This is a genomic window from Allobosea sp., assembly GCF_051860145.1.
In the GTDB taxonomy this organism is placed as follows: domain Bacteria; phylum Pseudomonadota; class Alphaproteobacteria; order Rhizobiales; family Beijerinckiaceae; genus Allobosea.
Genome location: NZ_JBHYEM010000015.1, coordinates 1 through 54,450, shown reverse-complemented (window position 1 = coordinate 54,450; position 54,450 = coordinate 1). Strand labels below are relative to the sequence as shown.

Genomic DNA, 54,450 nt, shown 5'->3' with positions numbered 1-54,450 from the left:
CCCTCTTCGCCAACCTGCCCTACGACCCCGTCAAGGATTTCGCTCCGATCACCCAGCTCGCCACGGTCGAGAACGTCCTCGTCGTCGGCGCGCAATCGCCGGTCAAGACGGTACAGGAACTGATCGCGCTCGGACGCTCGAAGACCACCAACCTGACCTATGCCTCGCCCGGCGCCGGCAGCCTGGCGCATCTCGCCGCCGAGCTATTGGCGCGCTCGGCCGGCTTCGAGATGACGCATGTGCCCTATCGCGGCGTCGCGCCGGCGCTGACGGACGTGCTGCGCGGCGATGTCGGACTGATCATCGCGCAGCTCTCGACCGCCAAGCCGCTGATCGACAACGGCCAGCTTCGCGCCCTCGGCGTCGCCAGCCGCGAGCGCAGCAAGGTCATGCCGGAGCTTCCGACGATTGCCGAGGCCAGCGGCATCGCCGGGTTCGAGGCCGTCTCCTGGTATGCGCTGATGGCGCCTGCGCGCACCCCGGACGCCGTCATCGCCAAGCTCAACGCCGCGGCGGCGGAAGCGCTCAAAGCTCCCGAAGTGGTCGCCGCGATGGGCGCGCAAGGCGCACAGCCGATCGGCGGCACGCCGGCCGAGCTCGCGGCCGTGATCGCCGCCGACACGGAGCGCTGGTCGAAGCTGATCAGGGAAGCCGGCATCCAGGTGAACTGACGCCGCCTGACGTCCATCAATCGATGGTTTCCGCGAGCAGGCCGTCGACGAAATCGGCCATGCCGACGGCGCGCGGGCGCTTCAGACGCTCGGCCGTCAGGATCGCCCTGACCGCTTCGTAGGCGGCGCCGAGATCGTCATTGACGATGACGTAGTCGTAGACGCTCCAGCGCGCGATCTCGTCGCGGGCATTGTCGAGGCGTTTGGCGATGACCTCGGGCGCGTCCTCGGCCCGGCGCACGAGGCGCGAGCGGAGCTCGGCCATCGAGGGCGGCAGGATGAAGATGGCGACGACATCCTCGCGCGCCTTTTCCAGGATCTGCTGCGTGCCCTGGTAGTCGATGTCGAAGAGCACGTCGCGGCCGGCCTTCAGCGCCTCCTCGACGGGCTTGCGCGGCGTGCCATAGCCATTGCCGTGCACCTCGGCGCATTCGAGCAGTTCGTCGCGCTGGCGCAGCGCATCGAATTCCGCCCGCTCGATGAAATGATAATGCACGCCTTCGATCTCGGAGGGTCGCTTCGGCCGTGTCGTGACCGAGATCGACAGGTCGAGATTGGTCTCGCGCTGCGACAGCGTCCGGGTCAGGGTCGATTTGCCCGCGCCGGAGGGCGAGGACAGGATCAGCATCAGGCCACGGCGGGCCGGGCGCGCAAGATCGGCCATCAGCCGTTACTCCACATTCTGAACCTGCTCGCGCATCTGGTCGACCACCGTCCGCAATTCCAGTCCGATGCGCGACAGGCCCGCATCGCCGGCCTTGGCGCAGAGCGTCGAGGCTTCGCGGCCGAATTCCTGGGAGAGGAAATCGAGCTTGCGGCCGATCGGGCCACCTTGATCGAGCAAGGCCCGCAGCGCCGCGACATGGGCGCGCAGGCGGTCGATCTCCTCGCGGATATCGGCCTTGACCGCCAGCAAGGCGGCCTCCTGGTGCAGGCGCTGCGGATCGAGCGCCTGGCTCGCCTCCAGCAAGGCTTGCACCTGCATCGCCAGGCGCTCGCGAACGGCTTCGACGCCACGCGCCGGGTGCCGCTCCGCCTCTTCCGTGAGCCGGGCGATGCTGGCGAGATGGGCGGTGACGAGCGCCTCCAGCGCGCGCCCCTCTCCGGCCCGCGCCTCCTTGAGGCCGAGGACCGCGGCCTCAAGGCCGGCCAGCAGCGGCGCCTCGAGCGTGGCCAGCGCATCCTCACCCTCGTCGGCGAGCTCGACGACGCCGCGAATGCCGAGCAGCGCGTCGAAGGATGGCGGACGAATGGTCGCGGAGGCTGGAAGGCGCGCGACGGCCTCCAGCAGGCCTGCCAGCGTCGCCTCGTTGATCCGCGGCCGCGGCGGGCCGGCATCGCTGGTGATCGACAGGTTCACATGCAGCGTTCCGCGCGCGAAGGCGCCGCCCAGGCGCTTGCGCGCCGCCTCGGCGAGCGTCTCGAAACCCGGCGGCACCCGGACGCGCACGTCGAGGCCGCGCGCATTGACGCTGCGGATCTCCCAGGCCCAGGCATGAATGCCCGCTACGCCGGCCGCACGGGCAAAGCCGGTCATGCTCTCGATGGCCATGGGTGAAGGGTCTCCGCCGTTCCAGATGCGGCGGGACCGTAGAGAGGCAAGGAATACGCCGCAAGTCGCGCGGGACGATGATCCGCGCGAACATGGGGATGACGCCGGGACGGCTGGCCAGCGGGCCGCTCGCGACGGCCCGGTGAGCCGGCTATGGCCTCAGCGCCGGCACTTGCTTCGGCGAATTCAGGTCATAGGTGCGGTTCAGCAAGGGATCGCGCGGTGTTCCTTCCGAGGAATCGAAGGCGCGTGCCCGCGTGCCGCCCGCCGCATCGGCCTGCGCCGTCGCGCCGGCCGCACGTCTGTTGCCCGGACCCGGATAGGTCTCGACGGCGCCCGATGCCGGGTCGGCGGCGGCGCGCGTGGCTCCCGGCGCCTCGCTGCGCGTATCGGGAGCCGGCGGCGGCTCGACCTTGTCGACCGTGTCGCTCGGCTTGTTGGTTTCCCGCCGCTGCGTTTCGAACTGCCGCCAGCGGCCGACGTTGCGGTTATGCTGCTCCAGCGTCTCGGCGAAGGCATGGCCGCCACTGCCGTCGGCGACGAAGAAGAGGTCCTTGGTCCGCGAGTGGTTGACGACGGCCTCGAGCGCCGCGCGGCCGGGATTGGCGATCGGACCCGGCGGCAACCCGTCGATGACATAGGTGTTGTAGGGCGTCGCCTGGGTGATCTCGTTGCGCTGGATCGGGCGCCCGAGCGTGCCCTTGCCGCCGACGAGGCCGTAGACGATCGTCGGGTCGGATTGCAGCTTCATCTTGCGGTTCAGGCGGTTGATGAAGACGCCGGCGACGCGCGGCCGCTCATCGGCTCGCCCGGTCTCCTTCTCGACGATCGAGGCCAGGATGACGAGCTCCTGCGGCGTCTTGATCGGCAGGTCGGCCGGTCGCCGGGCCCAGACCTCGTTCAGGATGCGGCGCTGGTCGCGCTTCATCCGGTCGACGATGGCCTGGCGCGTGAAGCCGCGAGGGAATTTGAAGGTGTCCGGCAGGATCTCGCCTTCGCGCGGGACCTCGATCACGTCGCCGCTGAGGAGTTCGTTCTCGCGGAGCCGCGCGATGATCTGCTCGCTGGTGAGGCCTTCCGGCACCGTGACGGAGTGTTCGACCGCCTTGCCGGCGGCGATGATCTCAAGGATGTCCTGCTGGCTGGCGCGCGCCTTGAACAGGTATTCCCCCGCCTTGAGCTTGGTCCAGTTGCCGGAGACCAGCGCCGAGACCCTGAAGGCCCAGGGATGCTCGATCAGCCCTTCACGCTGAAGGAGGTCGGCGATCTCGGTCAGGCCGCTTTCCTTGGGAATGATCAGGACGCGGTCGCTGGCGAGCGGGCCCGGCGCCTTGCTCTGGCTGCCGACCATCGCGATTCCGGCGCCGAAAAGCCCGGCCAGGACCAGCGCGGCGGTGAAGAGCCCGCTGAGCATGCCGATGAAGGGGCTGCGCCGGCGGCGGCGCGCCTTTGGCGGCGGAGCCGGCGGCGCGACTGGCTTCAGCGCCTCGCTGGGGCTCTTCGGGGCGACGCGGGGCGGAGTGTTCACGGTTCTGGCGCTCGCGTTCTGGTGTGGTCGTGAGGTGCGCCACGATCACGATGGACGGCGAGGCGCATTTCGAGCCTGACCCGAAATCTGGCGACAGACTAGCAAAAATTATGGCGAAAGCGCGCTGCGGCTTCGCCGGCCGGTGAAATCAGTCGACGAAACGCCGCATAACCAGCGAGGCATTGGTGCCGCCGAAGCCGAAGGAATTCGACAAAGCGAGCTCGATGGGGCGGCTTTTCGCCGTCTTCGGCACCAGATCGAGATCGGTTTCGACGGATGGATTGTCGAGATTGATCGTCGGCGGCGCGACCTGGTCGCGAATCGCGAGAACCGAGAAGATCGCCTCGATGGCGCCGGCAGCACCGAGCAAATGCCCGGTCGCCGATTTGGTCGAGGACATCGAGGGCTTCTTCGGCGCATTGGCGAGCAGGCGCTCGACGGCGCGCAGCTCGATCTCGTCGCCGAGCTGGGTCGAGGTGCCGTGGGCGTTGATATAATCGAGATCCGAGGCCGCGACGCCGGCCCGATCGAGCGCGGCCGCCATGCAGCGATAGGCGCCGTCGCCGTCCTCGGCCGGCGAGGTGATGTGATAGGCGTCGCCCGACATGCCGTAGCCGATGATCTCGGCATAGATCCGCGCCCCGCGCGCCCTGGCGTGCTCCAGTTCCTCGAGCACGACGACGCCGGCGCCCTCGCCCATGACGAAGCCGTCGCGGTCCTTGTCATAGGGACGCGACGCTTTCTCGGGCGTGTCGTTGAAGCCGGTCGACAACGCCCGGCAGGCGCAGAAACCGGCGATGCCGATGCGGTTGATCGCCGATTCGGTGCCGCCCGCGACCATGACCTCGGCATCGCCGAGCGCGATCATCCGCGAAGCGTCGCCGATCGCGTGGGCGCCCGTCGAGCAGGCCGTCACGACCGCATGATTCGGACCTTTCAGCCCGTGCGTGATCGAGACATAACCCGCCGCCAGGTTGCTGAGGCGGCCGGGGATGAAGAAGGGAGAGAGCCGGCGCGGGCCGCGCTCCTTCAGCAGGATCGACGCCTCGTAGATGCCGCCGAGCCCGCCAATGCCGGAACCGATGGCGACGCCGGTCGCGATCTGGTCCTCGTAGCGTTCGGGCTTCCAGCCGGCGTCGGTGAGCGCCTGGGACGCCGCCGCCATCGCGAAGACGATGAAATCATCGACCTTGCGCTGCTCCTTCGGCTCCATCCAGTCGTCGGGATTGAAGGTGCCGTCCGAGCCGTCGCCGCGCGGAATGCTGCAGGCGATCCGCGCGGGCAGATCGCTCACGTCGAAGGTCGTGATCGGGCCGGCGCCGCTGGCGCCGGCGATCAGGCGCGACCAGGTCGGCTCGACGCCGCAGCCAAGCGGCGTCACCATGCCGAGCCCAGTCACCACGACACGTCGCATGGTAAGGCTGCGTGAGCTCATGATGCTCTAACTAGCGGCCAACCGGCCGGTCAGGCGCTCTTCGAGAGGAACTTGACGGCGTCGCCGACCGTCACGATGGTCTCGGCCGCGTCGTCGGGAATCTCGACGCCAAACTCTTCCTCGAAAGCCATCACGAGCTCGACCGTGTCGAGGCTGTCCGCGCCGAGGTCTTCGATGAAATTGGCGCCTTCGACGACCTTCTCGGGTTCGACGCCGAGATGCTCGATCACGATCTTCTTCACGCGCTCGGCGACATCGCTCATGGATCTTTTCCTCAAAGCTTGAAACACATCGCTGGATCGCGACGCGTGTAGGGAACCGCTCCCGCCACCCTGCTTCCCTCCAATGGGTGACGCCGGGGCGGAACTCTTAAGGCTGCACAAACGCAACAACAGGGTTCGCGTCAAGTCCCCCCGAGCACGCGCGCTGCAGCGCGACGGCGCTAGTTAACACACTCGATGATGGCTGGCGAGAGCCGGGATTCGATCAAAAGGGCTTTCAAAAAACTTACACAAACCCTTTAAATCATTGCCATTCCGCCATTGACGTGAAGCGTTTGCCCGGTCACGTAGGCGGCCTCGTTGCTGGCCAGATAGGCGACGGCCGCAGCGACGTCCTCTCCGAGGCCCAGGCGGCCCATCGGCACGTCCGCCAGAATGGCCTCGCGCTGCTTCTCGGTCAGCGACTGCGTCATCGGCGACTCGATGAAGCCCGGCGCAACGACGTTGACGGTGATGTTGCGGCTCGCGACTTCGGCCGCCAGCGCCTTCGACATCCCGATCAGCCCGGCCTTCGAGGCGGCATAGTTGCCCTGCCCCGGATTGCCCGTGACGCCCACGACCGAGCCGATCGCGATGATGCGGCCATAGCGGCGGCGCATCATGCTCTTCACGGCCGCGCGCGAGAGCCGAAACGCCGCGGTCAGGTTGACGGCGATGACATTGTCCCAGTCCTCGTCCTTGAGGCGCATGAACAGGTTGTCGCGGGTGACGCCGGCATTGTTGACGAGGATATCGAGCCCCCCGAGCTTCTCCTCGGCGGCGGGAACGAGCGCCTCGACGGAATCCTTGTCGGACAGGTTGCAGGGCACAGTAACAGTGCGCTCGCCGAACTCCGCCGCAAGCGCCTCGAGCGCCTCGACCCGCGTGCCCGAGAGCGCGACGCTCGCGCCCAAGCCGTGGAGCGTGCGGGCGATGGCGCCGCCCAGGCCGCCGGTTGCGCCGGTGACCAGGGCCTTCTTCCCCGTCAGATCAAACATGATGCCTCCCATGATTCCGGCGTGCCGCCGGATCACCCGTTCTGGGCGTTGTAGTTTCTGATGTCGTCCGCGGCGCCAAGCGAGACGGCGGCCGTGCCAGCGGCGATGCGCTTGACCAGGCCGGCGAGAACCTTGCCGCTACCTGCCTCGACGAAGCGGTCAACACCGGCATTCGCCATTGCCTCGACGCATTCGCGCCAGCGCACCGTACCCGTGACCTGAGCCACCAATGAGGCGCGGATCGCGTCGGGATCACTGAGCGGAGCCGCTCCCACATTGGCCATGACCGGCACGACCGGCGGCGCCAGCGCCACCTTGGCCAAGGCGTCGCGCATGGCGTCGGCCGCGGGCTGCATCAGGGCGCAATGGAACGGCGCCGAGACCGGCAGCGGCAGCGCGCGCTTGACGCCGCGCTCGCCGGCGAGCGCGATCGCCCGGTCGATCGCGGCCTTGCTGCCCGACAGCACGACCTGCCCGCCGCCATTGTCGTTGGCCGCCTCGCAGACCTGGCCCTGCGCCGCGTCGGCAGCGATCGCGCGAGCCTGGTCGAGATCGACGCCGAGCAAGGCCGCCATGGCGCCCTCGCCTACCGGCACCGCCTTCTGCATGGCATCGCCGCGGATCCGCAGCAGGCGAGCCGCATCGGCAATCGAGAAGCTGCCGGCAGCCGCCAGCGCCGAATATTCTCCGAGCGAATGGCCGGCGACGAAGGTCGCGTCGCGAGCCAGCGAAAGGCCGGCCTCGGCCTCCAGCACCCGGATGACCGCGAGGCTGACCGCCATCAGCGCCGGCTGGGCATTGGCCGTCAGCGTCAGCTCTTCGCTCGGACCGTCCCACATGATGGCCGAAAGATTTTGCGACAGGGCATCGTCGACCTCGGCGAAAACCGCCTTGGCAGCCGGGAAGGCCTCGGCCAAGGTCTTGCCCATGCCGACAGCCTGAGAGCCCTGGCCGGGAAAGATGAACGCGGTCGTCATGCTGGCAAATTCCCGATCTTCATAAATTGGTCACTACGACGCGCCTCTCACATTGCTTGGGAGCTCAAGTCAAGCTTTGCCGCAGAATTGGGCGTGACTTAGGGCTGATTTGGCTTGCGTAAACGGCACCGAACCTGTATCAGCCGCCTCCTGTTTGTTCGGCCGGAGGCTGAACGGATGGCGGGCCGCTTCCGAGGAGGCATTCCGCAGGCTCTGATTAGAGCCGTCATCCCGTGTCTCCGCCTTCGATGAAATCCTGTCGGGCCTTATCCAGGGCTCGGAGGGCTCCGCGCCGGGCGAAACAGGGTGAAACTAAGGAAGGCCATCAATGGCATTGTACGAGCACGTACTGCTCGCGCGACAAGATGTCAGCGCGCAGCAGGTCGAGACCCTTGTCGACCAGTTCAAGGGCATCATCGAGGCGAATGGCGGCTCGGTCACCAAGACCGAGTACTGGGGCGTGAAGTCGCTCGGCTATCGCATCAAGAAGAACCGCAAGGCGCATTATTCGCTGCTGAACATCGACGCCCCCTCCGCCGCCGTGCTGGAGATGGAGCGCCAGATGCGCATCAACGAGGATGTCCTGCGCTTCCTGACCATCCGCGTCGAGGAGCTCGAGGAAGGCCAGTCGGCCATGCTGCAGAAGCGCGACCGCGACGATCGTGGCGACCGCTTCGACCGTGGCGGCGGCGATCGCTTCGACCGTGGCCCGCGCCGGGACCGTCCGCGTCGTGAAGACGAAGCTACCGAAACCCCCAGCGCGGAGGCCTGAGCCATGTCGACTGCTTCCGCTGGCGCACGCCGCCCCTTCTTCCGCCGCCGCAAGTCCTGCCCGTTCTCGGGCGAAGGCGCTCCGAAGATCGACTACAAGGATGTGCGCCTGCTCTCGCGCTACATCTCCGAGCGCGGCAAGATCGTGCCGTCGCGCATCACGGCCGTTTCGGCCAAGAAACAGCGCGAACTCGCCCAGGCGATCAAGCGCGCCCGCTTCCTCGGGCTTCTGCCCTACGTCATCCGCTGAGCGGATCGCTATCCATCGCCGCCGGCGCCTCGCGCCGGCGATGATCCACCCTAGTCGCCCTGCGGTGAAAACCCGCCGGGTATGTTGAGGCAAACGCCTCTCACCCTGCCTTTACGAGCAGCGGGACAGCAGGACGAAAGATGCTTCCGATCGTCGGCATCGGCGCGGGCCTGGTATCGGCCCTCCTTTTCGCAGTGGTGATCACCGGATCGCCGCTGGCCGTTCTGCTGTACTCGGCCGCTCCCCTGCCGATCTTCATCGCCGCCCTTGGCTGGAACCATCGCGCCGGGCTCGTCGCCACCCTGGCGGGCGCGCTTGCAGGCGCGATCGCGCTCAGCTTCGCCGCCGGCCTGAATTTCGCGCTGATCGTGGCGCTGCCGGCCTGGTGGATCGCCTATCTCGTCCTGCTGGCGCGCGACAACGGGCAAGGCGCCGCTGAATGGTATCCGCTCGGCCATCTCCTGGTCTGGATCGCCGGCACGGCGGCCCTGACCACGGTTGGCAGCGCCCTCGTGATGACGACCGATTACGAGGCCTATCGCTCGGTCATCGCGCGGGTCATCGAGAACCTACTCTCCGAGATGGTGCGCAGCCGCCTCATCACGCTGTCCCCTGATGTGAAGCTGAGCGACCTGGCCCTGCGCCTGGCGCCGGCGGTCCCGGTGGGCATCGGCGCCTCCTTCGTCACGACCCTCGTCGCCAATCTCTGGCTGGCCGCCAAGGCCGTCCAGCTCTCCGGCCGCCTGCCACGGCCCTGGCCCTTCATCCCGGCGACGACGGTGCCGCGCCGCGCGCTGTTCCTGCTCGCGCTGGCCATGGTGACGGCCTCGTTCGGAGGCTTCATCGGCGTCGCCGGCGCCGCCCTGACCGGCGCGCTGCTCGCCGTCTTCATGTTCAGCGGCCTGGCGATGATCCACGACCTGTCGCGCGGCAAGGCCTGGCGCGGGCCGATGCTGGCCTCCGTCTATGTCGCGCTGATCGTGATGCAGGCCGTGCTGACGCCACTGCTCTCGCTGGCCGGCATCGTCGATTCACTGTTCGGCCTGCGCAAGCCACCGCGCCCGCCGCTGACCCCGCCCATGCCTAACGCCTGACATCAAAACTCAATCGGAATTCAAAGGAGAAGACCAATGGAAGTGATCCTGCTCGAACGCGTCGCCAAGCTCGGCCAGATGGGCGAAGTCGTGCGCGTGCGTGACGGCTTCGGCCGCAACTACCTGCTGCCCCGCGGCAAGGCGCTGCGCGCCACCGAGGAGAACCGCAAGCGCTTCGAGACCCAGCGCGCCCAGCTCGAGACGCGCAATCTCGAGCTCAAGGCCGAAGCCGACTCGGTCGCCGGGACCCTGAACGGCCACGCCGTCGTGATCCTGCGCCAGTCCGGCGAATCCGGCGTGCTCTACGGCTCGGTCTCGACCCGCGACATCGCCGAGGCCCTGACCCAGGACGGCTTCAGCGTCGATCGCAACCAGGTCACCCTGAACACGCCGATCAAGACGCTGGGCCTGCACACCGTCCCGGTCGTGCTGCATCCGGAAGTCTCGGTCACCGTCACCGTCAACGTCGCCCGCTCCGCCGAGGAAGCCGAGCGTCAGGCGCTGGGCGAGAACGTCACGGCCCGCGAGGAGTTCGATCTCGACGATCTCGGCCTCGAGGTCGGCGCCGCGCTGGCCGAGGCCGGCGACGACGAGCGCTGAGCTTCGCCAACCCGCGAATACGGAAGGCGCCGCGAGCGATCGCGGCGCCTTTTTCGTTCGTCAGAATGTCCAGGGATCGATGATCTCGAGCCCGCTCTTCTGGAAATCGATGACATTGCGGGTCGCGAGCCGGCCACCATTGACCAGCGCTATGGCCGCGATCATGCCATCCGGCGCGCTCATCTGAATTCCGGTTCGCGATGCCGAGCCCATGACCTCGCCATAGCGGAGCGCCGCTTCCTCGGTCAGACCGAAGATGCGATCCGCAAAACGCTCCCGCCATTTCGAGAGATCTGCCGCCAGTCGTACTGAGCGTTGGTCGGGCCTGATCCGCTCGATCCCGAAGGCGATCTCGCCGATGACGACCGTGGACAAGGCGAGCTCGGTGTCATGGCGATCGAGCCAGGCCATCACTGCCGGATCGGGATTGCGGCGTGACGCCTCCGACACGACGTTCGTGTCGAGGAAGATCACAGGTCGATGCCGTGATGCGGTCGGCGGGCCTCGCGAATGACGGCTTCGAGGTCGATATCCTCTTCATCGCTGGGCGCGCGCAGGCTGGCATAAAACTCCGCAGCAGGTTGGCGGCCGGCCTCTCGCGCCGCGTAGACTTCGAGCGCTCGCTCGACGACCTGCGCCACGGTGCGCTTTTCGCGCTGGGCCAGACGGTGCGCGAGATCGCGGGCGCGGGCGCTGCGGACGGAAAGTTGGGGTTCGGCCATGGCGACCTCCTGCTGTGTCTCATATAGGCTGGCCATCAGCTGCCATCAAGATGGCAGCTGATGGCTGGATGGCAGCCCCTCTGGTCGAACCGCCCGGCTGATCGAGGCGAGTCTGTGGACAGCGGGCAGAGTTTCGCCTAATTCTTGTGTTCTCATTTTGTTCCAGTTACGCGACCAGCCGATTCTCACCTATCGAAGAGCATGGCTACAGCAACCGCCCTCGTCGCCCGCCTCGACAATCGTGAGGCCGAATACCGTGTCCAGCCCCATAATATCGAGGCTGAGCAGGCGCTGCTGGGCGCGATCCTGGTCAATAACGACGCGTTCTACCGCATCTCCGATTTCCTGGTGCCGGAGCATTTCCACGAGCCGGTGCATCAGCGCATCTTCGACTTGATGGCGAGCCTGATCCGGGCCGGCAAGATCGCGACGCCGATCACGCTGAAGACCTTCATCGGCGAGATCGATCTCGGCGGCATCACCGCCTCGCAATATCTCGCGCGGCTGGCGGCGGAGGCGACCACCGTCATCAATGCTCAGGACTATGGCCGCACGATCTACGACCTCGCGATCCGCCGCCAGCTCATCGGCGTCGGCGAGGACCTGGTCAATGTCGCCTATGACGCGCCGGTCGAGATGGCGCCGCGCGAGCAGATCGAGGAAGCGGAGCGCCGGCTCTACGAGCTGGCGGAAAAGGGCCGCTACGAGGGCGGCTTCCAGAAGTTCGACGGCGCGCTGCGCACCGCGATCGACATGGCCGCGAACGCCTATCAGCGCGCGGGCGGACTATCGGGCATCTCGTCGGGCCTGCGCGATCTCGACCAGCGCATGGGCGGCCTGCAGCATTCCGACCTGATCATCCTCGCCGGACGCCCGGCCATGGGCAAGACCTCGCTCGCCACCAACATCGCCTTCAACATCGCCAAGGCCTGGCGCGGCGAGCGCCAGGAGGACGGCTCGATCAAGTCGGTCGATGGCGGCATCGTCGGCTTCTTCTCGCTCGAAATGTCGTCCGACCAGCTCGCGACCCGCATCGTCGCCGAACAATCTGGCATCTCGTCCTACAAGATCAGGCAGGGCCGCATCACCGAGGCCGATTTCGGGCGGCTGACCGATGTCGCGGCGCAGATCGAGAAGCTGCCGCTTTATATCGACCAGACCGGCGGCATCTCGATCGCCCAGCTGATGGCGCGGGCGCGCCGGCTGAAGCGGCAGAAGGGGCTCGACATCCTCTTCATCGACTATCTCCAGCTCTTGTCCGGCTCGGCCAAGAAGGGCGAGAACCGCGTGCAGGAGCTGACCGAGATCACCACCAGCCTGAAGGCGCTGGCCAAGGAGCTTGTCGTGCCGATCGTCGCTCTCTCGCAGCTCTCGCGCCAGGTCGAGAGCCGCGACGACAAGCGCCCGCAGCTCTCGGACCTGCGTGAATCGGGCTCGATCGAGCAGGACGCCGACGTGGTCATGTTCGTCTATCGCGAGGAATATTACCTGAAGAACAAGGAGCCGCGCGCCGGCACGCCCGAGCACGCGACCTGGCTGAACGAGATGGAGCTGGCGCATGGTCTGGCCGAGCTCATCATCGGCAAGCAGCGTCACGGCCCGACCGGCACGGTCAACCTGCAATTCGACGCCGAAGTGACACGCTTCTCCGACCGCGCCGACGAATCCCGACTACCGGATCACCTATGAGCCCCTTCGACACGCCGGATGCCGACGCTTTCGGCGCAACCCTGACGATCGACCTCGGCGCGCTCACCGCGAACTGGCGCGCGCTCGGGCAGCGGACTGAGGGCGCCGAGACCGGCGCCGTCGTCAAGGCCAACGCCTATGGCATCGGCATCGAGCCGGCGGTGACGGCGCTCGCCAAGGCCGGCTGCCGGAGCTTCTTCGTCGCCCATCTCTCGGAAGGCATCCGGGCCCGCGCTGTGGCGCCCGACGCGGTGGTCTATGTGCTGAACGGGCTGCTGCCCGGCACCTGCGGCGCCTATGCGGAGCACGGCCTCTCGCCGGTGCTCGGCTCGCACGAGGAACTGGCCGAATGGGCCGCGTTCCGGGCCAATACGAACATTGCCCGCCCGGCCGCCCTGCATATCGATACGGCGATGAACCGGCTCGGGCTCTGGCCCGGCGAAGGGCTCGACCTCGCTCGCGAACGCAGGCGCGATATCGAGGCCGCCGGCATCGGGCTGGTGATGTCGCATTTCGCCTCGTCGGAGGACGTCGCCGATCCGGCCAATGCACGCCAGATCAAGGCTTTCGCCGAGATCGCCGCGGCTTTCCCCGGCGTCCCCGCCTCGCTGCTCAATTCCTCGGGCCATTTCCTCGAGGATTGCCCGGCCTATCAGCTGACGCGTCCGGGCTATGCGCTCTATGGCGGCAACCCGACGCCCGGCCGGCCGAACCCGATGCAGCCGGTGATCGGCATGGAGGCGCGCATCATCCAGCTGCGCGAGGTCGAGAGCGGGACGCAGGTCGGCTATAACGGCCGCTGGACCGCCAAGGGCCGGCGCAAGCTCGCGACCATCCACCTCGGCTATGCCGACGGCTATCCGCGCAATGCGAGCTGGACGGACGCGAGCAGTGGCGGCTCTGCGCTTGTCGGCGGCGTCATCTGCCCCTTCGTCGGCAGCGTCTCGATGGACCTGATCATCATCGACGTCAGCGATGCGCCCACCGCCGCCGCGATGCGCGGCGCCCCGGTCACGCTGATCGGCGGCCCGCTCGATCTCGAGACGGTCGGCGCCGGCGCCAAGACGGTCGGCTACGAGATCCTGACCAGCCTCGGCCGGCGCCAGGCGCGCCGCTATGTCGGGTTGTGATGTGACCGGCGCTTGCATCTCCACCGTCATCCCGGACGAAGCGAAGCGTAGCTCCGGGATCCATCGTGGGGCTCCGGCGCTTTACGATGGATCCCGGAGCTACGCGGCTACGCCGCTTGTCCGGGATGACGAGGCGGGTGTGACAGCGATGAGCGCCACGCGCTGATGGCCAAGCGCGGACCGACCTATACCTGCCAGGCCTGCGGCGCGGTCTATCATCGCTGGCAAGGCAAATGCGACGCCTGCGGCACCTGGTCGTCCCTCACCGAGGAGGCGCAGGCCGCGCCCGTTCCGGGCGGCCGCGGCTCCTCGGGCGGTCGGGCGCGCGGCCGCGTCTTCGCGCTGGAGACGCTGAAGGGCGAGACACAGGATGCGCCGCGCATCGTCGCCGGCATCGGCGAGCTCGACCGCGTCACCGGCGGCGGCTTCGTGCCCGGCTCGGTGCTGCTGATCGGCGGCGATCCTGGCATCGGCAAATCGACTTTGCTGATGCAGGCCTGCGCGGCGCTGGCGCAGGACGGCCGGCGCGTCGTCTATGTCTCGGGTGAGGAATCGACCGGGCAGGTGCGCTTGCGGGCCGAGCGCATGGGACTGGCCGAAACCCCGGTCGATCTCGCAGCCGAAACCAATGTCGAGGACATCATCGCGACGCTTCAGCAAGGCCAGCGGCCGGCGCTGGTGGTGATCGATTCGATCCAGACCATGTGGTCGGGTGAGGTCGAGAGCGCGCCCGGGACGGTGACGCAGGTTCGCGGCTCGGCCCAGGCGCTGATCCGTTACGCCAAGACCTCGGGCGCCTGCCTCATCCTCGTCGGCCACGTCACCAAGGACGGCCAGATCGCGGGGCCTCGGGTGGTCGAGCACATGGTCGACGCCGTGCTCTCCTTCGAGGGCGAAGGCGGCCACGCCTTCCGGATCATGCGGGCGCAGAAGAACCGTTTCGGGCCGACCGACGAGATCGGCGTCTTCGAGATGACTGGCAAGGGATTGTCGGAAGTCTCCAATCCGTCAGCGCTTTTCCTTGCCGGGCGCGACCAGGCGGCTCCCGGCGCGGCCGTCTTCGCCGGGATCGAAGGAACGCGGCCGGTGCTCGTCGAGATCCAGGCCCTGGTCTCGCCGACCTCGCTCGGCACGCCGCGGCGCGCGGTGGTCGGCTGGGAGAACAGCCGGCTGGCGATGGTGCTGGCGGTGCTGGAGACCCATGGCGGCCTGAGGCTCGGCCAGCACGACGTCTATCTCAATGTCGCGGGCGGCCTGCGCGTCAACGAACCGGCGGCGGATATGGCGGTCGCGGCGGCGCTCGTCTCCTCGCTCACCGGCGCGATCCTGCCGGCCGAGGCGGTCTATTTCGGCGAGATCGCCTTGTCGGGCGCGATTCGCCCGGTATCCGTCGCGGCTGCGCGGCTGCGTGAGGCGGCAAAGCTGGGTTTCGAGGCGGCATTGCTGCCTTCAGGCGGGGCGGATTTCGGCGACGGCAGCGGGCTCGGTCTGCGGCGTTTCGGCCATGTTACGGAACTCGTTGCGGATATCGCCGCCCGCGCGCCTCGCAGAGATGTGAAATGAGGCGTCCGGAAGGGTGACGGAACCCCTTTGAACGCGTATAGCAAAATCGTTGCGGCCAGCCCATTTCTTGCAGGCCTTCCCGATGTCTTAGCGAAGCGGCTTCCTACATGCCTGTCACCATCCTCGATCTCGTCGTCATCGGCGTGGTTCTGATCTCGGCGTTACTGGCAACGGTGCGCGGGCTGACGCGCGAAGTCCTGGCGATCGCCTCCTGGGTCACGGCCGCGGTCGTGGCCTGGATCTTCCACCCCCAGCTCCTGCCCTTGGCGCAGCAGCATATCCCCAACCAGACCATCGCGCTGGTCGCGGTGATCGCGGCCCTGTTCCTGCTGACCCTGATCGTGGTTTCGTTGATCACGGCGCGGGTTTCCGATTTCGTGCTCGATTCGCGCATCGGCGCGCTCGACCGCACGCTCGGTTTCGTCTTCGGCGCCGCGCGCGGGCTGCTGCTCGCCGTCATCGGCTACCTGTTCTTCACCGCGCTGATGGGCGACAAGAACATGCCGACCTGGGCCCGCGAGGCCAAGGCCAAGCCGATCCTCGAAGAAACCGGCCGCTCGCTCTTGACGATGCTGCCGCAAGACATCAACTCCGACTTCGTCAAGAACCTGCTGAAGCCGAAGACCGGCGAGGAGCCCGTCGAGGCCCCGGCCGAGGAGCCGCGTAGCCCCGCGAGCCCGACCAATGCCGACCCGCAGCGCCGCACCGAGGTGCCGAACGCCACCGACCGCCAGGCCCTGCAACGGACGATCGACGGCAGCCGCCCGGCGGCGCCTGCCCAAACTCGCCCGTAATTGGAGCGTATCGCAGCCGTGTCCCTGCGCATGGAGCCCGTGATGAAGCCTCAGACCGAGACAGCCTTCGATCCCTATGCCGATCGGTTGCGCGAGGAATGCGGCGTGTTCGGCATTTTCGGCCATGCCGACGCCACGGCGCTGACGGCTCTCGGCCTGCACGCGCTCCAGCATCGTGGCCAGGAAGCGGCGGGCATCGTCGCCTTCGACGGCAAGCGCTTCCACTCGGAGCGGCGCCTGGGCCTGGTCGGAGATGCCTTCTCCGAAGCCTCCGTCATCGAGAAGCTCAAGGGCTCGCAGGCGATCGGCCATGTGCGCTATTCGACGACGGGCGAAACGATCCTGCGCAACGTCCAGCCGCTTTTCGCCGAGTTGCATGGCGGCGGCTTCGCGGTCGCGCATAACGGCAACCTCACCAACGGCCTGACCTTGCGCCGCAACCTGGTGCGCGATGGCGCGATCTATCAGTCGACCTCCGACACCGAGGTCCTGCTGCATCTCGTCGCCCGCAGCCGCAAGAGCCGCTTCATCGAGCGCTTCGTCGATGCGATCCGCCAGATCGAGGGCGCCTATGCCTTCGTCGGGATGACCAACAAGAAGCTGATCGGCGCACGCGACCCGCTCGGCATCCGCCCGCTCGTGCTGGGCGAGCTCGACGGCTGCCCGATCCTGACCTCGGAGACCTGCGCGCTCGACATCATCGGCGCCAAGTTCATCCGCGAGGTCGAGAACGGCGAGATCGTCGTGATCTCCGAGGACGGCATCGAGAGCCACAAGCCCTTCCCGCCGGTGGCCGAACGCCCCTGCATCTTCGAATACATCTACTTCGCTCGGCCGGATTCGATCGTGAAGGGCCGCAGCATCTATGAGCGGCGCAAGCAGATGGGCGCGGTGCTCGCCGCGGAATCGCCTGCGAAGGCCGACGTGATCGTGCCGGTGCCGGATTCGGGCGTGCCGGCGGCGCTTGGCTATGCCCAGGCGAGCGGCATTCCCTTCGAGCTCGGCATCATCCGCAACCATTATGTCGGACGGACCTTCATCGAGCCGACGCAGAAGGTGCGCGAGCTCGGCGTGCGCCTGAAACACTCGGCCAATCGCGGCGTGGTCGAGGGCAAGAGCATCGTGCTCGTCGACGACTCGATCGTGCGCGGCACGACCTCGCTGAAGATCGTCAAGATGATGCGCGAGGCCGGCGCCCGCGAGGTGCATTTCCGCATCTCCTCGCCGCCGATCACCCATCCCGACTATTACGGCATCGACACGCCCGATCGCGAGAAGCTGCTGGCCGCGACGCATTCGCTCGAAGAGATGCGCCAGTTCGTCGGCGCCGATTCGCTCGCCTTCCTGTCGGTCGACGGGCTCTACCGCGCCATGGGCCACGAGCGGCGCGACCCTGTCCGCCCGCAATTCACCGACCATTGCTTCACCGGCGACTATCCGACCTCGCTGACCGACGTCATCGGCGAGAGCGCCAAGCAGGAATTGTCGCTGCTCGCCGAAGCCGGCTGACCCTCACACGGAACCTGCATGTCCAAGCCTCTGGAAGGGCGCGTCGCGCTCGTCACCGGCGCATCGCGCGGCATCGGCCGGGCCGCCTCGCTCGCCTTCGCCCAGGCCGGCGCGCATGTCGTCGCGCTGGCCCGCACCACGGGCGCTCTCGAAGAGCTCGACGACGAGATCAAGGCGATCGGCGGCAGCGCCACCCTGGTCCCGGTCGATCTCGGTGACGCGACCGCGATCGAAAAGCTCGGCCCGGCCCTGCTGGAGCGCTGGGGCAAGCTCGACATCCTGCTCGCCAATGCCGGCATTCTCGGCCCGCTGACGCCCCTCACCCATGCCTCGCCCAAGGAATGGGCAAAAGTGTTCGAGACCAATGTCACGGCGAACTGGCGGCTGATCAAATCGGTCGAGCCGGCGCTCAAGGCGTCCGACGCTGCCCGCGTGATCCTGATGTCGTCGGGCGCGGCGCATAAATGCCTGGCCTATTGGGGCCCTTACTCGATCTCGAAGGCCGCCGTCGAGGCGATGGCCCGCACCTATGCCGCCGAGACCGCGACGACGCCGCTCAAGGTGATGATCGTCAATCCCGGCCCCCTGCGCACGCGCATGCGGGCGGAGGCGATGCCCGGCGAGGATCCGCTGAGCCTGAAGACGCCGGAGGAGCTTGCGCCGCATCTCGTCCGGCTCGCCTCGCCGGACTGGACCGAGACCGGCAAGATTTTCGACTTCCCGCAGGGCAAGGTGCTCAGCCCGCAAATGCCGGCGTAGCATTGGCCGTCATTCTCGGCCGGAGCGAAGCGTAGAGCCGAGAATCTCGCGCCGAAGGTAGCTCGCCCGTCAAGAGATGCTCGGGTCAAGCCCGAGCATGACGGCAGTTTTCCCGAACCAGCGTGATCAAATCGGGGATGGTCAGGTTCGGCAGCGCCGCCATCTCGTCGAGCGTGAACCAGCGGATTTCGGTGTGCTCGTCGCAGAGATTGGCGGCCTCGCCGCCGTCCCAGGCCTCCACGACATAGATGTGATGGAGCGCCTCGCCGTTTCGCTCCGGAAAGCGTTCGGCTTCCGACAGGACCAGCCGGTAGCGCGTCGGGGTGAGCCCGACCTCCTCCCGGCATTCGCGCAGCAGCGCCTGCTCCAGGCTTTCGCCGGCTTCGACACGGCCGCCGATGGCGTCCCAGTGGTCGGCCCAGGCCCGCTTCCACGAGGCCCTTAGGCCGAGCAGGACGGTGACATCGGAGCTGACGAAAAGGGCGCTGACGGTCTCGATCATGCCGCGCGGCGTCCGGTCTATTCCGCCCTGAGCCAGCGCAGAAACCCGGCATCGTCACCGCTTTCCAGCGCGTCGGCGACACGGCGCCCGACGGCTGCGCCGAATTTATAGCCGTGACCGGAACAGGCCGAGACCACGAGCGCCTTGCCCAGCCGCCGCGCGAAGAAGGTGGTGTCTTCCCTGAAGGTATAGGCACAGCTCGCGACGCGCTTGACGCGATACTCGGAAAGGCGCGCCAACGGCGGCGCGAAATAATCCCTGATCTGCTCGCCCTCGCCCGGGCGCGGCTCGCGCTCCTCGTCGGGCTCTCGCGGGCGCCGGTGGATGCCGGCGCCGAATTTCAGGTCGGTGCCATCGACCGGAGGCAGGATATAGCCATGCGACTCGCCGCCGACGCTGACCATGGCCGGCGCACGCTCCCAGGCCTCGCGCAAATCCGCCGGCGGCTCGAGATAGACCACGGCGGTGCGATAGGTCTTCAGCGTGTCAGCCAGCTCTGGAAAGAGCCGCAGCACCCAGGCTCCCGCCGTCACCACCACCTTGTCGGCTGCGAGGTCCGTGCCGTCTTCAAGACGGACCAGACCCTTTTCAGGATCGACCACGACGACGCGCGCATTGGCGCGAATGTCGACGCCGCGATCCGCGAGCAGCTTCAGCAGGTCCGCGGCGATCCGCGCCGGAAACAGCGCGCCGCCATCGGCGCTGAAATAGGCGTAGCGCAGGCCCGCAGCGTCGAGGAAGGGCCAGCGTTCGGTGGCTTCAGTCGGCTCGTGCAAGGTGTAAGGCGCGCCGGTCCGGTCCAGGCCCTCGCGATACTGCTCGCCCTCGTCACCTTCCTGCAGCGACACGCCGAGAACGCCGCAATTGGCGAGATGCGAGCGACCGAGATCGGCCCACATCGCCTCCCAGGCGGCAAAGGCCTCGGGAATCGTGCGGGCATAGCCGTCGGCGCTGCCATAGGCGCGGCGGATGATGCGATGCTGGTCGCCGGAAGCGGCGTAGGGATTTGGGATCGTCGGCGCCTGCTCGAGCAGCGTGACTTGATGACCGCGGCCGCTCAGCGCCCAGGCGGTGGCGAGACCGGCGATGCCGGCCCCGACGATCGTGACCCTCATCCGCGACGATCCTTGTCATAGGGATTGGCGCCGCCGCGGGTATGCAGGCGGATCGGCGTGCCCGGCAGCTCAAAAGCCTCGCGCAGGTTGTTGACGAGGTAGCGCGTATAGGACACCGGCAAATGGTCGAGCTGGTTGCCGAAGAGCGCGAAGGTCGGCGGGCGCGCCTTGGCCTGCGTCATGTAGCGGATCTTGATGCGGCGCCCGGCGACTGCCGGTGGCGGATGGGCCGAGAGCACGCCTTCGAGCCAACGGTTGATCCGGGCCGTCGAGATGCGGCGGTTCCAGACGTCGTAGCTCAAGAAGACCGCCTGCATCAGCCGGTCGATGCCCTCCCCAGCGAGCCCCGAGAGCGGCACGATCTGCACGCCGCGCACCTGCGCCAGGAGGTGGTGCGCCTTCTCCTTGAGCTCGGCGAGCAGGCCCTGCTTATCGGCGACGAGGTCCCATTTGTTGAGGCCGATGACGACCGTCCTGCCCTCGCGCTCCGTCAGGTCGACCAGAGTCAGGTCCTGCTTCTCGAAGGGAATGGTCGAATCGAGCAGCACGACCACGACCTCGGCGAAGCGGATGGCGCGCAGCGCATCGGCGACGGAGAGCTTTTCCAGCTTCTCCTCGATGCGGGCGCGCTTCCTCATGCCGGCCGTGTCGAAGAGCTTGACCGGCCGGCCGCGCCATTGCCAGTCGACCGAGATCGTGTCGCGGGTGATGCCGGCCTCGGGACCGGTGAGCAGCCGCTCCTCGCCGATCATGCGGTTGACCAGCGTCGACTTGCCGGCATTGGGCCGGCCGATGATGGTGACGCGCAGCGGCTTGTTGGGGTCGCTCTCCTCGTCGGCATCGGCGGCAGGCGCATCGGCCCAGGCGTCCTCTTCCTCCTCCTCCGGCTCGTCCGCGACGAAGGGAACGAGGGCTTCAAGGAGATCGGAAGTGCCTTCGCCATGCTCGGCCGAGAACGGCACCGGGTCGCCGAGCCCGAGCGCGTAGGATTCGAAGATCCCGTCCAGGCCCTTGCGCCCCTCCGCCTTGTTGGCGAGCAGGATCACCGGCTTGCCGGAGCGGCGCACCAGATCGGCGAAGGGCTGATCCATCGGCGTCAGGCCGAGGCGGGCGTCGATCATGAACAGGATGACGTCGGCCTGGGCGATCGCCGTCTCGGTCTGGGCGCGCATGCGGCCGGCGAGCGAATCCTTGTCGGCCTCCTCGAGCCCCGCCGTGTCGATCACCCTGAAGCGCAGGTGGCCGAGCGAGGCCTCGCCCTCGCGGCGGTCACGGGTGACGCCCGGCCGGTCGTCGACCAGCGCGAGCTTCTTGCCGACGAGCCTGTTGAACAGCGTCGATTTGCCGACATTCGGCCTGCCGATGATGGCGACGGTCGCGGTCATAGCGTTCGGGTTCGTCCTGTTCCGCGTTCAGGGACGCGCGCCGGCGAGGACGCGCGCCGGATCAGTTCCGGGTCTCGACGGCGCCGCCGCGCACCAGAGCCAGATAGAGTTCGGTCCGCTGGCGCAGCACCTGCGGCGATTGCGGATCGGTGACGATGGCGTCGAACCAGCGCCCGGCATCCTCGAAGAGATTGGCCCTGAGCGCGGCGATGCCAAGGAATTCGCGGGCCGAGTGACGCCAAGTACCCTGAGGCGTCGCCAGCGGCTCCAGCGCCGTGCGGATCTCGGCATAGGGCGCGAGATCGACGCGCAGCATGCCGGCGCGCAACCGCGCCAGGTCGCGATAGAGCTGGTCGAGCGAGCCGTCATTGGCGAGGCCGTCGAAGGCCGTCGCACCCGCCGCCGGATCGCGCTTGGCGGTTTCGGCGGCCAGGCGGAAACGCGCGATCTGGCGATAACCCGCCGGCGCATTGGCCGAGAGCTCGACGAGGATCGATTCCGCTTCGGCGCCGCGATTGTCACGCGAGGCCCTGAGCGCCTCCTCCAACCTGGCGCCAACCGCCTGCGAGGCCTGCTGCTCGCGATGGAGCCAGACCTGCCAGCCGGCGACGGCGACGACCGCGATCACCGCCAGCGCGATGATCAGCGTGCCATATTTCTTCCAGAGCGCCGCCGCCTTGTCGCGCCGGACCTCCTCATCGATCTCACGAAAAATATCGGCCATGGAGTGTCACAATCCTTCTTGCCCTGCCGGGTAGCATTTTCGCGGCAGGATTGCGAGCCGGATCGGCCAGCATCACGCGACGGGATAAGGCCCGGCGGCAAAGCTCTCCGGGTGATAGCCCTTCGCGCCGATCGTTCGGGCCAGCGGGCTCGCCAGCTCGCCTCCGGCCGCGAGCCGCGCGACCACTGACGCGAAGTCGTGGCGCGGCCGCCAGCCGAGCTCCGCCCTCGCCCGTGCATTGACATAGACCCGGTCGAGACCGGGGAACATGCTCCAGCCCCGGCGCGAATATTCGGCGGCATGGCCAGGCACGCGAGCCTGCAGGACGCGGGGCGCATCGATGCGCAGCTCAGGCATGTCCTCGCGCAGAAATGGCGTCGTCGCGCTGATGATGTAGCGCGCGAAGCCGATCCGTGGCGCCTGCTCGGCCGCCAGGAGGTGGGCGCTGACGACATCCTCGATATCGACACGACGGGCGAGGAACTCGTTCGCCTTGAGATTGGCGTCGGCATAGGCCGCGCGCGCCGCGCCGTTATCGTCCTCCTCCGGAAAGAACCGCGAGGTTCGCAGCACGATGCAGGCGAGGCCCTGGTTCCGGTGGAACAGCTGGCAAAGGTCCTCGGCAGCGGCCTTGGTGACGCCGTAGATGTTCTTCGGGACGGGCACGACCTCTTCGGTGATCCAGGCGGCAGGCGCGCCCGCCGGCGGCACCAGCGCATCGCCGAAGACGCTGGTCGTGCTGGTGAAGACGAAGGAGCCGACCCCGGCCGCCACGGCCTCCTCGAGCAGGTTGAGCGTGCCGGTGATGTTGACGTCGATGAAATCCTGCCGGGCGTGGGTCGCGACATGCGGCTTGTGCAAGGTCGCCGCGTGGAGCACCGCCTGGACCCCTGTCATGCAGCGCGCCACGCAGGACCGGTCGACGATCGAGCCGATGACGGATGTGAAGGGCGATCCGACGCGATCGAGGCCGACGACCTCGTGCCGCTGTTCCCTCAGCGTGCGAACGAGCGCCTCGCCGAGATGGCCGGAGCTTCCCGTGACCAGGATCTTCATGTCGATGCCGCGTTTGTCGTCTCTGCCGTCAGAATCAAGGACGGAGGTGATGATGAAGCGCGGCGAGCCGGCGAGCGAGACCGGCCGAAGCAGACCAGGCACGCCGCCCGCGCAGCACTACGCGGCCGGGTCGGCGCGATACAGCAGGCTGGCGTCGCCATAGGAGTAGAACCGGTATTTCTCCGCGATCGCATGGGCATAGGCCCGTTTCATCACGTCGAGCCCGCAGAAGGCGGAGACCAGCATGAACAATGTCGAGCGTGGCAGATGGAAATTCGTCATCAGCATATCGACGGCGCGGAAGCGATAGCCCGGCGTGATGAAGATCGCGGTGTCGCCCGAGAAGGGCGCGACCACGCCGTCCTCACCGGTCGCGCTTTCGAGCAGGCGCAGGGCCGTGGTGCCGACGGCGACGATGCGGCCGCCTCGCGCCCTGGTCTCGTTCAGCGCCTGTGCCGTGGCAGCGCTGACGCTGCCAAACTCGGCATGCATGCGGTGCTCGCGCGTATCCTCGGCCTTCACCGGCAGGAAGGTGCCGGCGCCGACATGGAGCGTGACGAAATGCCGTGAAACGCCGCGCGCATCGAGCGCCGCGAACAGCTCCGGCGTGAAATGCAGGCCTGCGGTCGGGGCCGCCACCGCGCCGTCCTCGCGGGCATGGATCGTCTGGTAGTCGGTCTCGTCGGCGGCGTCGGTCGCCCGCTTGCCGGCGATATAGGGCGGCAGCGGCAACTCGCCGAAGCGGGCGATCGCCTCGTCGAGAAAAGGCCCGGCAAAGGCGAAGCGAAGCTCGACCTCTCCGCCCTCCGCCTTGCCGACGACTTCCGCCCGCAACTGGCCGAGCTCGCAGATATTGCTCGCCGTCTCGGAGCCGAATTCGATGGTTTCACCAAGCGCCAGCTTCTTGGCCGGGCGGGCGAAGGCGCGCCAGCGATCATCAGCCTCGCGCTTGTGCAGCATGATCTCGACGCGCGCCGATGCGTCGCCGCGTACCCGGCGTCCGTAGAGGCGAGACGGGATCACGCGCGTGTCGTTGAGGACGAGGGCGTCGCCCGGCCGCAGCAGCGAAACGAGGTCGCGCACGCCGCGATCCTCGAAGGGCGCGGCCGCACCGGGCCGTACCACAAGCATGCGGGCCGCATCGCGCGGGCTGACGGGCCTCAGCGCGATCCGGTCTTCCGGCAGGTCGAAATCGAAGAGCCCGACATCCATGGACGGACGCACTCCTTGTCACGCCCCGATCCAAAAAGTCATCCCGGGCGACCAGAGGTCGACCCGGGATCCATGCCGGAGCGATCGTCGAAACCGTTCAGGCGTGGATTCCGGCTCTGCGCGGCTGCGCCGCTGCGGCCGGGATGACCGAACGCGTGGTAATCAGGCGTCGGCCATGACCTTCATCGAGACGATGGAGTCGGGATCGCGCACGGGCTCGCCGCGCTTGATGTTGTCGACAGTCTCCATGCCTTCCACGACCTGGCCCCAGACCGTGTACTGCTTGTCGAGGAAGCGGGCATCGTCGAAGACGATGAAGAACTGGCTGTTGGCCGAGTTCGGGTTCTGCGAGCGGGCCATCGAGCAGATGCCGCGGACATGCGGCTCGGCGTTGAACTCGGCCTTGAGGTCCGGCAGGTCGGAACCGCCGGTGCCGGTGCCATGCGGGCAGCCGACCTGGGCCATGAAGCCGTCGATGACGCGATGGAAGACGATGCCGTCATAGAAGCCCTGGCGCGAGAGCGTCTTCAGGCGCTCGACATGGCCGGGAGCGAGATCCGGGCGCAGCTTGATCACGACGCGGCCCTTGGTGGTCTCCATGACGAGGGTGTTCTCGGGATCGAGTGACATCAGATCGGCCTTTCATTGGACGGCGCGCGGCCGTGGAAGCGAATGGTGAAGGGTCGTCCCGCGATAGCCGCTCCGAAGCCCGGCGACAACCTCAGAGGCGTGCAGTCGCGCACCGCGGCGATGATCGAGGCGGTGAAGCGCTCGCGCAATTCGGAATCGCTCTGGCGGGTTTCCCAGGTGACGCGGGGCTGGCCGAAGAGCGTGCCGTCGCGCCGCAGGCTGAAGCGGACCGTCGCCATGACGCCATCCCGGCCGGCCATGGCCGGCGGGTTCCAGCAGCGTCGCAAGGCCGGAGCGATCTCGGAGATGCGGTCGACGGCTTCCCCGTCGAAGCTACGCGTAGCCGGCGAGACAGAGCCGCTCATGCCCTGATCGACGCCGGGATAGGGTCTTGGAACGGCGCGGCGCGGCTCGCGCTCGCCGAACGGCCCGCCGACGCCCGGGCCATAGCGCTGCCCCGATTGCGGCGGCAGGATCGGGTTCTGCGAACCCGACGGCGGCGGCAGGACAGGGTACTGCGAGCCGGAAGGTGGCGGCAGGCCGAGATCGCGTGTCTCCTGCGCCATGCCTGCTCCAGCGCTGCCGACCGACAGGGCGATGGCCAGCATGGGCAGGAGGCGCGACATCGTAGCGGCCGACCCGCTTACTTCGCGTCGGCCTGGAGGCGCATCCGCACGATCTTGTCGGGGTTGCTGACCTGGCCGTTATTGGACGAGCTGCCCTTCTTGATCTTGCGCGCCACGTCCATGCCCGAGACGACCTCTCCGAACAGCGTGTATTGGCCGGTCAGCGAGCCGCAGCCCTCGTAGCAGATGAAGAACTGCGAATTGGCCGAGTCCGGCGAGCTCGAGCGCGCCATGCCGACCGAGCCGGGCTTGTACGGGGTCGGGGTGAATTCGGCCGGCAGGTTCGGCAGATCGGACTTGCCGGTGCCGGTCCCGGTCGGATCGCCGGTCTGGGCCATGAAGCCGTCGATGACGCGATGGAAGACGATGCCGTCATAGAAGCCGTTTTTCGTCAGCGTCTTGATCTGCGCGACATGCTTGGGGGCGAGATCGGGACGAAGGCGAATCGCGATCTTGCCGTCCTTGGTCTCGAGCACAACGGTGTTGTTGGGGTCTGATGCCGGAGCCTGGGCCTGCGCGCAGCCGAGCGACGCGGCGAGAGCAAGAATGGCGAGGGAACTGCGCAGCATGGGATCATCTCCGTCGCTGCCGGAGATGTCCGGCAGATCACATCACGGAGGCGTCGTAACGGCATCCTTTGGCCGGAACAAGGCGCTTCGCCGGCCTCCCGGAGCAGGTTATTGCACCGCACAAAGGCACGGTGGATTAAATTTGCAAAAAGATGAGGCTGGGCCTGCCTAAACGGGTGACAGGCCTGTCACAATCCGCTAATTATCTGGCGCTGGGCTCGCTCGGGTTAAACCTTGAGCGCCGCGGACCAGGTCTCGGGAGGAACAAACGCCCGCCTAGTATATGAGCCGCACGCAAACAGATGTGCGCCGTTACTGCGGTAAAAAACAGACTCAAGGGCAAGGCTTCGGCCTTGCCCTTTGTTTTTGGCGGTCCCGCTCCATCTTGGTCAAAGGTCGTAGGCCGACCAGATATACCAGACGATTGCAAAGACGACCGCCGCGATCACCGTAGTGATCAGCGCTTTTCTGACGAGATTGGTCCCGACCGGCGCACCGGGATCGGTGCCCTGCACATGCGCTTCGCCGGTTTCCGCCTCGCTGCGGACGCCGAAGGGCAGCACGACGAACAGCACCGTCCACCAGATGACGAAGTAAACGGCCAGGCCGCCGGTGATGGTCATGGTCCGGTTCCTTCGTGGAAAGCGTTCATCACCCCTCCTCCACCAAGGCAATGCAGGAAAAGGCGACCCGCGCGTCTGTAGGTACGCCGAAGCGGGCGGTGTGACGCGCAGGCAACCCGCCGGGGAAGTGTTTTACGTATTCGGCATTGCAGGCGGCGTAGTCGGCGGGGTCCGTGATCAGCATCGTGACCTGCACGACGCGGTCGAGACTGCTGCCCGCCTCGCGCAGAATCACGGCGATGCGGGCAAGCGCGTTGCGCACCTCTTCCGCCGGCGTATCGCCGCGAAAGACCCCGAGCGCCGGTTCATGCGGCGCCGAGTGCCCCGAAACGAAGACGAGGTTGCCGGCTCGCGTCGCAGCACTGAACGGGCGCGGCGATCCCGACTCCGGCTCACCGATGAATGCGATCATCCCTTCGTCCTCGCCAATGACGTGCGGCTCAAGCCTGCTCGAGCTCGACCAGGGTCCCGCAGAAATCCTTCGGGTGCAGGAACAGGACCGGCTTGCCATGGGCGCCGATCCGCGGCTCGCCGGAGCCCAGCACGCGCGCACCAGTCGCCTTCAGCCGCTCGCGCGCGGCGAGGATGTCGTCGACCTCGTAGCAGATATGATGGATGCCGCCATCGGCATTGCGCTCGAGGAATTTTGCGATCGGCGAATCGGCGCCGAGCGGCTCGAGCAGTTCGATCTTCGTGTTGGGCAACTCGACGAAGACGACGGTGACGCCATGCTCGGGCTGAGGCAGTGGCTGCGAGACCCGCGCGCCGAGCGTGTCGCGATAGAGCGCAGTGGAGGCGCCGAGATCCTTCACGGCGATGGCGACATGGTTGAGGCGGCCGATCATGCGGAATCTCCAAGTGCCAGAACAGGCGGCATACGCAGGGCCAGGGCCGCTGGATAGGGCCCGTCGTCTTCGTCGGACGGGACCGCGGCGTATTGATTGAATTGCATCGAATGACTGGCGCGCCCTCCGCTCAGGGAGTGCAATGCGCTCGAATAACCAAAAAGCTGCGCGAGGGGAGCGATTGCGCTGACGATCGCGGTCGCGCCGGAGATTTCCTGTCCGCCTATGATGCCACGGCGCTGCCGCAGGTCCACCAGCACGACTTCGAGTGCGTCCGTCGGAACGCTGATCTCAAGAGCCATGACGGGTTGGAGCAAGACCGCCCCGCCCTTCTGAAGCCCGTCACGCATGGCGTTGCGCGCCGCGCATTCGAACGCGGCGGCGGAGGAATCCCGTTCATGACAGGCGCAATCGGTAAGCGATACCGAGATGTCGACTACCGGAAAGCCCGCCAAGATGCCCGAGCGCAGCACCGATTCCACGCCTCGTTCGATGGCGACGACATAATTCTCCGGAAGCAATCCCGGCCCAACGCCCGAAGCAATGGCATTGCCCTGGCCTTGGTCACGCGGCGCCAGACTGAGCTTGACGCGGGCGAAGGTGCGCTCCCCGCCCATCTGCTTAAGCGTGAAATCGATCTCGACCCGTCGCGCAATTGTTTCCCGATAGGCGACCTGCGGCGCGCCGAGATTGAGGTCAAGCTGGTAGTCATGCCGCAGGGCAGCGAGCTTGGTCTGGAGATGTGGCTCTCCGAGGGCGCCCAGGATGGTCTGCCCGCTCTCGCGATCGGTGCGAACCTGAAAGGCGATATCTGCCGCCTCAAGCTCGCGGAGCGCCGCGGCGAGCCGGGTCTGGTCAGACTTGTACTTGGGCTCGACGGCCAGATGTATGAGCGCAGAGGCAGCTTTCATCGCAACACCAGGATTCCGCTGGCCAGCTCCCTCAATCGGGTCGGTTCAATCCCGGCCCGATCAATTCGACGCTCCAGCCGCCCTTCTTACACCTCGATCACCAGCGCATGCACCAGCGGCTTCTTGCCCCATTCCTCGTTGACGGCGCTGCGCAGCCCGCGCTCCAGGGCGTTGCGGAGCGCCTCGGGGTCGCGGCGGCGCGCCTTGGGAATGTTGTCGAGCAGGTCGGAGACGGCGTCGGCGACGAGCTCGTCGAACGGGGTGCCGTCGCGTGCCACGGCTGGCAGGCCGAGCACGGCGATCTCAGGATCGCCGGCGATGTCGCCCCTGTCGTCGACCGCGACGGCGACCGAGATCATGCCGGCGAAGGAGAGCCGGCGGCGCTCCTGGATGGTCTTCTCCATGGCGTTCACCAGCAGCGAGCCGTCCTGGTAGAGCCGGCCATGCGGCACCTCGTCGATCTTGCTGACGCCTTCCGCGGTGATCGCGACGACATCGCCATTGCCGGCGCGCAGCACATGCTTGACGCCGAGGCCGCGCGCGAAGGCGGCATGCTCGGTCAGGTGCAGGTCCTCGCCATGGGCCGGGATCGCGATCTTCGGCCGCAGCCAGCCATAGAGGCGCGCCATCTCCTCGCGGCGCGGATGGCCCGAGACATGAACGAGATGGGTGCGGTCGGTGATGATCTCGATATTGTCGCGGGCGAGCGCGTTCAGGATGGCGCCGACGGCCTTCTCGTTTCCAGGAATGGTGCGCGAGGAGAAGATCACGAGGTCGCCCGGCGAGAGTGCGATCTCGGGATGATCGTCCGAGGCGATCCGCGACAAGGCCGCGCGCGGCTCGCCCTGGCTGCCGGTGAGCAGCGCCACGACCTTGTCGCGCGGCAAATAGCCGTAGCTGTCGACCGAACGGAAGGCCGGGATGCCGTCGAGATAGCCGCATTCGCGCGCGACATCGATGACGCGGTCCATGGCGCGTCCGACGACGACGACGTCGCGCTGGTTCGCCATCGCCGCCTCGGCGACGGCGCGCAGGCGCGCGACGTTGGAGGCGAAGGTCGTGACGGCGACGCGCCCCGGCGCGGAATGGACCAGCTCGGTGAGCTTGGCGGCGACCTCCGCCTCGCTCGGGCTGATGCCGTCGCGCATGACATTGGTCGAATCGCACACGAGCGCCAGCACGCCCTCGTCGCCGAGTTCGCGCAGGCGCTTCTCGTCGGTCGGCAGGCCGACCTGCGGCGTGGGGTCGATCTTCCAGTCGCCGGTATGGACGACGAGGCCGACCGGCGTGCGGATGGCGAGCGCGTTCGATTCAGGAATCGAATGGGCGACGGGCACGAACTCGATGTCGAAGGGCCCGAGCGTGACACGCCCGCCCTGGGCCACCACGTTCATCGGCACCTTCGGAGCGCCCGGCTCAGAGAGCCGGCGCGTCGCCAGCAGTCCGGCGGCGAAGCGCGTGCAATAGACCGGCGCGCGCAGGGACGGCCAGAGCGCGGCGAGCGCGCCGATATGGTCCTCATGCGCGTGGGTGATGACGATGCCGAGAAGGTTGGCGCGCTCCTCGATGATGTAGCGCAGATCGGGCAGGACGATATCGACGCCAGGCGCTTCGGGCCCGGCGAAGGATAGCCCGCAATCGACCAATATCCATTTGCGCCGGCCCTCGGGGCCGTAGCCATAGAGACCCGCATTCATGCCGATCTCGCCAAGGCCGCCGAGAGGGACGAAGACGAGCTGGTCTCGGGAGCGGGTCACGGCAATTCCTGACTGAGGTTGGGGGTGGCGCGATGGCGCCCTGAATGGTGACGGAGGCCTAGCATGCTCGCATGAAGGTCTCCAGAGCACGACAGGAGGGCAGGTCCGCGCAGGCCGGGAGCCGGCTCAGGCCGGCTTGCCGAAATAGAGATCCCCGGCATCAACCACGCGACGGTCTCCGTCGGCGTCGAGCTCGAGACGCCCCGATGGATCGAGCCCGACGAAGCGGCCGGTCAACGGCCCTTCTGCGAGCCGCAAGGTGATGGTCTCGCCCAGAAAGGCGGCGCGCTCGAGCCAGGCGGCACGCGTTGCCCCAAAACCGCCGGGCCGCAGCCAGGCCTCGTAGCGCGCGCACCAGGCATCGCTCAGCGCCGACAGCATCGCCTCGACGCTGGCGGCCGGGTTCTCCGCCTTCAGGAAGGTCGCGGGATAGGGCGTATCGTCCGGGCGGCTCGCGATATTGACGCCGAAGCCGATGGTGACGGCGAAGCGCCCTCCCCGGCTTTCGCCCTCGAGCAGCAGGCCCGCCGACTTGGCCCGATCGATCAGCAGGTCATTGGGCCATTTCAGCGCGAGTCGCGGCGCATTCTGGCCGGTGACCCTGGCCGCGGCATCATGCAGGGCGAGCCCGGCGACGAAACCGAGCTGCGGCGCCAGCGCCGCCTCGCAGGGCTGGACCAGCAGCAGGCTGGCATAGAGGTTTCCCGGTGGCGAGCCCCATTGCCGGCCGTGGCGGCCGCGCCCGGCATTCTGGCTGCGGGCCACGATCCAGAGGCGGCCGGGATCGCCCTCCCCGAGCGCGCGCCGCGCCTCCTCCATGGTGGAGCCGACCTCGTCGCGAATGATCAGCCGGTAGCCGGCGGCGCGGGCGGCTTCACCGAGCATGATGGCCCGACAAGCCGTCATGCTCGGGCTTGACCCGAGCATCTCCTGGTCCGGAGATTCTCGGGTCTGCGCTTCGCTTCGCCCGAGAATGACGGAGGAGCATCAGAACAGCGACTTCGCCGCGGCAGCGGCCGAGTCGAAGAGCGGCGCCGGCAGCAGCGAGAGCACCAGCACGAACAAGGTCGAGACCAGCAGCACGCCGCGCACGCCGATATCGCCCTTTTCGAAGGCGGGCTTGGCCTCGTCGAAATACATGACCTTGACGAGGCGCAGGTAGTAATAGGCGCCGACCACGCTGGTCACCACGCCGACCACCGCGAGCGTGTAGAGCTTGGCGTCGATCGCGGCCAGGAAGACGTAGAACTTCGCCCAGAAGCCGGCCAGCGGCGGGATGCCGGCGAGCGAGAACATCATCATCGAGAGCGCGAAGGCCATCCAGGGATTGGTGCGCGACAAGCCGGCGAGCTCGCCGATATCCTCGACCGGCTTGCCGTCGCGCCGCATCATCAGCACGCAGGCGAAGGCGGCGAGCGTAGTGGCGAGATAGATCGCCATATAGGTCATCACGCCCTGCACCCCGGCTGCGGTGCCGGCGGCGAGGCCGACCAGCGCATAGCCCATATTGGCGATCGAGGAATAGGCGAGCAGGCGCTTGATGTTGCTCTGGCCGATGGCCGCGAAGGCGCCGAGCGCCATCGAGGCGATCGCCATGAAGATGATGATCTGCTGCCAGTCATGCAGCGCGCCCGGGAAGGCCCCGATGAAGATGCGCACCATCATCGCCATCGCCGCCATCTTGGGCGCCGTTGCGAAGAAGGCCGCGACCGGGGTCGGCGCGCCCTCGTAGACGTCGGGCGTCCACATGTGGAAGGGCACGGCCGAGATCTTGAAGGCGACGCCGGCGGCGACGAAGACGATGCCGAAGATCAGGCCGATGCCGGCATGGCCGCCCTGCACCGCCTGGGCGATGCCGGAATAGGTCACGGTGCCGGTGAAGCCATAGACCAGCGAGGCGCCATAGAGCAGCATGCCGGAGGAGAGCGCGCCGAGGACGAAATATTTCAGGCCGGCTTCCGTCGACTTGGCGTTGTCGCGGTCGAAGGCGGCGACGACATAGAGCGCCAGGCTCTGCAGTTCGAGCCCGACATAGAGGCCGATCAGGTCGTTGGCCGAGATCATCATCATCATGCCGATCGTGGCGAGCACGACCAGCACGGGGAACTCGAAGCGCATCGAGCCGTCACGGCGCATGAAGTCGCCGGCCAGGATGATCGCCGCGCCGGCGCCGATCAGGGTCAGCACCTTCATGAAGCGAGCGAAGCCGTCAGCGACGAAAGCGCCGTTGAAGGTCACGGCCTTGCCGGTGCCGGACAGCACCAGCACGAGGGCCAGAGCCAGCAAAGCGAGCGCCGCGCCTTCCAGCGCGCGCGTCGCGCCCTCGCCGCGAATGGCACCGTAAAGCACCATGGCGATCGCGCCGATCGCGAGGACGATTTCCGGCAGGGCGGGGCCAAGAGCGGGCAAGGTCATCGAGGCCATACCTTACTGAACAGCCAGCATCGCCGTTTTCGCGGCGGTGAGTGCGGCTTGATAGTTCTTGATGAGATGTTCGGTCGGCGCGGCGAAGGCGTCGAGGATCGTGCCGGGCGCGATGCCGTACCAGATCGTCAGCAGCACCAGCGGCGCCAGGATCAGCATCTCGCGGCGGTTGAGATCGGTGATGGTCTTCAGTTCCGGCTTGACCATTTCGCCGAAGATGACGCGGCGATAGAGCCAGAGCGCGTAGGCGGCCGAGAGGATGACGCCCGAGGTGGCGAAGAAGGCGACCCAGGGATTGGCCTTGAAGGCGCCGACCAGAGTCAGGAACTCGCCGACGAAACCGGCCGTGCCGGGCAGCCCGACATTGGCCATGGTGAAGACCATGAAGGCGACCGCGTAGAGCGGCATCCGGTTCACCAGCCCGCCATAGGCGGCGATCTCGCGGGTATGCATCCGGTCGTAGATGACGCCGACGCAGAGGAAGAGCGCGCCCGAGACCAGGCCGTGGCTCATCATCTGGAACATCGCGCCCTGGATGCCCTGCGGCGTCAGGGTGAAGAGCCCCATGGTGACGAAGCCCATATGCGCCACCGACGAGTAGGCGATCAGCTTCTTGATGTCCTCCTGCATCAGCGCCACCAGCGAGGTGTAGACGATGGCGATGACGGAGAGCGCGAAGACCAGCGGCGCGAAGAGCTGCGAGGCTTCGGGGAACATCGGGATCGAGAAACGGATGAAACCGTAGCCGCCCATCTTCAGCAGGATCGCGGCGAGGATCACCGAGCCGGCGGTCGGAGCCTCCACATGCGCGTCCGGCAGCCAGGTATGGACCGGCCACATCGGCATCTTCACCGCGAAGGAGGCGAAGAAGGCGAGCCAGAGCCAGGGCTGCATGCCCGACGGGAAATGATGGGTCAGCAGCGTCGGAATGTCGGTGGTGCCGGCGTTCCAGTACATCGCCATCAGCGCGAGCAGCATCAGCACCGAGCCTAGCAGCGTGTAGAGGAAGAACTTGTAGGAGGCGTAGACGCGGCGCTTGCCGCCCCAGATCCCGATGATCAGGAACATCGGGATCAGGCCGGCCTCGAAGAACAGGTAGAACAGCACGAGGTCGAGCGCGACGAAGACGCCGATCATCAGCGTCTCGAGCACCAGGAACGCGACCATGTATTCGCGCACCCGCTTCTCGACCGAGGTCCAGGAGGCGAGGATGCAGAACGGCATCAGGAAGGCCGTCAGCACCACGAAGGGGAAGGAGAAGCCGTCGACGCCGAGCTTGAACTTGATCGCGTCGGAGACCCAGCCATGGGTCTCGACCATCTGAAAGGCCGGATTGGCCGGGTCGAACCGCCCCCAGGCGACGCAGGCCAGGGCGAAGGTGAAGATCGTCGTGGCGAGCGCCATGTAGCGCGCGTTCGAGTTGACCGAAGCCTCGTCGCCGCGCAGCGCCAGGATGAGCGCCGCGCCGGCGAGCGGCACGATCAGAAGACCCGTGAGGATGCCGAAACCCAAATACATCATCTCACCCGCGAGTCAGCAGATACCAGGTCACCAGGCCCGCGACGCCGATCAGCATGGCGAAGGCGTAGTGATAGACGAAACCGGTCTGAAGCCGGACGACGCGATTGGTGACGTCGACCACCCGGGCCGAGATGCCGTCAGGGCCCAGGCCGTCGATGACGAGGCCGTCGCCCTTCTTCCAGAGGAAACGCCCGAGCCACTTCGCCGGCCGCACGAACAGGAAGTCGTAGATCTCGTCGAAATACCACTTGTTGAGCAGGAAGCGGTACAGGACCGGGTTCGCCGCGGCGAGCCTGCCCGGCACGTCCGGGCGCAGCACGTACATGTAGAATGCCAGCGCGAAGCCGATCAGCATCGCCACGAAGGGCGACCAGACCACCCATTTCGGCACCTCGTGCATGGCGTGCAGGATGTGGTTGTCCTTGCCCGTGAAGAGCGCGGCCTTCCAGAACTGCTCGTAGTCGTGGCCGATGAAGGCCTCCTTGAACAGGTAGCCGGCCGCGACCGCGCCGAGCGAGAGCACGGCGAGCGGCACCAGCATCGTCAGCGGGCTCTCATGCGGCTTGTGCTCGTGATGGCCGTGATCGTCATGGCCGTGGTCATCATGGGCATGCGCAGCATGGGCATGATCGCCCGCCGCATGCGCGGCGTGAGCATGATCGTCGTGGCCATGCCCGTCATGACCATGACCGGCCCAGCGCGGCTGGCCCTCGAAGGTCATGAAATACAGCCGCCAGGAATAGAACGAGGTCATGCAGGCGGCGATCACCAGCAGCGCGAAGGCATAGTCGGTGGCGAAGCCGTGCTTGGCCGCGAAGGCGCTCTCGATGATCGCGTCCTTCGAGAAATAACCGGCGAAGAGCGGAAAGCCGGTCAGGGCGAGCGTACCGATCGTCATCGCCGCCGCGGTCAGCGGAATATGCTTCCTGAGGCCACCCATCTTCCGCATGTCCTGCTCGTGATGCATCGCGTGGATGACCGAGCCGGCGCCCAGGAACAGCAGCGCCTTGAAGAACGCGTGGGTGAAGAGGTGGAAGATGCCGGCCGAATAGGCGCCGACGCCGAGCGCGACGAACATGTAGCCAAGCTGCGAGCAGGTCGAATAGGCGATGACGCGCTTGATGTCGTTCTGGACCAGGCCGACGGTGGCGGCAAAGAAGGCGGTCGTCGCGCCAATCACGACGACGACGGTCAGCGCCACGGGCGCGTATTCGAAGATCGGCGACAGGCGCGCCACCATGAAGACGCCGGCGGTGACCATTGTCGCGGCATGGATCAGCGCCGAGACCGGGGTCGGCCCTTCCATCGCGTCCGGCAGCCAGGTGTGCAGCAGGAACTGCGCCGACTTGCCCATCGCGCCCATGAAGAGCAGCAGGCAGGTCAGGGTCAGCGCGTTCCACTCATAGCCGAGGAAGCGGAAGGTCTGGGTGACGAGTTCGCCCGCCCTCGGGAAGATGCCGTCGAAGGCGACCGAGCCGAACAGCACGAAGACCAGGAAGATGCCGAGCGAGAAGCCGAAATCGCCGACGCGGTTGACGACGAAGGCCTTGATCGCGGCCGCGTTGGCCGAAGGCTTCTGGTACCAGAAGCCGATCAGCAGATAGGAGGCGAGGCCGACGCCCTCCCAGCCGAAGAACATCTGGACCAGGTTGTCCGACGTCACCAGCATCAGCATGGCGAAGGTGAAGAGCGAGAGATAGGCGAAGAAGCGCGGCCGGTGCGGATCCTCGTGCATGTAGCCGATCGAGTAGAGATGCACGAGCGAGGAGACCGTGTTGACGACGATCAGCATCACCGCCGTCAGCGTGTCGATCCGGAAGGCCCAGTCGACGCGCAGGTCGGCGGAGGCGAGCCAGGTCGCGACCTGGATCCGCGTCGTGCCCGGGCCGAAGCCGACATTGAAGAAGGCGATCCAGGACAGGACGGCCGAGACCATCAGCAGCGAGGTGGTGACGATCTCCGAGGCGCGCGCGCCGATCAGCCGGCCAAAGATGCCGGCGATCAGGAAGCCGAGGAGCGGGAGGAAGACGATCGCGTGATACATGGCAGCTAGCACGGCGCGCGAGCGCGCTCAGCCTTTCATCATGTTGATGTCTTCCACCGCGATCGTGCCGCGGTTGCGGAAGTAGACGACGAGAATGGCGAGGCCGATGGCGGCTTCCGCCGCCGCGACCGTCAGCACCAGGAGCGCGAAGACCTGGCCGACGATGTCGTTCAGGAAGGACGAGAAGGCGACGAAGTTGATGTTGACCGAGAGCAGGATGAGCTCGATCGACATCAGGATGACGATGACGTTCTTGCGGTTGATGAAGATGCCGAGCACGCCGAGCGTGAACAGGATCGCGCCGACCGCGAGGTAGTGTCCAAGGCCGATCATCAGACGGTCTCCTCCGGCAGGCCGGCGCGGGACGGCACCTTGCGGACCTCCATCGCGGTCTCCTTGGTGCGCGCGTTCTGCGCCGGGATGTTCTGGCGCTTGACGCCGGGACGGTCGCGCAGGGTCAGCACGATCGCGCCGATCATGGCGACGAGCAGGACGAGCCCGGCCGCCTGGAAATAGTAGATGTACTGGGTGTAGAGCACCTGGCCGAGCGCCTCGGTGTTGCTGACATTGGCCGGGATCGCCGCAACCGGCGCCCTGACGATCTGCGGGTCGATGACCCAGGCGCCGACGACGAGCAGCAACTCGACCGCGAAGATCAGCCCGACCAGCGCGCCGACCGGCAGGTAGTTCAGGAAGCCCTGGCGGAACTCGGCGAAATCCACGTCGAGCATCATCACGACGAAGAGGAAGAGCACCGCGACCGCCCCGACATAGACCACGATCAGCAGCATCGCGAGGAACTCGGCCCCGAGCAGCAGGAACAGGCCCGCCGCATTGACGAAGGCGAGGATCAGGAACAGCACCGAATGAACGGGGTTGCGCGAGGACACCACCATGAACGCCGAAGCGATGGTGATGCCTGAAAACAGATAGAAGAAAGCCGCGGCGGCATTCATCTCGGTCAGCCCTTCCGCCCTTGCGGGCGGCCCTCGTTGTTCGTCACGCCGCGAGTCGAAACCCGGCGCAGTTTTGAGCGTCTATAGTCAGCACCACGCCGAGCGACAACCGCGCGACGGTGGCACCCCTCAGCGATACGGCGCATCCATCGCGATATTGCGGGCGATCTCGCGCTCCCAGCGGTCGCCATTCGCGAGCAGCTTGGCCTTGTCGTAGTAGAGTTCCTCGCGCGTCTCGGTCGCGAACTCGAAATTCGGCCCCTCGACGATGGCGTCGACCGGGCATGCTTCCTGGCAGAAGCCGCAATAGATGCACTTCACCATGTCGATGTCGTAGCGCGTCGTGCGGCGCGTGCCGTCGTTGCGACGCGGCCCGGCCTCGATGGTGATGGCCTGCGCCGGGCAGATCGCCTCGCAGAGCTTGCAGGCGATGCAGCGCTCCTCGCCATTGGGATAGCGGCGCAAGGCGTGCTCGCCCCGGAAGCGCGGCGAGAGCACACCCTTCTCGAAGGGATAGTTCAGCGTCGCCTTCGGCTTGAAGAAATAGCGCATCGACAGGACGAACGCGCCGACGAACTCCTTGAGGAGCAGCCCCTTGGCGGCTTGCGCGAGTGACATCGCTCTCATTCCCTCTTCACAAGCTCAGCCGAACAGCATGCGGCCGAGCACGTAACCCAGAATGGGGAAGAACCCCATGGTGCCGACGAGCAGGACGTTTCTGAACAGCCGGATGCGCCGTTCGTAATCGTCCTTCTCCTCGCGTGTCGTCGACTTGTCCGTCCGGCGCAGGGCGCGCTCGACGAGACCGCCGACGATCTTGTAGTCGATCCACCCCAGAACCAGCCCGATGCCAGCACCGGCCAGTCCCGCGGTGGAGAATTCCATCAGCGCACCGGCCCCCAGCCGGTGATCTGCAGCACGGCCGCCACGACGACGACCGAGGCCAGCGAGAGCGGCAGGAAGACCTTCCAGCCCAGCCGCATCAGCTGGTCGTAGCGGTAGCGCGGCACGAAGGCCTTCACCATCGCGAACATGAAGAAGACCATGCAGATCTTGAGCACGAACCAGAACACGCCCGGCAGCCAGGTGAAGGGCGCGATCGGGAACGGCGGCAGCCAGCCGCCGAGGAACAGGATCGTGGTCAGCGAGCACATGGTCATGATCGCCACGTATTCGCCGAGCATGAACAGCAGGTACGGGGTCGAGGAATACTCGACCATGAAACCGGCGACGAGCTCCGATTCCGCCTCGGGCAGGTCGAAAGGCGGCCGGTTCGTCTCGGCCAGCGCCGAGATGAAGAAGACCACGAACATCGGGAAGAGCGGCAGCCAGTACCAGCCGAACAGGCCGGCATTGGAGTTCTGCGCCTCGACGATGGCCGAGAGGTTCAGCGAGCCGACGCAGAGCAGCACGCAAATGATCACGAAGCCGATCGAGACCTCGTAGGACACCATCTGCGCCGCCGAGCGCAGCGCGCCGAGAAACGGATATTTCGAGTTCGAGGCCCAGCCGCCCATGATCACGCCATAGACGCCGAGCGAGGAGATCGCGAAAATATAGAGGATGCCGACATTGATGTCGGCGATCGCCCAGCCTTCCGCGACGGGAATGACCGCCCAAGCCGCGAGCGAGAGCACGCAGGACACCAGCGGCGCCAGCAGGAAGACGCCCTTGTTCGAGCTCGACGGGACGATCGGCTCCTTGAAGACGAATTTCAGCAGGTCGGCAAAGCTCTGGAACAGCCCGAACGGCCCGACCACGTTGGGGCCACGCCGGAGCTGAACCGCCGCCCAGATCTTGCGGTCGGCGAGCAGGATGAAGGCGATGAAGACCAAGAGGCAGACCAGCAAGAGCAGGCTCTTGCCGAGCATGATCGCGAGATCGAGGACGATATCCCAGTTCATCGAGCCTTACTCCGCCGCCTGCCGCATCCGGCCGGAGGCCAGCGCCGAGCATTCCGCCATCACGGCCGAGGCGCGCGCGATCGGGTTGGTCTGGTAGAAATCCGCGACCGGCGAGGCGAAGCCGGCCTTGTCGGTCTTGCCGCCGAGGCCGGCGAGCGCGCCGAGCGGGGCAGTATCGGCCGCCGGCAGCGTATCGAGGCCAGCGAAATGCGGATGTGCCGCATAGAGCGCCTGGCGCAAAGCCGCGAGCGAGTCGAAGGGCAAGGTCTGGCCGAGCACGGCCGAGAGCGCCCGCAGGACCGCCCAGTCCTCGCGGGCATCGCCCAGCGGGAACGTGGCGCGGTCGGTCATCTGCACCCTGCCCTCGGTGTTCACATAGGTGCCGGACTTTTCCGTATAGGCAGCGCCCGGCAGGATGACGTCGGCGCGGTGTGCGCCCTTGTCGCCATGCGTGCCCTGATAGATCACGAAGGCGCCAGCCGGCACCTCGACCTCGTCGGCACCGAGCAGGAACAGGATGTCGAGCGCGCCCGGCTGGACCATGCCGGCGACGTCGAGCCCACCCTCACCCGGCACGAAGCCGAGATCGAGCGCGCCGACGCGAGCGGCCGCCGTATGCAGCACGCCAAAGCCGTTCCAGCCCTCCTTGACGGCGCCGAGTACCTGCGCCGCCTTGGCGGCAAGCGACAGGACGGCCTCGCCGTCGGCACGCGCAAGAGCGCCCTGCCCGACCAGGACCATCGGCCGCTCGCCCGCGGCCGGCGCGCGCTTGATCACGTCGGCGAGGGTTTCGGGCCCGGCGCCGAGATAGTCGTAGGCATAGGTCAGGTCGGCCTGCTCGCCGATCAGCGAGATCTTGAAGTCGCCGCGCAGCCAGCGCTTGCGGATGCGCGTGTTGACGATCGGGCCTTCCTTGCGTGGATTGGCGCCGATGATCAGCAGCGAGGTCGCGTCCTCGATCCCGGCAATGCCGGAATTGAGGAGATAGCTGGCGCGGCCATGTTTCGGATGCAGCTTCGTGCCGTCCTGCCGGGCGTCGAGATTGGCGCTGCCGAGCGAGCCGATCAGGCTCTTGAGCGCGAAGATCTCCTCGACGGCGGCAAGATCGCCGGCGATCGCGCCGATGCGCTCGGGGCTAGCCGCCTGCACCTTGGACGCGATCAGCGCAAAAGCCTCGTTCCAGCTCGCGGGCTTCAGCGACCCGTTCGCGCGGATATAGGGTCGGTCGAGCCGCTGCGTGCGCAGGCCGTCGACGATGTGGCGGGTCTTGTCGGAGATCCACTCCTCGTTCACCGCCTCGTTGACGCGCGGCAGGATGCGCATCACCTCGCGGCCGCGGGAATCGACGCGAATGGCCGAGCCGACCGCGTCCATCACGTCGATCGACTCGGTCTTGGTCAGCTCCCAGGGCCTAGCCTTGTTCTGGTAGGGCTTCGAGGTCAGCGCGCCGACCGGGCAGAGATCGACGACATTGCCCTGGAGTTCCGAGCCCATCGCCTGCTCGAGATAGGTCGTGATCTCCATGTCCTCGCCGCGGCCGATGGCGCCGAGATCGGTGGCGCCAGCGACTTCGGTGGTGAAGCGGACACAGCGCGTGCAGTGGATGCAGCGCGTCATCTCGGTCTTGACCAGCGGGCCGATATATTTGTCCTCGACCGCGCGCTTGTTCTCGGCATAGCGGGAATTGTCCACGCCATAGGCCATGGCCTGGTCCTGCAGGTCGCATTCGCCGCCCTGGTCACAGATCGGGCAGTCGAGCGGGTGGTTGATGAGCAGGAACTCCATCACCCCTTCGCGCGCCTTCTTGACCATCGGCGACTTGGTCGAGACCACCGGCGGCTCGCCGTTCGGGCCCGGGCGCAGGTCGCGCACGCCGATCGCGCAGGAGGCCTGCGGCTTCGGCGGCCCGCCCTTCACCTCGACCAGGCACATGCGGCAATTGCCGGCGATCGAGAGCCGCTCGTGGAAGCAGAAGCGCGGCACCTCGGCGCCAGCCGCCTCGCAGGCCTGCAGCACGGTGTATTCCGGCGGAACGTCGACTTCGATGCCGTCGATGAGGAGTTTGGTCATGCCTGTTTTGCCTCGTGACCCGCAGTCCAGAAGTCCAGCAGGTCGGTCACAAGAATCCCGTCAATCGTCATGCCTTCCATGCGGCCGGCCGTGATCGTGGCGCCCGCAAGATTGGCCTTGTCGATACGCAGTCCCGACAGGTTCACGTTGTGCACCCGCCAGCCCGACATGTTGAGATCGTCAAAGGAGCAGCCAGCCAAATTCACGTTGTGATACGCGCCGCCGGACAGGTTGACGTTCTCGAACGTGCCGCCCGACATGTTCACGTCGTCGAACACGGACCCGGAAATATCCGCGCCGCGAACCTCCAGCCGATGTTTCTGGCCTTCGATCCTCATCGCGCTCACTCCGCCGCCATCAGCCGCACCGGCTCTGAATGCGGGTTGGCGGCATAATCGTCGATGCGCTTCTCGATCTCGGGGCGGAAATGCGCGATCAGGCCCTGGATCGGCCAGGCGGCGGCGTCGCCGAGCGCGCAGATCGTGTGGCCCTCGACCTGCTTGGTGACGTCGAGCAGCATGTCGATCTCGCGCTTCTGCGCCCTGCCCTCGGCCATGCGGTTGAGCACCCGCCACATCCAGCCCGTGCCCTCGCGGCAGGGCGTGCACTGGCCGCAGCTCTCATGCTTGTAGAAATAGCTGATGCGGGCGATGGCGCGGACGATGTCGGTCGACTTGTCCATCACGATCACGGCCGCCGTGCCGAGGCCGGATTTCAGCTTCGAGAGCGAGTCGAAATCCATCGGCGTGTCGATGATCTGCTCGGCCGGCACCATGCGCACCGAGGAGCCGCCGGGAATGACGGCGAGCAGGTTGTCCCAGCCGCCGCGGACGCCGCCGCAATGGCGGTCGATCAGCTCGCGGAAGGGGATGCCCATCACCTCCTCGACATTGCACGGCTTGTTCACATGGCCCGAGACGCAGAACAGTTTTGTGCCGACATTGTTCGGGTTGCCGAGCGAGGAGAACCAGCTCGCGCCGCGGCGCAGGATGGTCGGCGCGACCGCGATCGACTCGACGTTGTTGACCGTGGTCGGGCAGCCATAGAGGCCGACATTGGCCGGGAAAGGCGGCTTCAGCCGCGGCATGCCCTTCTTGCCCTCGAGGCTCTCCAGCAGCGCCGTCTCCTCGCCGCAGATATAGGCGCCGGCGCCGTGATGCACATAGAGATCAAAGGGATAGCCGTGCTTGTTGTTCTTGCCGATGAGGTTCGCCTCATAGGCCTCGTCGACGGCGCGCTGCAGCGCCTCGCGCTCGCGGACATATTCGCCGCGAATGTAGATATAGGCCGCGTTCGCGCCCATGGCGAAGGAGGCGATCAGGCAGCCCTCGACCAGCGTATGCGGGTCGTTGCGCATGATCTCGCGGTCCTTGCAGGTGCCGGGCTCCGATTCGTCGGCATTGACGACGAGATAGCTCGGCCGCCCGTCGCTCTGCTTGGGCATGAAGGACCATTTCAGCCCGGTCGGGAAGCCGGCGCCGCCGCGCCCGCGCAGGCCGGACTTCTTCATCTCGTCGATGATCCAGTCCTTGCCCTGCTCGAGCAGGAACTTGGTGCCGTCCCAGGCACCGCGCTGCATGGCGCCCTTCAGCCCGGCATCATGCAGGCCGTAGAGATTGGTGAAGATGCGGTCGCGATCAGCAAGCATCGTTTTCGCCTCACTTCACCGGCTTGTCGCCGAGGGCCGATTGCGGCCGCCAGCCTGTCGCGAGCTTCTTCGATTGCGAGATCCAGTCGTCACGCGTGGCGCGGCCCTTGAAGCCGGTCAGGCGGGAATCGACCCAGGCGAGCTCGGCCTGCGACCATTTCGCGATCTGGTCGTAGTGCCAGACGCCCATTTCGTTCAGCATCTTCGCGAGCGCGGGCCCGACGCCCCAGATCAGCTCGAGATCATCCGGAGCATTGTTGCGTGCCGCGGTCAGGAGCTCGGGCTTGGATTCGGCCGTGCCGGCAGGCGCCTGCGCTGCCCGCGCTGGAGCCTTGGCGGCGGGCGTTTTGGTGACAGCACTCGCGGCAGAGGGGGCCTTGGCGGCGGAGACCTTAGCGGCTGGCGTGGTTGCGGCCGGCTTGGGTCCACTGTCCTTTATGGCCTTGCTCGTCGCAGAGGGCGTGTCCTGCGCGGCGCTGGCCGGCTGCTTCGGCTCGGACGGCGTTGGCCGCCCTGGCGCAGCAGCCTCGGGGGCCGGCGCGGCCTTGGTGTCGGTCGGCCCGGCCTTGCCGGTCGCGGCGGCGGCTTCGGCTTCCGCCTTGGCCCTGGCTTCGGCCGCTGCCTTCTCGCTCGCGACCTTGATCGCGGCCTCGCGCTGTTCGGTGACGCGCTTCTGCCAGTTGCCGGCGCCGATCATCGAGCCGTCATAGAGCGCCTTGTCCTTCAGCGTCTCGCCGCCGCCGAGCGGCTCGGAGCCGGAGCGCTCGACCTGCGGGCCGGGCTTGGTCGGCCGGCCATGGCGCAGATCGTCGAGCAGGGTGCGGAAATTCTCCGGCGTCAGGTCCTCGTAATAGTCGAAATTGATCTGCGCCATCGGGGCATTGCAGCAGGCCCCCAGGCACTCGACCTCGAGCCAGGAGAGCTTGCCGTCGGCGCTCACGGTCGATTGTGGGCCGATGACGTCCTCGCAGACCTTCTTCAAGGCTTCCGCGCCGCGCAGCGCGCAGGGCGTCGTGCCGCAGAGCTGGATATAGTGCTCGCCGACCGGCTGGAGGTTGAACATGGTGTAGAAGGTCGCGATCTCCAGCACCCGGATCGGCGCCATGGCGAGCTTCTTCGCGACGGCCTCGATCGCGGCGCGCGGCACCCAGCCGTGATGCTGCTCCTGCGCTTTCCACAAGAGCGGGATCACGGCCGAAGCCTGCCGGCCTTCCGGATATTTGGCGATCTGCTCGTCGGCCCAGTTCTCGTTCGCCGCGGAGAAGGCGAAGGAGGCAGGCTGGACGTGATCGGGCGCGAGACGACGGACGGACATATCAGTTCTCTCTCGACGTCATGCTCGGGCTTGTCCCGAGCATCCACGTCTTTGCAACATCGGCCACGCTCAAGACGTGGATGGTCGGCACAAGGCCGACCATGACGGGTCGAGCGATCATCACCGATCGACCTCCCCGAAGACGATATCCAGCGAACCCAGGATCGCGCTGACATCCGCCAGCATGTGCTTGCGGCACATGAAATCCATGGCCTGGAGATGGGCGAAGCCCGGCGCCTTGATCTTGCAGCGATAGGGCTTGTTGGTGCCGTCGGAGACGAGATAGACGCCGAACTCGCCCTTGGGCGCCTCGACCGCGGCATAGACCTCGCCGGCCGGCACCTTGTAGCCCTCGGTATAGAGCTTGAAATGGTGGATCAGCGCTTCCATCGAGCGCTTCATCTCGCCGCGCTTGGGCGGCACCATCTTGCCGTCGAGCGAGGAAACCGGACCGCCGCCGTCAGTCGCCAGCAGCTTCTCGCAGCACTGCTTCATGATGCGGACCGACTGGCGCATCTCTTCCATGCGGATGCAGTAGCGATCGTAGCAGTCGCCGTTCTTGCCGATCGGAATGTCGAATTCCAGCTCCTCGTAGCACTCGTAGGGCTGGCTCTTGCGCAGGTCCCAGGCGGCGCCCGAGCCGCGCACCATCACGCCCGAAAAACCCCATTTCCAGCAGGTGTCGAGATCGACGACGCCGATATCGACATTGCGCTGCTTGAAGATGCGGTTGTCGGTGAGCAGGGTTTCGAGGTCGTCGCAGACCTTGAGGAACGGATCACACCATTCGGCAATGTCGTGGATCAGCGAGAGCGGCAGATCCTGGTGGACGCCGCCCGGCCGGACATAGGCCGCGTGCATGCGTGAGCCGCTCGCACGCTCATAGAAGATCATCAGTTTTTCGCGCTCCTCGAAGCCCCACAAGGGCGGTGTCAGCGCGCCGACATCCATCGCCTGCGTGGTGACGTTGAGGATATGCGAGAGGATGCGGCCGATCTCGGAATAGAGCACGCGAATGAGCTGGCCGCGGCGCGGAACCGTGATGCCCATCAGCTTCTCGACCGCGAGCGAATAGGCATGCTCCTGGTTCATCGGCGCGACATAGTCGAGCCGGTCGAAATAGGGCAGTGCCTGCAGATAGGTCTTGGCCTCGATCAGCTTCTCGGTGCCGCGATGGAGCAGGCCGATATGCGGGTCGACGCGCTCGACGATCTCGCCGTCGAGCTCAAGCACCAGGCGCAGCACGCCATGCGCCGCCGGGTGCTGCGGGCCGAAATTGATCGAGAAATTGCGGATGTTGTGTTCGGTCATGCCTTGCCCGCCATTTTCGCCTCGAAGGCGGCGATCACCTCGGCGCCGGTCTTTCGCGGCCGGTCGCCGGCGAAGGCGTAGGCCCCGGGCTTCTCGTCGATGAAGATCTCCTCGACGAAGGGGAACGGCGTCACGTCGTCGAAGCTCTGGAAGGCGATGGCGACATGGCCGCTCTCGTCGCCCTGGAGGCGCCAGAACAGGCTGGCGCCGCATTCCCTGCAGAACTGCCGCTCGGCCCATTCCGACGAGACGTAGCGGCCGAGCGCGCGCTCGTCCTCGATCACGAGTTCGTTGCACGACACGGACATCAAGACGCCACCGCTCCATTTGCGGCACATGCGGCAATGGCAGACGTCCATCTCAAGCTTCTCGGGAACGGCCGTGAAACGCACCGCGCCGCACAGGCATCCGCCGGAGATCCGGTGATTTCCAGCCATCGCCTCAGCCCGCCTTCGCCTTCTCGTCGCCGGGCAGCACGTAGTCGGTGCCTTCCCAGGGCGAGAGGAAATCGAAATTGCGGAACTCCTGGTTGAGCTTCACCGGCTCGTAGACCACGCGCTTCTGCTCGTCGTCATAGCGGACCTCGACGAAGCCGGTGAGCGGGAAGTCCTTGCGCAGCGGATAGCCCTCGAAACCGTAATCGGTGAGGATGCGGCGCAGATCAGGGTGCCCCGTGAACAGGATGCCGTAAAAATCATAGGCCTCGCGCTCGAACCAGTTGGCGGCCGGGAAGACCTCGATCACGGAGGGAACCGGCATCGCCTCGTCGGTCCGGACCTTGACGCGGACGCGGTGGTTATGGCGCGGCGAGAGCAGGTGGTAGACCACGTCGAAGCGCTTCTCCCGCTCCGGGTAATCGGCGCCGGCGAGATCGGTGAAATTGACGAAGCGGAAGCGCGGATCGTCGCGCAGCACCGTCAGCACCTGCACGATCGACGCCGCCTCGGCCTCGACCGTCAGCTCTTCAAAGGCGACGACGGCATTCGTGACCGCGCCAGGCAGCGCCGCCTTGATCTGTTCGCCGAGTGTTACGAGCGCTTCGCTCATCGCATCATCCTTCGAGCATCACGTGGTGATGCGTCACCTTGTCGTCGTAGCCCAGCAGCACCTTCGCCGCCGCCGGCTCGACCACTGCGGCATCGAGATCGGGCGCAGCGAAGGCGGCGACCGAATCCATCGACTGCCAACGCGTCTGCACCGTGACGAGCACCTCGCCGCCAACCGTGGAGTTGAGCAGCGTCACGCCGGCAAAGCCGGGCAGCGCCTTGAGCTGCGGCAGGACCGAGCCCTCGAGATGCTCGCGATAGGCGAGCGCCCCCTCGGGCGTCGCCCGCGCGCACCATTGCCGGACGACCATGGCGGCAGCCGCCGTCACCGTTCGATCGTCCCCGTGCGGCGAATCTTCTTCTGCAGCAGCAGAACGCCGTAGAGCAGCGCTTCCGCGGTCGGCGGGCAGCCCGGCACATAGATGTCGATCGGCACGATGCGGTCGCAGCCGCGCACGACGGAATAGCTGTAGTGATAATAGCCGCCGCCATTGGCGCAGGAGCCCATCGAGATGACGTAGCGCGGCTCCGGCATCTGGTCGTAGACCTTGCGGAGCGCGGGGGCCATCTTGTTGGTCAGCGTGCCGGCGACGATCATCACGTCCGACTGGCGCGGTGAGGCGCGCGGCGCGAAGCCGAAACGCTCGACATCGTAGCGCGGCATCGAGAGCTGCATCATCTCGACGGCGCAGCAGGCGAGGCCGAAGGTCATCCACATCAGCGAGCCGGTGCGCGACCAGTTGATCAGGTCGTCCGTCGCGGTGACGAGGAAGCCCTTGTCGGCCAGCTCGTTGTTGATCTCGACGAAGAAGGGATCGCGGGCGCCGACGGGCTTGCCGTCCGGCCCGAGCAAGCCCCGGGGCGCGGGCGCGACGAGCGGGTCGCCGCGGTCGATCGCTGTGGTTGCCATCATTCTACCCTTGTGAACCCGTTCCTGTCAGATAGGTCGCGAATCCGCGCTCTGCGACCGGACAGTTAGTCCCACTCCAGCGCACCCTTGCGCCACTCGTAGACGAAACCGACGGTGAGGACGCCCAGGAAGATCATCATCGACCAGAAACCATACCAGCCGAGCCCCCCGAACGCGACCGCCCAGGGAAACAGGAAGGCGACCTCGAGATCGAAGATGATGAACAGGATGGCGACCAGATAGAACCGGACGTCGAACTTCATGCGGGCGTCGTCGAAGGCGTTGAAGCCGCATTCGTAAGCCGAGAGCTTTTCGGGATCCGGCTTGGAATAGGCGACCGCGAAGGGCGCGATCAGCAAGGCGAGGCCAATGACGAGCGAGACGCCGATGAAGATCGCCAGCGGCAGGTAGTCGCTCAGCAAGGACGATACCGGTAATGCTTGCATGACAACCTCGCTTCGCAGGCGCCGGCCCGCGGCGCACGCATCGGCAGTCGATTAGCCCCTGCTTTAGAATCCTGCAAGGGTTTGCCGCGTCGCACAATCGCGTCATTGGGATGAGCCTGACGCATTGCAGGGATTTTTGCCCGGGAATCGCCATTTCCGACTGGCTGCGGAAGACGCGTCACGGCAAGATGGCCCGAATCGACGCAATCGGCTGGATTCGCCGACCCGGAGCGATGCTGATGGCCCGACATCTTCGATCCCTTGCGATGCTGGCGGCCCTGACTGCGCTACCGTTGACGGCCAGCAACGCGCCGGCCGAGAGCCTCGACCTGACCCGCGCCACCTGCGCCGACTTCATGACGATGAGCGGCGAAGACCAGGATCAGCTCTCGCTCTGGCTCGCGGGCTATTTCGCAGGCGGAGCGCAGCGCCCCCTGATCGACACCGAGAAGGTCACCGCCGCCCCGGCCGCCCTGCGCACGCTCTGCGGGAAGTCGCCTGAGCTTCCGCTCGTGGGCGCCGAGACGCGCGCCGTGATCATGCCGCCGCCGGCGCCGTGAGGATGCCGCCAGCCGCTCCTCTCCCCGTCATGATCCACTCACGAGCCGCCGGCCGCCGGCAGGTGTCCTGGCCGCTGCTGGTGCTTGCCCTCAGCCTCGGGGCAGCCGAGGCGGCGGCTCAGGGCGAGACGATGCGGGCGCCCCTGCCGCCCGAGCGGCCCTACGACCTCGACCTGCCCTCGAAGCAGGCGGCGCCCGCGATCATCGTCCCCCCTCCCGCCCCTGCCCCGGCAGCCCCGCCGGGACCGAACTCGCCTGCCGTTTCCGAGCCGGAGGAAGAGGGCGAGGGACCGGAATGGCCCAAGCTCACGCCCGGCCAGAAAGCCGGAGCGGAGCCGGCCTTCGACCCGAACGAGAAAGCCGAGAAGCCCGGCATCACCACCGACCCCGGCACCTCGGTCGCCTGCCTGCCGGAGAGGCTCAAGCTGATTCTCGGCAAGATCGTCGACAAATACGGGGCGGTGAAGGTGACCTCGACCTGGCGCCCGCCCTGGCGGGCGCGGCGCGGCTCCTATCACAAGCGCTGCGAGGCGATGGATTTCCGCGTGCCGGGCGTGCGGCCGCGCACCGTGCTCGACTATGCCCGCGCACTGCCCGAGGTCGGCGGCCACAAGGTCTACTGGAACGGGCTGATCCATATCGACACCGGCCCGCGCCGCCCCTGGTGACGGCGCGACGATAGCAGCCTGGCCAAACCGCTTCGAAATCCACAGGCGGCCCATAGGCTCTGAGTTGGCCACCCAGATCGCCCGGCCACCGAAGACGATCATCAACGTCGAACAACCCCGGTATCTGATTGTCCTTCCCTTCCAAGCCGGTGCATCACGGAAGAGGTTCATGATTCATCGGAAATTCGAAGATCAATAGAAACAGTTCCCATCAAGTAGTGAAATTAATATAAGCATCTATATTTACCGTTCTATATAGTTAAGTTCAGTATCTATTTGCTGAGAGCGGCCCGCTCGCGATCACTTCCTGTTTCTCAATCATCAGAGACAGGAACTCGATGCATCCTTCCAAGCCCCTCACCTTGCCGGCCGCACTGGACCGCGTGACACTTCTGGATAATGGCCAGACGGTCATCCGGCACATTCGCAACCCGGGGCGGAAGAGCGATACGCTCGTTGTCACCTTCGCCGAAATGCTGATGAACGACCCGTCAAAGGCGGGATTTGGAGAGGATTTCTTGCTGAAGGCAGGGTATGATCTCATCATCGTTCAAAAACGGTCAGAGAATTGGTATCAGGACCTGAAGGTCGAAGATTTCTCCAGCGCCGTTTCCGGCATTGCGGCGGAATATAGCGACGTTGTCTGTTATGGCATCAGCATGGGGGCCTTTGCCGCGCTGTATTTCGGCGGCGCCATCAATGCCTCGATTCTCGCGCTGAGCCCCTTGTGTTCGATCCATCCGCGGTATCCGCAGCTTGGGGGGCGGGAATATCGGAAGCATGTGGTCGCCACGCAGTGCGATCTAGCCCAGGCTCCCAAATCCCAGCAGCCCGTCTTCATCGTCTTCGACCAGCGGCTCCAGCTGGATGCCTTCTATATGGGCTCGGAAGTGGTGCCGGCCTTTCCCAATGCCACGATCGCAGCGGCCCCCGGGGCAGGTCATCCCGTGTCGCGGTGCCTCAATGGCATGGGCCTGCTCCGTCCGCTGGTGCTCGACTTCATTCAGGACCGCAGGACGCCGAACATTGCCGCGGCGCTGCGCCCGAAACGCGCAAGCTCGACCATCTGGCTGACGAATCTCGGTGATCGCTGTGCTCGGCGGAAGCGCTTTACCGCTGCCTTGTCGCTCTATGAGAAGGCTATCGGCCTGGCGCCCGATCCGGCTGCCACCATCGCGAAACGCGACGCCCTCATAAAGGCGCGCGAGTCGGCCCAAGGGCATTCGCCAAGCGCGGAACTCCCATAATCCCAAGGCACCGCACGACGTTGGCGCGGGTCGGCAAAGGGTGGGCAAGCCGAGAGAACAAAACCCGTCGGAAGGTGTACACGGTGCCGGCCGGGGATTTGTAACGGAAGAAGGATCGCTTGATGCAAATCCTTGAAATATATGGCGCGGGCGACGGGGCTCGAACCCGCGACCTCCGGCGTGACAGGCCGGCACTCTAACCAACTGAGCTACGCCCGCGCAGGGCGGCTGCGGCCTCGGCCGTCAGCGGGGTTCGGATTATGGCGCTGGGCCGGAAGTGTCAAGCGCGTGACGGCGACAAAGTGACAGTTCCACATAATCCGGTCGACCAGTCGCGCTGCCTGCCTGCATTGCTGCGCAACTCAGGCGCGACAGCCTGCGCCTGCAGGCCAAGGCTGGTGGGCGATGACGGGCTCGAACCGCCGACCCTCTCGGTGTAAACGAGATGCTCTACCAACTGAGCTAATCGCCCTAGAGCACGCGCCGATCAGATTGCGAAGCAATCCGATCGGACCACGCGTTCTCTAATAATAGCTTAGAGCCGGATCCGATCAGGTTGATCCAGCCTGATCGGATCCGGCTCTATCGCAGCGGTTTAAGGCGAAGCAGCCGCGCCAGCAAGCCTTGTTCAGTCTGCCAGGCCTTCTTAGCCCTGCAAAGAAGAAGGACCGGCAGCAGCGCTGCCGGCCCTCTTGTCGTTCAGAGACGTCTGGCGCGCCGTCAGTGCGCGACGAGACCGCCCGCCGCATCGTCTTCCGCGCCCTTCGGGCGGACCGCCGAGAGGTCCTCCTCCCAGACGATCGGCACCGGCTGGCGCATCAGCGCGTGCTGAAGCACCTGGTCCATGCGCGAGACCGGGACGATCTCCATCCCGCTCTTCACGGACTTGGGCAGATCGACCAGGTCCTTGGCGTTGTCCTCCGGGATCAGCACCTTCTTGATGCCGCCCCGCAGGGCCGCCAGCAGCTTCTCCTTGAGGCCGCCGATCGGCAGCACCCTGCCCCGCAGCGTGACCTCGCCGGTCATGGCCAGATCGCGGCGCGTCGGGATGCCGGTCAGGATCGAGACGATCGTGGTCGCCATCGCGATGCCGGCCGACGGGCCGTCCTTCGGGGTCGCCCCTTCGGGAACGTGGACGTGGATGTCGCGCCGGTCGAAGAGCGGCGGCTCGATGCCGAAATCGATGGCGCGCGAGCGGACATAGGACGCCGCCGCCGAGATCGATTCCTTCATCACATCCTTGAGGTTGCCCGTGACCGTCATCTTGCCCTTGCCGGGCATCATGACGCCTTCGATCGTCAGCAACTCGCCGCCGACCTCGGTCCAGGCCAGCCCGGTGACGACACCGACCTGATCCTCCGTCTCTGCTTCGCCGTAGCGGAACCGCGGCGGGCCGAGATACTCCTCGAGCACCGGCGTGGTGACCGCGACCTTCTTCTTCTTGGTCAGCACGATGTCCTTCACCGCCTTGCGGACGGTGTTGGAGAGCTCGCGCTCGAGGTTGCGGACGCCGGCCTCGCGCGTATAGCGCCGGATCAGCGTCATCAGGGCCTCGTCGTCGATCGACCATTCCTTGGATTCGAGCCCGTGCTTCTTGATCGCGCCCGGAATCAGGTGGCGGCGCGCGATCTCGAGCTTCTCTTCCTCGGTGTAGCCGGCGATGCGAATGACCTCCATCCGGTCCAGCAGGGCCGGCGGGATGTTCAGCGTGTTGGCCGTGGTCACGAACATCACATTCGAGAGGTCGTAATCGACCTCCAGGTAGTGGTCGTTGAAGGTCGAGTTCTGCTCGGGATCGAGCACCTCCAGCAGGGCCGCCGACGGATCGCCGCGGAAGTCCTGGCCCATCTTGTCGATCTCGTCGAGCAGGATGAGCGGGTTGGCGGTCTTCGCCTTCTTCATCGACTGGATGATCTTGCCGGGCATCGAGCCGATATAGGTGCGCCGGTGGCCGCGGATCTCGGCCTCGTCACGCACGCCGCCGAGCGCCATGCGCACGAACTCGCGGCCGGTCGCCCTGGCGATCGACTTGCCGAGCGAGGTCTTGCCGACGCCGGGAGGGCCGACGAGGCACAGGATCGGGCCGGCGAGCCGGTTGGCGCGCTGCTGCACGGCGAGATATTCGACGATGCGGTCCTTGACCTTGTCGAGGCCGTAATGATCATCGTCGAGCACGCCCTGGGCGACAGAGAGGTCCTTCTTGATCTTGGACTTCTTGCCCCACGGAATGCCGAGCATCCAGTCGAGATAGTTGCGGACGACGGTCGCCTCGGCCGACATCGGCGACATCTGACGGAGCTTCTTCATCTCCGCCATCGCCTTGTCGCGGGCTTCCTTGGAGAGCTTCGTCGCGGCGATGCGCTCCTCCAGCTCGGCCAGCTCGTCGCGGCCTTCCTCGCCGTCGCCGAGCTCCTTCTGGATCGCCTTCATCTGCTCGTTGAGATAATACTCGCGCTGGGTCTTCTCCATCTGGCGCTTGACGCGCGAGCGGATGCGCTTCTCGACCTGGAGCACCGACATCTCGCTTTCCATCAGCGAGAGCACCTTCTCCAGCCGGTGCGCGACATTGACGATCTCGAGCACGGCCTGGCGGTCGGCGATCTTGACCGCGAGATGCGAGGCGACCGTGTCGGCGAGCTTCGAAGGCTCGTCGATCTGCGAGACGGCGGCGACGATCTCGGGCGAGATCTTCTTGTTGAGCTTCACGTAGCTCTCGAACTCGCTGACGACCGAGCGACCGAGCGCCTCGATCTCGACCTTCTTGCCCTCTTCCTCGGCGAGCGCCACGGCCTCGGCCTGATAGAAGGCCTCGTCGGCGACGTAAGCGGTCGCCTCGGCACGGCCGACGCCCTCGACAAGGACCTTCACGGTCGAGTCGGGCAGTTTCAGAAGCTGCAGCACGCGTGCGAGCGTGCCGATTTCATAGATGTCCTTGGTCGCCGGATCGTCGTCGCCGGCATTCTTCTGCGTGGCGAGCAGGATCAGGCCGTCGGACTTGACCACTTCCTCAAGGGCGCGGATGGACTTCTCGCGTCCGACGAAGAGCGGAACGATCATATGCGGAAAAACGACGATGTCGCGCAGGGGGAGAACCGGATAGGTGCCGGTCTCGCCAGGGACGAAAGGAGCGCGGGGCGCCGAGCCAGTCATGACGTATCCTTTGTGGTTGCGCCCGGCGAACCCCCTGATGGGCGGAACGATCGGACGTAAGCGGTGGGGCGACCATTCGCCCACCCGCCCCCGCGGGCCACGCCCTCGACAGGCGCGCGACTCTCGCAGGTGCAGCTAAAGTGGAGACTTCCGCGCCGGCTTTCAAGCAACCCTGCCGCGTCGTCCCATGCTGGATTGTCGCGAATGCGAGCAGAACGTGTCCAGCACGCCTCCCAAACGCAAAACGCGCGCCAACCGGCGCGCGTTCACGAAAGCGTATTGCTGCGCCGATCAGGCCGAGGCCGATTTGGTCTCCTCGTCGCGCTCCGCGTAGATGAAGAGCGGACGCGACTTGGTCTCGACGGCCTCCGGACCGATCACGACCTGCTCGACGCCTTCCAGCCCCGGCAGCTCGTACATCGTCTCGAGCAGGATGCTCTCCATGATCGAGCGCAGGCCGCGCGCGCCGGTCTTGCGCTCGATCGCCTTGCGCGCGATCAGGCTGACCGCCTCGTCGGTGAAGGTGAGCTCGGTATCCTCCATCTCGAACAGGCGCTGGTACTGCTTCACAAGCGCGTTCTTGGGCTCGGTCAGGATGGTCTTGAGCGCCGCCTCGTCGAGATCCTCGAGCGTCGCCAGCACCGGCAGGCGTCCGACGAATTCGGGGATCAGGCCGAATTTCAGCAGATCCTCAGGCTCGACCTCACGGAAAATCGCGCCGGTGCGGCGGTCGTCCGGCGCCTTCACCGTCGCGCCGAAGCCGATCGAGGTGCCCTTGCCGCGGCTCGAGATGATCTTGTCCAGCCCGGCGAAGGCGCCGCCGCAGATGAACAGGATGTTGGTGGTGTCGACCTGCAGGAATTCCTGCTGCGGATGCTTGCGCCCGCCCTGCGGCGGCACGGAGGCGACGGTGCCTTCCATGATCTTGAGCAGCGCCTGCTGGACGCCCTCGCCCGAGACGTCGCGGGTGATC

Annotated in this window: 58 protein-coding genes and 2 tRNA genes (1 of these 60 only partly in view); 14 read left to right on the top strand and 46 right to left on the bottom strand. The window is 66.5% G+C overall.

Features of this window, described 5'->3' with window-relative positions:
- Window positions 1–671, top strand: the 3' portion of a protein-coding gene (locus ACTIF2_RS20825) for a Bug family tripartite tricarboxylate transporter substrate binding protein (RefSeq protein ID WP_439499028.1). The gene continues 316 nt to the left of window position 1, outside the view; 671 of the gene's 987 nt are visible here — the last part of the coding sequence; its start codon lies off the left edge, out of view; its stop codon occupies window positions 669–671.
- 16 nt (window positions 672–687) lie between these two features.
- Here the strand turns inward: ACTIF2_RS20825 and gmk are convergent, their stop codons facing one another.
- From gmk to fabD, 7 genes are all read right to left on the bottom strand, one after another.
- Window positions 688–1,335 (bottom strand): guanylate kinase, encoded by a 648-nt coding sequence (gene gmk / locus ACTIF2_RS20820; protein WP_439499027.1) that lies wholly within the window; start codon window positions 1,333–1,335, stop codon window positions 688–690.
- A gap of 6 nt (window positions 1,336–1,341) precedes the next feature.
- Window positions 1,342–2,223: a YicC/YloC family endoribonuclease gene (locus ACTIF2_RS20815; RefSeq protein ID WP_439499026.1), complete on the bottom strand. Its 882-nt coding sequence runs from the start codon at window positions 2,221–2,223 to the stop codon at window positions 1,342–1,344.
- 151 nt (window positions 2,224–2,374) lie between these two features.
- On the bottom strand, window positions 2,375–3,751 hold the full coding sequence (mltG, locus tag ACTIF2_RS20810) for an endolytic transglycosylase MltG (protein ID WP_439499025.1): 1,377 nt from the start codon (window positions 3,749–3,751) through the stop codon (window positions 2,375–2,377).
- Between the two features lie 148 nt (window positions 3,752–3,899).
- On the bottom strand, window positions 3,900–5,165 hold the full coding sequence (gene fabF / locus ACTIF2_RS20805; RefSeq protein ID WP_439499024.1) for a beta-ketoacyl-ACP synthase II: 1,266 nt from the start codon (window positions 5,163–5,165) through the stop codon (window positions 3,900–3,902).
- A 50-nt stretch (window positions 5,166–5,215) separates the two neighbouring features.
- On the bottom strand, window positions 5,216–5,449 hold the full coding sequence (locus ACTIF2_RS20800; RefSeq protein WP_043236751.1) for an acyl carrier protein: 234 nt from the start codon (window positions 5,447–5,449) through the stop codon (window positions 5,216–5,218).
- A 257-nt stretch (window positions 5,450–5,706) separates the two neighbouring features.
- A complete protein-coding gene (gene fabG / locus ACTIF2_RS20795) occupies window positions 5,707–6,444 on the bottom strand; it encodes a 3-oxoacyl-[acyl-carrier-protein] reductase (RefSeq protein WP_439499023.1) in 738 nt (245 codons plus the stop codon).
- A 32-nt stretch (window positions 6,445–6,476) separates the two neighbouring features.
- On the bottom strand, window positions 6,477–7,421 hold the full coding sequence (gene fabD / locus ACTIF2_RS20790) for an ACP S-malonyltransferase (protein ID WP_439499022.1): 945 nt from the start codon (window positions 7,419–7,421) through the stop codon (window positions 6,477–6,479).
- Window positions 7,422–7,749: 328 nt separating this feature from the next.
- Between fabD and rpsF the strand changes: the two genes are divergently transcribed.
- The 4 genes from rpsF to rplI all read left to right on the top strand — a co-directional run bounded on the left by rpsF (window position 7,750) and on the right by rplI (window position 10,136).
- Entirely contained in the window at window positions 7,750–8,193 is a 444-nt protein-coding gene (rpsF, locus tag ACTIF2_RS20785; RefSeq protein ID WP_439499021.1) for a 30S ribosomal protein S6, read from the top strand.
- A 3-nt stretch (window positions 8,194–8,196) separates the two neighbouring features.
- A complete protein-coding gene (gene rpsR / locus ACTIF2_RS20780; RefSeq protein ID WP_038367644.1) occupies window positions 8,197–8,442 on the top strand; it encodes a 30S ribosomal protein S18 in 246 nt (81 codons plus the stop codon).
- 140 nt (window positions 8,443–8,582) lie between these two features.
- Window positions 8,583–9,536, top strand: a complete 954-nt coding sequence (locus tag ACTIF2_RS20775; RefSeq protein ID WP_439499020.1) for a DUF2232 domain-containing protein — start codon at window positions 8,583–8,585, stop codon at window positions 9,534–9,536.
- Between the two features lie 36 nt (window positions 9,537–9,572).
- Complete coding sequence (gene rplI, locus ACTIF2_RS20770) at window positions 9,573–10,136, top strand: 50S ribosomal protein L9 (protein ID WP_439499019.1); 564 nt, start codon at window positions 9,573–9,575, stop codon at window positions 10,134–10,136.
- A gap of 60 nt (window positions 10,137–10,196) precedes the next feature.
- Here rplI and ACTIF2_RS20765 read toward each other — a convergent pair whose 3' ends face one another.
- Together ACTIF2_RS20765 and ACTIF2_RS20760 are read right to left on the bottom strand one after the other, a co-directional pair.
- Window positions 10,197–10,610, bottom strand: a complete 414-nt coding sequence (locus ACTIF2_RS20765; RefSeq protein ID WP_439499018.1) for a type II toxin-antitoxin system VapC family toxin — start codon at window positions 10,608–10,610, stop codon at window positions 10,197–10,199.
- Window positions 10,607–10,858 carry a plasmid stabilization protein gene (locus tag ACTIF2_RS20760; RefSeq protein WP_439499017.1) on the bottom strand — a complete coding sequence of 84 codons (252 nt, stop codon included), beginning with the start codon at window positions 10,856–10,858 and terminating at the stop codon, window positions 10,607–10,609. Before ACTIF2_RS20760 ends, ACTIF2_RS20765 begins: the two co-directional genes overlap by 4 nt.
- Window positions 10,859–11,059: 201 nt before the next feature.
- Here ACTIF2_RS20760 and ACTIF2_RS20755 point away from each other — a divergent pair, with 201 nt between their 5' ends.
- From ACTIF2_RS20755 to ACTIF2_RS20730, 6 genes are all read left to right on the top strand, one after another.
- Window positions 11,060–12,547 carry a replicative DNA helicase gene (locus tag ACTIF2_RS20755; RefSeq protein ID WP_439499016.1) on the top strand — a complete coding sequence of 496 codons (1,488 nt, stop codon included), beginning with the start codon at window positions 11,060–11,062 and terminating at the stop codon, window positions 12,545–12,547.
- Window positions 12,544–13,677, top strand: a complete 1,134-nt coding sequence (alr, locus tag ACTIF2_RS20750) for an alanine racemase (protein ID WP_439499015.1) — start codon at window positions 12,544–12,546, stop codon at window positions 13,675–13,677. Before ACTIF2_RS20755 ends, alr begins: the two co-directional genes overlap by 4 nt.
- Window positions 13,678–13,842: 165 nt before the next feature.
- A complete protein-coding gene (gene radA, locus ACTIF2_RS20745) occupies window positions 13,843–15,240 on the top strand; it encodes a DNA repair protein RadA (RefSeq protein ID WP_439499014.1) in 1,398 nt (465 codons plus the stop codon).
- Between the two features lie 107 nt (window positions 15,241–15,347).
- Complete coding sequence (locus tag ACTIF2_RS20740; RefSeq protein WP_439499013.1) at window positions 15,348–16,034, top strand: CvpA family protein; 687 nt, start codon at window positions 15,348–15,350, stop codon at window positions 16,032–16,034.
- A 42-nt stretch (window positions 16,035–16,076) separates the two neighbouring features.
- The gene (purF, locus tag ACTIF2_RS20735; RefSeq protein ID WP_439499012.1) at window positions 16,077–17,543 is read left to right on the top strand and encodes an amidophosphoribosyltransferase; all 1,467 of its coding nucleotides are present in this window, start codon (window positions 16,077–16,079) and stop codon (window positions 17,541–17,543) included.
- Window positions 17,544–17,561: 18 nt separating this feature from the next.
- A complete protein-coding gene (locus tag ACTIF2_RS20730; RefSeq protein ID WP_439499011.1) occupies window positions 17,562–18,302 on the top strand; it encodes an SDR family NAD(P)-dependent oxidoreductase in 741 nt (246 codons plus the stop codon).
- Between the two features lie 85 nt (window positions 18,303–18,387).
- On the opposite strand, the gene ACTIF2_RS20725 is transcribed toward ACTIF2_RS20730, so the two are convergent.
- From ACTIF2_RS20725 to ACTIF2_RS20565, 33 genes are all read right to left on the bottom strand, one after another.
- On the bottom strand, window positions 18,388–18,804 hold the full coding sequence (locus ACTIF2_RS20725) for an NUDIX hydrolase (RefSeq protein WP_439499010.1): 417 nt from the start codon (window positions 18,802–18,804) through the stop codon (window positions 18,388–18,390).
- Between the two features lie 17 nt (window positions 18,805–18,821).
- Window positions 18,822–19,919, bottom strand: a complete 1,098-nt coding sequence (locus ACTIF2_RS20720; protein ID WP_439499009.1) for an NAD(P)/FAD-dependent oxidoreductase — start codon at window positions 19,917–19,919, stop codon at window positions 18,822–18,824.
- Window positions 19,916–21,304, bottom strand: coding sequence for a ribosome biogenesis GTPase Der (der, locus tag ACTIF2_RS20715; protein ID WP_439499008.1), 1,389 nt, complete (start codon window positions 21,302–21,304; stop codon window positions 19,916–19,918). The genes ACTIF2_RS20720 and der overlap by 4 nt, the downstream gene beginning before the upstream one ends.
- A 61-nt stretch (window positions 21,305–21,365) precedes the next feature.
- Window positions 21,366–22,028 (bottom strand): tetratricopeptide repeat protein, encoded by a 663-nt coding sequence (locus ACTIF2_RS20710; protein ID WP_439499007.1) that lies wholly within the window; start codon window positions 22,026–22,028, stop codon window positions 21,366–21,368.
- A 72-nt stretch (window positions 22,029–22,100) separates the two neighbouring features.
- Window positions 22,101–23,084, bottom strand: a complete 984-nt coding sequence (locus ACTIF2_RS20705; RefSeq protein WP_439499077.1) for an NAD-dependent epimerase/dehydratase family protein — start codon at window positions 23,082–23,084, stop codon at window positions 22,101–22,103.
- Between the two features lie 117 nt (window positions 23,085–23,201).
- Window positions 23,202–24,296 carry a tRNA preQ1(34) S-adenosylmethionine ribosyltransferase-isomerase QueA gene (gene queA / locus ACTIF2_RS20700; RefSeq protein ID WP_439499006.1) on the bottom strand — a complete coding sequence of 365 codons (1,095 nt, stop codon included), beginning with the start codon at window positions 24,294–24,296 and terminating at the stop codon, window positions 23,202–23,204.
- Window positions 24,297–24,458: 162 nt separating this feature from the next.
- Entirely contained in the window at window positions 24,459–24,926 is a 468-nt protein-coding gene (locus ACTIF2_RS20695; protein ID WP_439499005.1) for a peptidylprolyl isomerase, read from the bottom strand.
- Window positions 24,926–25,552: a hypothetical protein gene (locus tag ACTIF2_RS20690; protein ID WP_439499004.1), complete on the bottom strand. Its 627-nt coding sequence runs from the start codon at window positions 25,550–25,552 to the stop codon at window positions 24,926–24,928. Before ACTIF2_RS20690 ends, ACTIF2_RS20695 begins: the two co-directional genes overlap by 1 nt.
- Before the next feature lie 17 nt (window positions 25,553–25,569).
- A complete protein-coding gene (locus ACTIF2_RS20685) occupies window positions 25,570–26,121 on the bottom strand; it encodes a peptidylprolyl isomerase (RefSeq protein WP_439499003.1) in 552 nt (183 codons plus the stop codon).
- A 389-nt stretch (window positions 26,122–26,510) separates the two neighbouring features.
- Window positions 26,511–26,744, bottom strand: a complete 234-nt coding sequence (locus tag ACTIF2_RS20680; RefSeq protein ID WP_439499002.1) for a DUF1467 family protein — start codon at window positions 26,742–26,744, stop codon at window positions 26,511–26,513.
- 28 nt (window positions 26,745–26,772) lie between these two features.
- Window positions 26,773–27,156, bottom strand: coding sequence for a RidA family protein (locus ACTIF2_RS20675; RefSeq protein ID WP_439499001.1), 384 nt, complete (start codon window positions 27,154–27,156; stop codon window positions 26,773–26,775).
- 28 nt (window positions 27,157–27,184) lie between these two features.
- Window positions 27,185–27,589: a methylmalonyl-CoA epimerase gene (gene mce, locus ACTIF2_RS20670; protein WP_439499000.1), complete on the bottom strand. Its 405-nt coding sequence runs from the start codon at window positions 27,587–27,589 to the stop codon at window positions 27,185–27,187.
- Complete coding sequence (locus ACTIF2_RS20665; protein WP_439498999.1) at window positions 27,586–28,500, bottom strand: translation factor GTPase family protein; 915 nt, start codon at window positions 28,498–28,500, stop codon at window positions 27,586–27,588. The genes mce and ACTIF2_RS20665 overlap by 4 nt, the downstream gene beginning before the upstream one ends.
- An 86-nt stretch (window positions 28,501–28,586) precedes the next feature.
- The gene (locus tag ACTIF2_RS20660) at window positions 28,587–30,257 is read right to left on the bottom strand and encodes a ribonuclease J (protein ID WP_439498998.1); all 1,671 of its coding nucleotides are present in this window, start codon (window positions 30,255–30,257) and stop codon (window positions 28,587–28,589) included.
- A 126-nt stretch (window positions 30,258–30,383) separates the two neighbouring features.
- On the bottom strand, window positions 30,384–31,142 hold the full coding sequence (locus ACTIF2_RS20655) for a biotin--[acetyl-CoA-carboxylase] ligase (protein ID WP_439498997.1): 759 nt from the start codon (window positions 31,140–31,142) through the stop codon (window positions 30,384–30,386).
- Window positions 31,143–31,244: 102 nt separating this feature from the next.
- Window positions 31,245–32,681, bottom strand: a complete 1,437-nt coding sequence (gene nuoN / locus ACTIF2_RS20650; protein WP_439498996.1) for an NADH-quinone oxidoreductase subunit NuoN — start codon at window positions 32,679–32,681, stop codon at window positions 31,245–31,247.
- A gap of 3 nt (window positions 32,682–32,684) precedes the next feature.
- Window positions 32,685–34,199, bottom strand: coding sequence for an NADH-quinone oxidoreductase subunit M (locus tag ACTIF2_RS20645; protein WP_439499076.1), 1,515 nt, complete (start codon window positions 34,197–34,199; stop codon window positions 32,685–32,687).
- 4 nt (window positions 34,200–34,203) lie between these two features.
- A complete protein-coding gene (nuoL, locus tag ACTIF2_RS20640; protein WP_439498995.1) occupies window positions 34,204–36,246 on the bottom strand; it encodes an NADH-quinone oxidoreductase subunit L in 2,043 nt (680 codons plus the stop codon).
- A 27-nt stretch (window positions 36,247–36,273) separates the two neighbouring features.
- Complete coding sequence (nuoK, locus tag ACTIF2_RS20635) at window positions 36,274–36,582, bottom strand: NADH-quinone oxidoreductase subunit NuoK (RefSeq protein WP_110491227.1); 309 nt, start codon at window positions 36,580–36,582, stop codon at window positions 36,274–36,276.
- Window positions 36,579–37,202 (bottom strand): NADH-quinone oxidoreductase subunit J, encoded by a 624-nt coding sequence (locus ACTIF2_RS20630; protein WP_439498994.1) that lies wholly within the window; start codon window positions 37,200–37,202, stop codon window positions 36,579–36,581. Before ACTIF2_RS20630 ends, nuoK begins: the two co-directional genes overlap by 4 nt.
- Window positions 37,203–37,331: 129 nt before the next feature.
- The gene (gene nuoI / locus ACTIF2_RS20625; RefSeq protein WP_439498993.1) at window positions 37,332–37,820 is read right to left on the bottom strand and encodes an NADH-quinone oxidoreductase subunit NuoI; all 489 of its coding nucleotides are present in this window, start codon (window positions 37,818–37,820) and stop codon (window positions 37,332–37,334) included.
- 24 nt (window positions 37,821–37,844) lie between these two features.
- A complete protein-coding gene (locus tag ACTIF2_RS20620) occupies window positions 37,845–38,087 on the bottom strand; it encodes a hypothetical protein (protein ID WP_439498992.1) in 243 nt (80 codons plus the stop codon).
- The gene (gene nuoH, locus ACTIF2_RS20615) at window positions 38,087–39,106 is read right to left on the bottom strand and encodes an NADH-quinone oxidoreductase subunit NuoH (protein ID WP_439498991.1); all 1,020 of its coding nucleotides are present in this window, start codon (window positions 39,104–39,106) and stop codon (window positions 38,087–38,089) included. The genes ACTIF2_RS20620 and nuoH overlap by 1 nt, the downstream gene beginning before the upstream one ends.
- A gap of 6 nt (window positions 39,107–39,112) precedes the next feature.
- Entirely contained in the window at window positions 39,113–41,176 is a 2,064-nt protein-coding gene (nuoG, locus tag ACTIF2_RS20610; protein WP_439498990.1) for an NADH-quinone oxidoreductase subunit NuoG, read from the bottom strand.
- Window positions 41,173–41,514 (bottom strand): pentapeptide repeat-containing protein, encoded by a 342-nt coding sequence (locus ACTIF2_RS20605; RefSeq protein WP_439498989.1) that lies wholly within the window; start codon window positions 41,512–41,514, stop codon window positions 41,173–41,175. Before ACTIF2_RS20605 ends, nuoG begins: the two co-directional genes overlap by 4 nt.
- 5 nt (window positions 41,515–41,519) lie before the next feature.
- Window positions 41,520–42,824: an NADH-quinone oxidoreductase subunit NuoF gene (gene nuoF, locus ACTIF2_RS20600; protein WP_439498988.1), complete on the bottom strand. Its 1,305-nt coding sequence runs from the start codon at window positions 42,822–42,824 to the stop codon at window positions 41,520–41,522.
- 10 nt (window positions 42,825–42,834) lie between these two features.
- On the bottom strand, window positions 42,835–44,139 hold the full coding sequence (nuoE, locus tag ACTIF2_RS20595) for an NADH-quinone oxidoreductase subunit NuoE (protein ID WP_439498987.1): 1,305 nt from the start codon (window positions 44,137–44,139) through the stop codon (window positions 42,835–42,837).
- A gap of 120 nt (window positions 44,140–44,259) precedes the next feature.
- On the bottom strand, window positions 44,260–45,450 hold the full coding sequence (locus ACTIF2_RS20590; RefSeq protein ID WP_439498986.1) for an NADH-quinone oxidoreductase subunit D: 1,191 nt from the start codon (window positions 45,448–45,450) through the stop codon (window positions 44,260–44,262).
- Complete coding sequence (locus ACTIF2_RS20585; RefSeq protein ID WP_439498985.1) at window positions 45,447–45,887, bottom strand: GFA family protein; 441 nt, start codon at window positions 45,885–45,887, stop codon at window positions 45,447–45,449. The genes ACTIF2_RS20590 and ACTIF2_RS20585 overlap by 4 nt, the downstream gene beginning before the upstream one ends.
- 4 nt (window positions 45,888–45,891) lie before the next feature.
- Complete coding sequence (locus ACTIF2_RS20580; protein WP_439498984.1) at window positions 45,892–46,497, bottom strand: NADH-quinone oxidoreductase subunit C; 606 nt, start codon at window positions 46,495–46,497, stop codon at window positions 45,892–45,894.
- 4 nt (window positions 46,498–46,501) lie between these two features.
- A complete protein-coding gene (locus tag ACTIF2_RS20575) occupies window positions 46,502–46,825 on the bottom strand; it encodes a hypothetical protein (RefSeq protein WP_439498983.1) in 324 nt (107 codons plus the stop codon).
- Window positions 46,822–47,406, bottom strand: a complete 585-nt coding sequence (locus tag ACTIF2_RS20570; RefSeq protein WP_439499075.1) for a NuoB/complex I 20 kDa subunit family protein — start codon at window positions 47,404–47,406, stop codon at window positions 46,822–46,824. The genes ACTIF2_RS20575 and ACTIF2_RS20570 overlap by 4 nt, the downstream gene beginning before the upstream one ends.
- Window positions 47,407–47,471: 65 nt before the next feature.
- Window positions 47,472–47,852 (bottom strand): NADH-quinone oxidoreductase subunit A, encoded by a 381-nt coding sequence (locus ACTIF2_RS20565; protein WP_439498982.1) that lies wholly within the window; start codon window positions 47,850–47,852, stop codon window positions 47,472–47,474.
- Between the two features lie 239 nt (window positions 47,853–48,091).
- On the opposite strand from ACTIF2_RS20565, the gene ACTIF2_RS20560 reads away from it, so the two are divergent.
- The 3 genes from ACTIF2_RS20560 to ACTIF2_RS20550 all read left to right on the top strand — a co-directional run bounded on the left by ACTIF2_RS20560 (window position 48,092) and on the right by ACTIF2_RS20550 (window position 50,327).
- Window positions 48,092–48,412, top strand: a complete 321-nt coding sequence (locus tag ACTIF2_RS20560) for an HdeA/HdeB family chaperone (protein ID WP_439498981.1) — start codon at window positions 48,092–48,094, stop codon at window positions 48,410–48,412.
- 62 nt (window positions 48,413–48,474) lie between these two features.
- Window positions 48,475–49,080, top strand: coding sequence for a YcbK family protein (locus ACTIF2_RS20555; RefSeq protein ID WP_439498980.1), 606 nt, complete (start codon window positions 48,475–48,477; stop codon window positions 49,078–49,080).
- A gap of 338 nt (window positions 49,081–49,418) precedes the next feature.
- A complete protein-coding gene (locus tag ACTIF2_RS20550; protein WP_439498979.1) occupies window positions 49,419–50,327 on the top strand; it encodes a hypothetical protein in 909 nt (302 codons plus the stop codon).
- 142 nt (window positions 50,328–50,469) lie between these two features.
- On the opposite strand, the gene ACTIF2_RS20545 is transcribed toward ACTIF2_RS20550, so the two are convergent.
- The 4 genes from ACTIF2_RS20545 to ACTIF2_RS20530 form a co-directional block, all read right to left on the bottom strand.
- Window positions 50,470–50,546, bottom strand: a tRNA-Asp gene (locus ACTIF2_RS20545).
- A 177-nt stretch (window positions 50,547–50,723) separates the two neighbouring features.
- Window positions 50,724–50,799, bottom strand: a tRNA-Val gene (locus tag ACTIF2_RS20540).
- A gap of 248 nt (window positions 50,800–51,047) precedes the next feature.
- Window positions 51,048–53,477, bottom strand: coding sequence for an endopeptidase La (gene lon, locus ACTIF2_RS20535; RefSeq protein ID WP_439498978.1), 2,430 nt, complete (start codon window positions 53,475–53,477; stop codon window positions 51,048–51,050).
- Between the two features lie 291 nt (window positions 53,478–53,768).
- Window positions 53,769–54,450, bottom strand: a 682-nt coding sequence (locus ACTIF2_RS20530; protein ID WP_439498977.1) for an AAA family ATPase, incomplete at its 5' end; no start/stop codon positions are given.

What these genes read in the sequence shown, in the direction of transcription:
- ACTIF2_RS20680 (WP_439499002.1), bottom strand. Translation starts at nt 26,744, where the DNA reads ATGACCATCACCGGCGGCCTGGCCGTTTACTTCGTCATCTGGTGGACG.
- ACTIF2_RS20740 (WP_439499013.1), top strand. Translation starts at nt 15,348, where the DNA reads ATGCCTGTCACCATCCTCGATCTCGTCGTCATCGGCGTGGTTCTGATC.
- ACTIF2_RS20760 (WP_439499017.1), bottom strand. Translation starts at nt 10,858, where the DNA reads ATGGCCGAACCCCAACTTTCCGTCCGCAGCGCCCGCGCCCGCGATCTC.
- ACTIF2_RS20580 (WP_439498984.1), bottom strand. Translation starts at nt 46,497, where the DNA reads ATGAGCGAAGCGCTCGTAACACTCGGCGAACAGATCAAGGCGGCGCTG.
- nuoN (WP_439498996.1), bottom strand. Translation starts at nt 32,681, where the DNA reads ATGGCCTCGATGACCTTGCCCGCTCTTGGCCCCGCCCTGCCGGAAATC.
- ACTIF2_RS20590 (WP_439498986.1), bottom strand. Translation starts at nt 45,450, where the DNA reads ATGACCGAACACAACATCCGCAATTTCTCGATCAATTTCGGCCCGCAG.
- mce (WP_439499000.1), bottom strand. Translation starts at nt 27,589, where the DNA reads ATGATCGGCCGCCTCAACCATGTCGCCATCGCCGTGAAGGATCTCGGC.
- ACTIF2_RS20685 (WP_439499003.1), bottom strand. Translation starts at nt 26,121, where the DNA reads ATGCTGCGCAGTTCCCTCGCCATTCTTGCTCTCGCCGCGTCGCTCGGC.
- ACTIF2_RS20570 (WP_439499075.1), bottom strand. Translation starts at nt 47,406, where the DNA reads ATGGCAACCACAGCGATCGACCGCGGCGACCCGCTCGTCGCGCCCGCG.
- fabF (WP_439499024.1), bottom strand. Translation starts at nt 5,165, where the DNA reads ATGCGACGTGTCGTGGTGACTGGGCTCGGCATGGTGACGCCGCTTGGC.
- ACTIF2_RS20775 (WP_439499020.1), top strand. Translation starts at nt 8,583, where the DNA reads ATGCTTCCGATCGTCGGCATCGGCGCGGGCCTGGTATCGGCCCTCCTT.
- ACTIF2_RS20605 (WP_439498989.1), bottom strand. Translation starts at nt 41,514, where the DNA reads ATGAGGATCGAAGGCCAGAAACATCGGCTGGAGGTTCGCGGCGCGGAT.
- radA (WP_439499014.1), top strand. Translation starts at nt 13,843, where the DNA reads ATGGCCAAGCGCGGACCGACCTATACCTGCCAGGCCTGCGGCGCGGTC.
- ACTIF2_RS20710 (WP_439499007.1), bottom strand. Translation starts at nt 22,028, where the DNA reads ATGGCCGATATTTTTCGTGAGATCGATGAGGAGGTCCGGCGCGACAAG.
- ACTIF2_RS20560 (WP_439498981.1), top strand. Translation starts at nt 48,092, where the DNA reads ATGGCCCGACATCTTCGATCCCTTGCGATGCTGGCGGCCCTGACTGCG.
- nuoF (WP_439498988.1), bottom strand. Translation starts at nt 42,824, where the DNA reads ATGCTTGCTGATCGCGACCGCATCTTCACCAATCTCTACGGCCTGCAT.
- ACTIF2_RS20620 (WP_439498992.1), bottom strand. Translation starts at nt 38,087, where the DNA reads ATGGAATTCTCCACCGCGGGACTGGCCGGTGCTGGCATCGGGCTGGTT.
- fabD (WP_439499022.1), bottom strand. Translation starts at nt 7,421, where the DNA reads ATGACGACCGCGTTCATCTTTCCCGGCCAGGGCTCTCAGGCTGTCGGC.
- ACTIF2_RS20725 (WP_439499010.1), bottom strand. Translation starts at nt 18,804, where the DNA reads ATGATCGAGACCGTCAGCGCCCTTTTCGTCAGCTCCGATGTCACCGTC.
- fabG (WP_439499023.1), bottom strand. Translation starts at nt 6,444, where the DNA reads ATGTTTGATCTGACGGGGAAGAAGGCCCTGGTCACCGGCGCAACCGGC.
- ACTIF2_RS20690 (WP_439499004.1), bottom strand. Translation starts at nt 25,552, where the DNA reads ATGTCGCGCCTCCTGCCCATGCTGGCCATCGCCCTGTCGGTCGGCAGC.
- purF (WP_439499012.1), top strand. Translation starts at nt 16,077, where the DNA reads ATGAAGCCTCAGACCGAGACAGCCTTCGATCCCTATGCCGATCGGTTG.
- ACTIF2_RS20585 (WP_439498985.1), bottom strand. Translation starts at nt 45,887, where the DNA reads ATGGCTGGAAATCACCGGATCTCCGGCGGATGCCTGTGCGGCGCGGTG.
- der (WP_439499008.1), bottom strand. Translation starts at nt 21,304, where the DNA reads ATGACCGCGACCGTCGCCATCATCGGCAGGCCGAATGTCGGCAAATCG.
- rpsR (WP_038367644.1), top strand. Translation starts at nt 8,197, where the DNA reads ATGTCGACTGCTTCCGCTGGCGCACGCCGCCCCTTCTTCCGCCGCCGC.
- ACTIF2_RS20705 (WP_439499077.1), bottom strand. Translation starts at nt 23,084, where the DNA reads ATGAAGATCCTGGTCACGGGAAGCTCCGGCCATCTCGGCGAGGCGCTC.
- rplI (WP_439499019.1), top strand. Translation starts at nt 9,573, where the DNA reads ATGGAAGTGATCCTGCTCGAACGCGTCGCCAAGCTCGGCCAGATGGGC.
- ACTIF2_RS20695 (WP_439499005.1), bottom strand. Translation starts at nt 24,926, where the DNA reads ATGTCACTCGATCCCGAGAACACCCTCGTCATGGAGACCACCAAGGGC.
- ACTIF2_RS20655 (WP_439498997.1), bottom strand. Translation starts at nt 31,142, where the DNA reads ATGCTCGGTGAAGCCGCCCGCGCCGCCGGCTACCGGCTGATCATTCGC.
- ACTIF2_RS20645 (WP_439499076.1), bottom strand. Translation starts at nt 34,199, where the DNA reads ATGTATTTGGGTTTCGGCATCCTCACGGGTCTTCTGATCGTGCCGCTC.
- rpsF (WP_439499021.1), top strand. Translation starts at nt 7,750, where the DNA reads ATGGCATTGTACGAGCACGTACTGCTCGCGCGACAAGATGTCAGCGCG.
- lon (WP_439498978.1), bottom strand. Translation starts at nt 53,477, where the DNA reads ATGACTGGCTCGGCGCCCCGCGCTCCTTTCGTCCCTGGCGAGACCGGC.
- alr (WP_439499015.1), top strand. Translation starts at nt 12,544, where the DNA reads ATGAGCCCCTTCGACACGCCGGATGCCGACGCTTTCGGCGCAACCCTG.
- ACTIF2_RS20755 (WP_439499016.1), top strand. Translation starts at nt 11,060, where the DNA reads ATGGCTACAGCAACCGCCCTCGTCGCCCGCCTCGACAATCGTGAGGCC.
- ACTIF2_RS20630 (WP_439498994.1), bottom strand. Translation starts at nt 37,202, where the DNA reads ATGAATGCCGCCGCGGCTTTCTTCTATCTGTTTTCAGGCATCACCATC.
- nuoE (WP_439498987.1), bottom strand. Translation starts at nt 44,139, where the DNA reads ATGTCCGTCCGTCGTCTCGCGCCCGATCACGTCCAGCCTGCCTCCTTC.
- queA (WP_439499006.1), bottom strand. Translation starts at nt 24,296, where the DNA reads ATGGATGTCGGGCTCTTCGATTTCGACCTGCCGGAAGACCGGATCGCG.
- nuoI (WP_439498993.1), bottom strand. Translation starts at nt 37,820, where the DNA reads ATGTCACTCGCGCAAGCCGCCAAGGGGCTGCTCCTCAAGGAGTTCGTC.
- nuoH (WP_439498991.1), bottom strand. Translation starts at nt 39,106, where the DNA reads ATGAACTGGGATATCGTCCTCGATCTCGCGATCATGCTCGGCAAGAGC.
- nuoG (WP_439498990.1), bottom strand. Translation starts at nt 41,176, where the DNA reads ATGACCAAACTCCTCATCGACGGCATCGAAGTCGACGTTCCGCCGGAA.
- ACTIF2_RS20720 (WP_439499009.1), bottom strand. Translation starts at nt 19,919, where the DNA reads ATGAGGGTCACGATCGTCGGGGCCGGCATCGCCGGTCTCGCCACCGCC.
- ACTIF2_RS20665 (WP_439498999.1), bottom strand. Translation starts at nt 28,500, where the DNA reads ATGAAAGCTGCCTCTGCGCTCATACATCTGGCCGTCGAGCCCAAGTAC.
- ACTIF2_RS20675 (WP_439499001.1), bottom strand. Translation starts at nt 27,156, where the DNA reads ATGATCGCATTCATCGGTGAGCCGGAGTCGGGATCGCCGCGCCCGTTC.
- gmk (WP_439499027.1), bottom strand. Translation starts at nt 1,335, where the DNA reads ATGGCCGATCTTGCGCGCCCGGCCCGCCGTGGCCTGATGCTGATCCTG.
- ACTIF2_RS20565 (WP_439498982.1), bottom strand. Translation starts at nt 47,852, where the DNA reads ATGCAAGCATTACCGGTATCGTCCTTGCTGAGCGACTACCTGCCGCTG.
- ACTIF2_RS20730 (WP_439499011.1), top strand. Translation starts at nt 17,562, where the DNA reads ATGTCCAAGCCTCTGGAAGGGCGCGTCGCGCTCGTCACCGGCGCATCG.
- ACTIF2_RS20550 (WP_439498979.1), top strand. Translation starts at nt 49,419, where the DNA reads ATGCATCCTTCCAAGCCCCTCACCTTGCCGGCCGCACTGGACCGCGTG.
- ACTIF2_RS20800 (WP_043236751.1), bottom strand. Translation starts at nt 5,449, where the DNA reads ATGAGCGATGTCGCCGAGCGCGTGAAGAAGATCGTGATCGAGCATCTC.
- nuoL (WP_439498995.1), bottom strand. Translation starts at nt 36,246, where the DNA reads ATGTATCACGCGATCGTCTTCCTCCCGCTCCTCGGCTTCCTGATCGCC.
- ACTIF2_RS20815 (WP_439499026.1), bottom strand. Translation starts at nt 2,223, where the DNA reads ATGGCCATCGAGAGCATGACCGGCTTTGCCCGTGCGGCCGGCGTAGCG.